Annotated in this window: 52 protein-coding genes and 1 pseudogene (2 of these 53 only partly in view); 37 read left to right on the top strand and 16 right to left on the bottom strand. The window is 70.7% G+C overall.

Going from position 1 to position 57,671, the window contains the following annotated elements; translation table 11 throughout:
• The 4 genes from metH to DC008_RS06320 all read left to right on the top strand — a co-directional run.
• Positions 1–588, top strand: partial view of a methionine synthase gene (gene metH, locus DC008_RS06335; RefSeq protein ID WP_108706088.1) — the 3' portion only. Its footprint begins 2,928 nt before the window's first position; only the last 588 of its 3,516 coding nucleotides appear in the window; its start codon lies beyond the left edge, outside the window; its stop codon occupies positions 586–588.
• A 152-nt stretch (positions 589–740) separates the two neighbouring features.
• Complete coding sequence (locus tag DC008_RS06330; protein WP_108706087.1) at positions 741–1,439, top strand: HAD family hydrolase; 699 nt, start codon at positions 741–743, stop codon at positions 1,437–1,439.
• Positions 1,440–1,920: 481 nt separating this feature from the next.
• Entirely contained in the window at positions 1,921–3,525 is a 1,605-nt protein-coding gene (locus tag DC008_RS06325; protein ID WP_108706086.1) for an ABC transporter substrate-binding protein, read from the top strand.
• A gap of 95 nt (positions 3,526–3,620) precedes the next feature.
• Positions 3,621–5,204: an ABC transporter substrate-binding protein gene (locus DC008_RS06320; RefSeq protein WP_108706085.1), complete on the top strand. Its 1,584-nt coding sequence runs from the start codon at positions 3,621–3,623 to the stop codon at positions 5,202–5,204.
• Between the two features lie 107 nt (positions 5,205–5,311).
• Here the strand turns inward: DC008_RS06320 and DC008_RS06315 are convergent, their stop codons facing one another.
• Together DC008_RS06315 and DC008_RS06310 are read right to left on the bottom strand one after the other, a co-directional pair.
• Complete coding sequence (locus DC008_RS06315; RefSeq protein WP_055622869.1) at positions 5,312–5,983, bottom strand: response regulator; 672 nt, start codon at positions 5,981–5,983, stop codon at positions 5,312–5,314.
• A 14-nt stretch (positions 5,984–5,997) separates the two neighbouring features.
• On the bottom strand, positions 5,998–7,017 hold the full coding sequence (locus DC008_RS06310) for a RecB family exonuclease (protein WP_108706084.1): 1,020 nt from the start codon (positions 7,015–7,017) through the stop codon (positions 5,998–6,000).
• 163 nt (positions 7,018–7,180) lie between these two features.
• Between DC008_RS06310 and DC008_RS06305 the strand changes: the two genes are divergently transcribed.
• The 3 genes from DC008_RS06305 to DC008_RS06295 all read left to right on the top strand — a co-directional run bounded on the left by DC008_RS06305 (position 7,181) and on the right by DC008_RS06295 (position 10,394).
• Positions 7,181–8,641, top strand: a complete 1,461-nt coding sequence (locus DC008_RS06305; protein WP_108706083.1) for a site-2 protease family protein — start codon at positions 7,181–7,183, stop codon at positions 8,639–8,641.
• A gap of 52 nt (positions 8,642–8,693) precedes the next feature.
• Positions 8,694–9,596, top strand: a complete 903-nt coding sequence (locus tag DC008_RS06300) for a tRNA (adenine-N1)-methyltransferase (protein ID WP_108706082.1) — start codon at positions 8,694–8,696, stop codon at positions 9,594–9,596.
• A 216-nt stretch (positions 9,597–9,812) separates the two neighbouring features.
• Positions 9,813–10,394, top strand: coding sequence for a hypothetical protein (locus DC008_RS06295; RefSeq protein WP_108706081.1), 582 nt, complete (start codon positions 9,813–9,815; stop codon positions 10,392–10,394).
• 57 nt (positions 10,395–10,451) lie between these two features.
• Here DC008_RS06295 and DC008_RS06290 read toward each other — a convergent pair whose 3' ends face one another.
• Complete coding sequence (locus DC008_RS06290) at positions 10,452–10,757, bottom strand: ferredoxin (protein ID WP_055622873.1); 306 nt, start codon at positions 10,755–10,757, stop codon at positions 10,452–10,454.
• Between the two features lie 245 nt (positions 10,758–11,002).
• Here DC008_RS06290 and arc point away from each other — a divergent pair, with 245 nt between their 5' ends.
• From arc to prcA, 6 genes are all read left to right on the top strand, one after another.
• Positions 11,003–12,769 carry a proteasome ATPase gene (gene arc, locus DC008_RS06280; RefSeq protein WP_108706080.1) on the top strand — a complete coding sequence of 589 codons (1,767 nt, stop codon included), beginning with the start codon at positions 11,003–11,005 and terminating at the stop codon, positions 12,767–12,769.
• Positions 12,770–13,011: 242 nt separating this feature from the next.
• Positions 13,012–14,523, top strand: coding sequence for a depupylase/deamidase Dop (dop, locus tag DC008_RS06275; RefSeq protein ID WP_164492269.1), 1,512 nt, complete (start codon positions 13,012–13,014; stop codon positions 14,521–14,523).
• A 199-nt stretch (positions 14,524–14,722) separates the two neighbouring features.
• Entirely contained in the window at positions 14,723–14,941 is a 219-nt protein-coding gene (locus DC008_RS06270; RefSeq protein WP_108710585.1) for a ubiquitin-like protein Pup, read from the top strand.
• Positions 14,942–14,991: 50 nt separating this feature from the next.
• Entirely contained in the window at positions 14,992–15,594 is a 603-nt protein-coding gene (locus DC008_RS06265; RefSeq protein WP_108706078.1) for an endonuclease VII domain-containing protein, read from the top strand.
• The gene (prcB, locus tag DC008_RS06260; RefSeq protein ID WP_108706077.1) at positions 15,546–16,391 is read left to right on the top strand and encodes a proteasome subunit beta; all 846 of its coding nucleotides are present in this window, start codon (positions 15,546–15,548) and stop codon (positions 16,389–16,391) included. Before DC008_RS06265 ends, prcB begins: the two co-directional genes overlap by 49 nt.
• A 61-nt stretch (positions 16,392–16,452) precedes the next feature.
• Positions 16,453–17,217: a proteasome subunit alpha gene (prcA, locus tag DC008_RS06255; RefSeq protein ID WP_108706076.1), complete on the top strand. Its 765-nt coding sequence runs from the start codon at positions 16,453–16,455 to the stop codon at positions 17,215–17,217.
• Between the two features lie 74 nt (positions 17,218–17,291).
• Here prcA and DC008_RS06250 read toward each other — a convergent pair whose 3' ends face one another.
• Positions 17,292–18,308, bottom strand: a complete 1,017-nt coding sequence (locus DC008_RS06250; RefSeq protein ID WP_108706075.1) for a LacI family DNA-binding transcriptional regulator — start codon at positions 18,306–18,308, stop codon at positions 17,292–17,294.
• Positions 18,309–18,407: 99 nt separating this feature from the next.
• Here DC008_RS06250 and DC008_RS06245 point away from each other — a divergent pair, with 99 nt between their 5' ends.
• The 10 genes from DC008_RS06245 to tatC all read left to right on the top strand — a co-directional run bounded on the left by DC008_RS06245 (position 18,408) and on the right by tatC (position 26,871).
• Positions 18,408–19,667, top strand: a complete 1,260-nt coding sequence (locus tag DC008_RS06245; RefSeq protein WP_108706074.1) for an MFS transporter — start codon at positions 18,408–18,410, stop codon at positions 19,665–19,667.
• 9 nt (positions 19,668–19,676) lie between these two features.
• Positions 19,677–21,038: a Pup--protein ligase gene (gene pafA / locus DC008_RS06240; protein WP_055622880.1), complete on the top strand. Its 1,362-nt coding sequence runs from the start codon at positions 19,677–19,679 to the stop codon at positions 21,036–21,038.
• Positions 21,039–21,167: 129 nt separating this feature from the next.
• Positions 21,168–22,169 (top strand): FKBP-type peptidyl-prolyl cis-trans isomerase, encoded by a 1,002-nt coding sequence (locus tag DC008_RS06235; RefSeq protein ID WP_108706073.1) that lies wholly within the window; start codon positions 21,168–21,170, stop codon positions 22,167–22,169.
• 63 nt (positions 22,170–22,232) lie between these two features.
• Positions 22,233–22,604, top strand: coding sequence for an FKBP-type peptidyl-prolyl cis-trans isomerase (locus tag DC008_RS06230; RefSeq protein WP_094055282.1), 372 nt, complete (start codon positions 22,233–22,235; stop codon positions 22,602–22,604).
• A 155-nt stretch (positions 22,605–22,759) separates the two neighbouring features.
• On the top strand, positions 22,760–23,713 hold the full coding sequence (locus DC008_RS06225; RefSeq protein ID WP_108706072.1) for a helix-turn-helix transcriptional regulator: 954 nt from the start codon (positions 22,760–22,762) through the stop codon (positions 23,711–23,713).
• A 19-nt stretch (positions 23,714–23,732) separates the two neighbouring features.
• On the top strand, positions 23,733–24,749 hold the full coding sequence (locus DC008_RS06220) for a helix-turn-helix transcriptional regulator (RefSeq protein WP_108706071.1): 1,017 nt from the start codon (positions 23,733–23,735) through the stop codon (positions 24,747–24,749).
• A 67-nt stretch (positions 24,750–24,816) separates the two neighbouring features.
• Positions 24,817–25,110 (top strand): hypothetical protein, encoded by a 294-nt coding sequence (locus tag DC008_RS06215; protein WP_108706070.1) that lies wholly within the window; start codon positions 24,817–24,819, stop codon positions 25,108–25,110.
• A gap of 20 nt (positions 25,111–25,130) precedes the next feature.
• Entirely contained in the window at positions 25,131–25,328 is a 198-nt protein-coding gene (locus tag DC008_RS06210) for a hypothetical protein (RefSeq protein WP_108706069.1), read from the top strand.
• Positions 25,329–25,585: 257 nt separating this feature from the next.
• Positions 25,586–25,876 carry a Sec-independent protein translocase subunit TatA gene (gene tatA / locus DC008_RS06205; RefSeq protein WP_108706068.1) on the top strand — a complete coding sequence of 97 codons (291 nt, stop codon included), beginning with the start codon at positions 25,586–25,588 and terminating at the stop codon, positions 25,874–25,876.
• A 47-nt stretch (positions 25,877–25,923) separates the two neighbouring features.
• Positions 25,924–26,871: a twin-arginine translocase subunit TatC gene (gene tatC, locus DC008_RS06200; RefSeq protein WP_108706067.1), complete on the top strand. Its 948-nt coding sequence runs from the start codon at positions 25,924–25,926 to the stop codon at positions 26,869–26,871.
• Between the two features lie 95 nt (positions 26,872–26,966).
• Here tatC and DC008_RS06195 read toward each other — a convergent pair whose 3' ends face one another.
• Positions 26,967–27,464 carry a hypothetical protein gene (locus DC008_RS06195; RefSeq protein WP_055622889.1) on the bottom strand — a complete coding sequence of 166 codons (498 nt, stop codon included), beginning with the start codon at positions 27,462–27,464 and terminating at the stop codon, positions 26,967–26,969.
• A 167-nt stretch (positions 27,465–27,631) separates the two neighbouring features.
• Here DC008_RS06195 and DC008_RS06190 point away from each other — a divergent pair, with 167 nt between their 5' ends.
• Positions 27,632–30,484, top strand: coding sequence for a DEAD/DEAH box helicase (locus DC008_RS06190; protein WP_108706066.1), 2,853 nt, complete (start codon positions 27,632–27,634; stop codon positions 30,482–30,484).
• A 96-nt stretch (positions 30,485–30,580) separates the two neighbouring features.
• On the opposite strand, the gene helR is transcribed toward DC008_RS06190, so the two are convergent.
• Complete coding sequence (gene helR, locus DC008_RS06185) at positions 30,581–32,764, bottom strand: RNA polymerase recycling motor ATPase HelR (protein WP_108706065.1); 2,184 nt, start codon at positions 32,762–32,764, stop codon at positions 30,581–30,583.
• 593 nt (positions 32,765–33,357) lie between these two features.
• Here helR and DC008_RS06180 point away from each other — a divergent pair.
• The 5 genes from DC008_RS06180 (at position 33,358) to DC008_RS06160 (ending at position 37,914) form a co-directional block, all read left to right on the top strand.
• Positions 33,358–34,950, top strand: a complete 1,593-nt coding sequence (locus tag DC008_RS06180) for a sensor histidine kinase (protein ID WP_108706064.1) — start codon at positions 33,358–33,360, stop codon at positions 34,948–34,950.
• Entirely contained in the window at positions 34,947–35,354 is a 408-nt protein-coding gene (locus tag DC008_RS06175; protein ID WP_055622893.1) for a roadblock/LC7 domain-containing protein, read from the top strand. The genes DC008_RS06180 and DC008_RS06175 overlap by 4 nt, the downstream gene beginning before the upstream one ends.
• Positions 35,351–35,752 (top strand): DUF742 domain-containing protein, encoded by a 402-nt coding sequence (locus DC008_RS06170; protein WP_108706063.1) that lies wholly within the window; start codon positions 35,351–35,353, stop codon positions 35,750–35,752. Before DC008_RS06175 ends, DC008_RS06170 begins: the two co-directional genes overlap by 4 nt.
• Positions 35,733–36,353 carry a GTP-binding protein gene (locus tag DC008_RS06165; protein ID WP_108706062.1) on the top strand — a complete coding sequence of 207 codons (621 nt, stop codon included), beginning with the start codon at positions 35,733–35,735 and terminating at the stop codon, positions 36,351–36,353. The genes DC008_RS06170 and DC008_RS06165 overlap by 20 nt, the downstream gene beginning before the upstream one ends.
• A gap of 121 nt (positions 36,354–36,474) precedes the next feature.
• Positions 36,475–37,914, top strand: a complete 1,440-nt coding sequence (locus tag DC008_RS06160; RefSeq protein ID WP_108706061.1) for a cytochrome P450 — start codon at positions 36,475–36,477, stop codon at positions 37,912–37,914.
• 17 nt (positions 37,915–37,931) lie between these two features.
• Here the strand turns inward: DC008_RS06160 and DC008_RS06155 are convergent, their stop codons facing one another.
• From DC008_RS06155 to DC008_RS06140, 5 genes and pseudogenes are all read right to left on the bottom strand, one after another.
• Complete coding sequence (locus DC008_RS06155) at positions 37,932–38,876, bottom strand: RluA family pseudouridine synthase (protein ID WP_108706060.1); 945 nt, start codon at positions 38,874–38,876, stop codon at positions 37,932–37,934.
• 256 nt (positions 38,877–39,132) lie between these two features.
• Positions 39,133–40,071 carry a terpene synthase family protein gene (locus DC008_RS06150; protein ID WP_108706059.1) on the bottom strand — a complete coding sequence of 313 codons (939 nt, stop codon included), beginning with the start codon at positions 40,069–40,071 and terminating at the stop codon, positions 39,133–39,135.
• 274 nt (positions 40,072–40,345) lie between these two features.
• A pseudogene (locus DC008_RS36425) lies at positions 40,346–40,534 on the bottom strand (DUF6192 family protein); the annotation flags it as partial.
• A gap of 222 nt (positions 40,535–40,756) precedes the next feature.
• The gene (locus DC008_RS06145; RefSeq protein ID WP_108706058.1) at positions 40,757–41,599 is read right to left on the bottom strand and encodes a siderophore-interacting protein; all 843 of its coding nucleotides are present in this window, start codon (positions 41,597–41,599) and stop codon (positions 40,757–40,759) included.
• Between the two features lie 155 nt (positions 41,600–41,754).
• Complete coding sequence (locus tag DC008_RS06140; protein WP_108706057.1) at positions 41,755–42,660, bottom strand: 5'-3' exonuclease; 906 nt, start codon at positions 42,658–42,660, stop codon at positions 41,755–41,757.
• A gap of 208 nt (positions 42,661–42,868) precedes the next feature.
• Between DC008_RS06140 and DC008_RS06135 the strand changes: the two genes are divergently transcribed.
• The 4 genes from DC008_RS06135 to DC008_RS06120 all read left to right on the top strand — a co-directional run bounded on the left by DC008_RS06135 (position 42,869) and on the right by DC008_RS06120 (position 47,604).
• Complete coding sequence (locus tag DC008_RS06135; RefSeq protein ID WP_108706056.1) at positions 42,869–43,945, top strand: quaternary amine ABC transporter ATP-binding protein; 1,077 nt, start codon at positions 42,869–42,871, stop codon at positions 43,943–43,945.
• Entirely contained in the window at positions 43,938–45,764 is a 1,827-nt protein-coding gene (locus tag DC008_RS06130) for an ABC transporter permease/substrate binding protein (RefSeq protein WP_108706055.1), read from the top strand. The genes DC008_RS06135 and DC008_RS06130 overlap by 8 nt, the downstream gene beginning before the upstream one ends.
• 533 nt (positions 45,765–46,297) lie before the next feature.
• Positions 46,298–46,867, top strand: a complete 570-nt coding sequence (locus DC008_RS06125) for a helix-turn-helix domain-containing protein (RefSeq protein WP_055622902.1) — start codon at positions 46,298–46,300, stop codon at positions 46,865–46,867.
• Between the two features lie 17 nt (positions 46,868–46,884).
• Positions 46,885–47,604 (top strand): helical backbone metal receptor, encoded by a 720-nt coding sequence (locus tag DC008_RS06120; protein ID WP_108710584.1) that lies wholly within the window; start codon positions 46,885–46,887, stop codon positions 47,602–47,604.
• On the opposite strand, the gene DC008_RS06115 is transcribed toward DC008_RS06120, so the two are convergent.
• The gene (locus tag DC008_RS06115; protein ID WP_108706054.1) at positions 47,516–48,643 is read right to left on the bottom strand and encodes a TDT family transporter; all 1,128 of its coding nucleotides are present in this window, start codon (positions 48,641–48,643) and stop codon (positions 47,516–47,518) included. The two genes, DC008_RS06120 and DC008_RS06115, sit on opposite strands and share 89 nt — an antisense overlap.
• A gap of 70 nt (positions 48,644–48,713) precedes the next feature.
• Here DC008_RS06115 and DC008_RS06110 point away from each other — a divergent pair, with 70 nt between their 5' ends.
• Positions 48,714–49,637, top strand: coding sequence for a LysR family transcriptional regulator (locus DC008_RS06110; protein ID WP_108706053.1), 924 nt, complete (start codon positions 48,714–48,716; stop codon positions 49,635–49,637).
• A 460-nt stretch (positions 49,638–50,097) separates the two neighbouring features.
• On the opposite strand, the gene DC008_RS06105 is transcribed toward DC008_RS06110, so the two are convergent.
• The 3 genes from DC008_RS06105 to DC008_RS06095 all read right to left on the bottom strand — a co-directional run bounded on the left by DC008_RS06105 (position 50,098) and on the right by DC008_RS06095 (position 53,219).
• Positions 50,098–50,769: a gamma-glutamyl-gamma-aminobutyrate hydrolase family protein gene (locus DC008_RS06105; RefSeq protein WP_208646101.1), complete on the bottom strand. Its 672-nt coding sequence runs from the start codon at positions 50,767–50,769 to the stop codon at positions 50,098–50,100.
• Positions 50,770–50,810: 41 nt separating this feature from the next.
• A complete protein-coding gene (eat, locus tag DC008_RS06100; RefSeq protein ID WP_108706052.1) occupies positions 50,811–52,256 on the bottom strand; it encodes an ethanolamine permease in 1,446 nt (481 codons plus the stop codon).
• 216 nt (positions 52,257–52,472) lie between these two features.
• The gene (locus tag DC008_RS06095) at positions 52,473–53,219 is read right to left on the bottom strand and encodes a FadR/GntR family transcriptional regulator (protein WP_108706051.1); all 747 of its coding nucleotides are present in this window, start codon (positions 53,217–53,219) and stop codon (positions 52,473–52,475) included.
• Positions 53,220–53,305: 86 nt separating this feature from the next.
• Between DC008_RS06095 and DC008_RS06090 the strand changes: the two genes are divergently transcribed.
• The 3 genes from DC008_RS06090 to DC008_RS06080 are packed head-to-tail and all read left to right on the top strand — an operon-like array spanning position 53,306 to position 56,861.
• Positions 53,306–54,664, top strand: coding sequence for a glutamine synthetase family protein (locus DC008_RS06090; protein WP_108706050.1), 1,359 nt, complete (start codon positions 53,306–53,308; stop codon positions 54,662–54,664).
• Between the two features lie 8 nt (positions 54,665–54,672).
• The gene (locus DC008_RS06085; protein ID WP_108706049.1) at positions 54,673–56,082 is read left to right on the top strand and encodes an aldehyde dehydrogenase family protein; all 1,410 of its coding nucleotides are present in this window, start codon (positions 54,673–54,675) and stop codon (positions 56,080–56,082) included.
• Complete coding sequence (locus DC008_RS06080) at positions 56,079–56,861, top strand: 3-oxoacyl-ACP reductase (RefSeq protein WP_108706048.1); 783 nt, start codon at positions 56,079–56,081, stop codon at positions 56,859–56,861. The genes DC008_RS06085 and DC008_RS06080 overlap by 4 nt, the downstream gene beginning before the upstream one ends.
• Before the next feature lie 45 nt (positions 56,862–56,906).
• Here DC008_RS06080 and DC008_RS06075 read toward each other — a convergent pair whose 3' ends face one another.
• Positions 56,907–57,671: the 3' portion of an amino acid deaminase/aldolase gene (locus tag DC008_RS06075; protein ID WP_108706047.1), read on the bottom strand. It continues 438 nt past the right edge of the window; 765 of the gene's 1,203 nt are visible here — the last part of the coding sequence; the start codon falls outside the window, past its right edge — the gene reads right to left on this strand; its stop codon occupies positions 56,907–56,909.

Raw genomic sequence — 57,671 nt, 5'->3', positions numbered from 1 at the left:
AACCTCCTCGAGGCGGCCGTCGTGCACGGCTACTTCCCGTGCGTGTCCAAGGACGACGACCTGATCGTCCTCGACGAGCACGGCAACGAACGGACCCGCTTCACCTTCCCCCGCCAGCGCCGCGGCCGCCGCCTGTGTCTCGCGGACTTCTTCCGCCCGCAGGAGTCCGGCGAGACGGACGTCGTCGGCTTCCAGGTCGTCACCGTCGGCTCCCGCATCGGCGAGGAGACCGCCCGGCTCTTCGAGGCCGACGCCTACCGCGACTACCTCGAACTGCACGGCCTGTCCGTGCAGCTCGCCGAGGCCCTCGCCGAGTACTGGCACGCGCGCGTGCGCTCGGAACTGGGCTTCGCCGGCGAGGACCCGGCCGCCATCGAGGACATGTTCTCCCTGAAGTACCGGGGCGCCCGCTTCTCCCTCGGCTACGGCGCCTGCCCCGACCTGGAGGACCGCGCGAAGATCGCCGACCTGCTGCGGCCCGAGCGCATCGGCGTCCACCTCTCCGAGGAGTTCCAGCTGCACCCCGAGCAGTCCACGGACGCCATCGTGATCCACCACCCGGAGGCCAAGTACTTCAACGCACGCTGACGCCCGCGCCGGGGCCCGTGCGACCGGTGTGCCGGGAGGCACATCGGGTGTACCGGGCGATACCCCGGCGAGCGTCGTACACTGGACGGTCCACCGCAGGCCGGTTCCCTCCGTGGGAACCGGCCTGGTCGTCCCCAGAAGGAGGTATGTGGATGACCAGCACCGTCCCCGCCCTGTCGACCCGTACGGCCGACGGCTCGGCCCTGCAGGCCGTTCTCCTCGACATGGACGGCACCCTGGTGGACTCCGAGGGCTTCTGGTGGGACGTCGAGGTCGAGGTCTTCGCCTCCCTCGGCCACACCTTGGACGACACCTGGCGCCATGTCGTGGTCGGCGGGCCCATGACCCGCAGCGCCGGCTTCCTGATCGAGGCCACCGGCGCCGACATCGGCCTGGACGAGCTCACGGTGCTGCTCAACCAGGGCTTCGAGGACCGTATCGACAGCTCCCTGCCGCTGATGCCGGGAGCCGCCCGGCTGCTGGCCGAGCTGTCCGTGCACGGCATCCCGACCGCCCTGGTCTCCGCCTCGCACCGTCGCATCATCGACCGTGTGCTCACCACGTTGGGCCCGCAGCACTTCGCGCTCACCGTCGCCGGTGACGAGGTGAGCCGCACCAAGCCCCACCCCGACCCCTATCTGCTCGCCGCGGCAGGCCTGGGCGCCGACCCCGCGCGCTGCGCGGTCGTCGAGGACACGGCGACCGGGGTCGCCGCCGCCGAGGCCGCCGGATGCCAGGTGGTCGCCGTCCCCTCGATCGCCCCCATCGCCCCGGCCGCCCGCCGCACGGTCGTGCCCTCGCTGGAACACGTCGATCTGGCATTTCTCCGCGGGCTGATGACAGCCGCCTGATGACAGTTCGACCACGACTCGTCACTGTCATGACAACTCGAATGCGCCGACCGTTCACCCGCTTCTTCACCCGCCTGTTCACCGAGCGTGCAGCGCCGATTGCGGAGAAATTCCGCGCATAAATTCGAACGCGCCGGACGGCTGAATTCCAGCGCTCTCCAAGATCGTCCAATCTGTGACGTTCGCCACTCCAGAGGTGCACGCGGGGGCGCCCGCCTCGCGCGGTCCGCCCCCGGACAACGGTTTTGAGCGCACCCTTGTGTCCCGATTGATGGACCCGTGCGCCAATCCTTCCGCCCTCGGCCTTCCGGTGCGTCCACACCCGATTCCACTGAGTGAGGAAGCCCCAACTCCGGTCCCCTCCAACCGTCCTGTGGGCGCGGACTAATCTCATCGCGAGAACATCGCCCTTACCCCGTGATCGGCCGCACCACCCTCTGCATGCCGGATACACGGAGACAACAGCTGGAGAAACCCGAGCATGAACCGTAAGACTTTGGTGCTGCCGGTCGTCATCGGCCTGCTCGCGCCGGTTCTCGCCGCCTGCGGCGGAACCGACAGCGGCAGCGGCGGCGGCGACGGGATCGTCGTGGGCACCACGGACGTGTTCACTGCCTCGGAGGAGAGCCCCGCACCCCTCGACCCGGCCTGGGCCTACGACGTCGGCCTGTGGAACGTCCTGCGCCAGACCGTGCAGACCCTCATGATCCAGCCCCGCGGCGAGGGCGAGCCCGTCCCCGAGGCCGCCGAGAGCTGCGGCTTCACGGACAGCGGCAACGAACGCTACGCCTGCACCCTGCGCAAGGACCTCACCTTCGCCGACGGCGACCCCGTCACCGCGGCCGACGTGAAGTACTCCATCGACCGCGCCCTCTCCCTGAAGGCCGACAGCGGCGTCTTCGCCCTGCTGTCCACCGTCGACACCGTCGAGACGCGCGGCGACCGAGAGGTCGTCTTCCACCTCAAGACCGCCGACGCCACCTTCCCGTACAAGCTGTCCACCCCCGTCGCCGGCATCGTCGACCCGGACGTGTACGACAAGAAGAAGCTGCGCGACGGCTTCGAGGTCGACGGCTCCGGCCCCTACACCTTCAAGGCCGACGTCGAGGGCGACAAGCTCGTCTCCGCCGTGTTCACCAAGAACCCCGAGTACAAGGGGAGCCTCAAGGTGAACAACGACAAGGTCGAGATGCGCAACTTCGACAGCGCCGACGAGATGGGCGCCGCCCTCGACCGCGGCGACATCGACGTCATGACCCGCGCCATGTCGCCCGAGCAGATCGACAAGCTGGCCGCCGACTCCGACGACGACGTCGACCTCATCGACATGGCGGGCCTCGAGATCCGCTACCTCGCCTTCAACACCGACGACTCCACCGTCCGCAGCAAGGCCGTCCGCCAGGCCATGGCCCAGCTGATCGACCGCGGCGAACTCGTCTCCAAGGTGTACGGCTCCCAGGCCGAGCCCCTCTACTCGCTCGTCCCCGCCAGCATCACCGGGCACTCCAACGCCTTCTTCAACAAGTACGGCGACCCCAGCACCGCCAAGGCCAAGAACATCCTGGAGCGGGCCGGTGTCACCACCCCGGTCCAGCTGACGCTGAACTACACCACCGACCACTACGGTCCGGCCACGAAGAAGGAGTTCGAGCTGCTGAAGGAGCAGCTCGACGGCAGCGGCCTGTTCGACGTCGACATCAAGGGCACGCCCTGGGACGTGTTCCGCCCCGCGGAGAAGAAGGGCAAGTACGAGGTCTACGGCATGGGCTGGTTCCCGGACTTCCCCGACGCCGACAACTACGTCGCCCCGTTCCTCGACAAGGACAACTTCCTCGGCTCGCCCTACGCCAACGCCCGCGTCCGCAACAGCCTGATCCCCGAGTCGCGGCGCGCCGCCGACCGGATCGCCGCGACCGGCAGCCTCACCGAGATCCAGGACATCGTCGCCAACGACGTGCCGTTCATCCCGCTGTGGCAGGGCAAGCAGTACGTCGCCGCCGGCGACGACATCACGGGCACGGCCTACGCGCTCAACTCCTCCTCCACCCTCCAGCTCTGGGAGCTCGGCCGCGGCGTGAGCGGCTGACGCCCCTGTCCGGCGCCCCCACCCGGGGCGCCGGACCCGCCCGGTTCCACCGCGGGCCCGGGTTCCTCACACAACCGACGACAAGGCGCCCGTAAGTGAACATGCGCAAGCACTGGCCGGTGCTGCCCCTCGTGGCAGGGCTGGCCTCCGGCCTGTTGACCGGCTGCGGAACGGAATCCGGGGACGCCGGGGCTGACGGGAACACCGTGGTCATGGGGATGTCCGACGACGTCCTCGCCACCGACCCCGCCTCCGGCTACGACCCGGGCTCCTGGCTGCTGTTCAACAACGTCTTCCAGTCGCTGCTCAGCTTCCCCAAGGGCGCCACCGAGCCCCAGCCCGAAGCCGCCGAGCAATGCTCCTTCTCCGACACCGGGGCCACCGTCTACAAGTGCACCCTCAAGGACGGCCTGAAGTTCAGCAACGGTGACGAACTCACCGCCGCGGACGTCAAGTTCTCCTTCGACCGGATGCTCAAGATCGACGACCCCGACGGCCCCGCCGTCATGTTCTCCACCCTGGACAAGGTCGAGACCCCCGACGAGCGGACCGTCGTCTTCCGGCTCAACACCCCGGACGCCACCTTCCCCAGCAAGATCGCCTCCGGCGCCGGCTCCATCGTCGACCAGGACCAGTACGACGCCGACGGCCTGCGCGAGGACGGCGAAGCCGTCGGCTCCGGCCCCTACAAGCTCGAAGAGTTCAACGACGACCAGGCCGTCTTCACCGTCAACGAGAACTACAACGGCACCGCCGAGGTCAAGAACAGCGGCGTCACCCTGAAGTTCTTCCGCGGCGACCAGCAGCGCCTCAAGCGCGCCCTGCTCGCCGAGGACATCGACATCGCCTACCGAGGCCTCACCGCCGGCGACATCGCCGACATCGAGAAGGCCGGCACCGACGCCTCCGGCGTCGAGGTCGTCGAGGGCAGCAGCGCCGAGGTCCAGCACCTCGTCTTCAACATGGACGACCCGGTCACCGGACAGCTCGGCGTCCGCAAGGCCATCGCCTACCTGCTCGACCGCGACGCCCTCATCCGGGACGTCCACGAGGGCACCGCCAGCCCGCTGTACTCGATCATCCCGGCCGGTATCGCAGGCCACAACACCGCCTTCTTCGACACCTACGGCGCCCGCCCCTCCCGCGCCAAGGCCGCCGCCGCCCTGCAGAACGACGGCATCACCGGCCAGGTCGAACTGACCCTGTGGTCCACCCCGTCCCGCTACGGCCCGGCCACCGACCAGCAGCTCAAGGCCATCGCCAAGCAGCTCAACGACAGCGGCCTCTTCAAGGCCGACGTCCGCTCCGTCGCCTTCGACCAGTACGAGAAGGACATCGCCAAGGGCAAGTACGGCGTCTACGTCAAGGGCTGGGTCCCGGACTACCCGGACGCCGACAACTTCACGGCACCCTTCTTCGGCAAGGGCAACGTCCTCAGCAACAACTACGACAACAAGCGCATCACCAACACGCTGATCCCGAGCACCGCCGCCGAGAGCGACCGCGCCGCCACCGACGACGCCTTCGGCGCGCTCCAGGACATCGTCGCCAAGGAACTGCCCATCCTCCCGGTCTGGCAGGGCAAGCAGTACGCCATCGTCCACGAGAACGTGTACGGCCTGGAGTACTGCCTCGACGCCTCCACCGTCTTCCGCTTCTGGGAGCTCAAGAAGGGCTGATGAGCGGCCCGCCCACACGCGCACACGCCAGAGGGCGTCCCTCCACCGGAGGGACGCCCTCTGTCCGTCGCAGGGCCCGCCGCAGGAAGCGGCGGCCGGGACCGGCCCTACTGCGCGCCCGGACGCACCAGACCGCTCTCGTACGCGTACACCGCGGCCTGCACCCGGTCCCGCAGCCCCAGCTTCGTCAGCACATGCCCCACATGCGTCTTCACCGTCGTCTCGCTGACGAACAGATCCGCCGCGATCTCCGCGTTCGACAGACCCCGCGCCACCAGCTTCAGGACCTCCACCTCACGGTCCGTCAGCGTGTGCAGCGTGTCCGGCACCGGCTCGTCACCCGACGGCAGATGCGTGGCGTACTTGTCCAGCAGCCGGCGCGTGATGCTCGGCGCGAGCATCGCCTCACCCGCCGCGACCACCCGGATCGCCTGCACCAGCTCGGTCGCCGGAGCGTCCTTCAGCAGAAAGCCGCTGGCCCCCGCCCTCAGCGCCTCCACCACATACTCGTCGAGATCGAACGTGGTCAGCACCAGCACCTTCGCCGGGCCGTCCCGCCCGGGCCCGGTGATCTGCCGCGTCGCCTCCACCCCGTCCATCCGGGGCATACGGATGTCCATGAGCACCACATCGGGCTGCAGGGCCCGCACCTGATCGAGGGCCTGCAGACCGTCACCGGCCTCGCCCACGACCGCGAGATCCTGCTCGGCCTCCAGAATCATCCGGAACCCGGTGCGCAGCAGGGGCTGGTCGTCGACCAGCAGGACGCGGATGGCCACGTAAGTCTCCTTCGCTAGGCAGGCCCCATTCTGCCCTGCGTGCCCGCCTCGGACTCGCCCGCCCCGGACACCGGCGCCAGCGGATACGGCGGGGGAGTGCCGCCGAACTCCGGGCAGTGCGCCCGGTGATCGCACCAGCCGCACAGCTTCGTCTGGCGCGGCCGCCAGTCACCCGTCTCCGTCGCCACCCGGATCGCCTCCCACAGCGCGAGCAGCTTGCGCTCCACCCGCTCCAGGTCCGCCATCACCGGGTCGTACGTCAGCACATCACCACTGCCCAGATACACCAGCTGCAGCCGACGTGGCACCACACCCTTCAGCCGCCACACCACCAGCGCGTAGAACTTCATCTGGAACAGCGCGCCCTCCGCGTACTCGGGGCGGGGTGCCTTGCCCGTCTTGTAGTCGACGATCCGCACCTCACCCGTGGGCGCCACATCGACCCGGTCGATGATCCCGCGCAGCCGGAGCCCCGACTCCAGCTCCGCCTCCACGAACAGCTCCCGCTCCGCCGGCTCCAGACGCGTCGGATCCTCCAGCCCGAACCAGCGCTCCACCAGCTGCTCCGCCTCGCCCAGCCAGGTCGCCAGCCGCTCACCCTCCGGATCGTCCGCGAACAGCTCCACGACCTCCGGGCGGCTTTCCCGCAGCCGGTCCCACTGCCCCGGGATCAGGGATTTCGCCCGCGGCGCCGTCCGCTCCGCCGCCGGCGCGTCGAAGAGACGCTCCAGCACCGCGTGCACCAGCGTCCCCTTCGTCGCCGCCGCACTCGGCTTCTCCGGCAGCCGGTCGATCACCCGGAACCGGTACAGCAGCGGACACTGCATGAAGTCACTGGCACGCGACGGCGACAGCGACGACGGAGCGCGCACCGGCAGCACACCGGCCGCTGCCTCCACCGGCGCCTCCCCATCCGCCCCGGCCGACCCCGCATGAACGGCCGCCCCCGTGGGGTACACGTCCGTCATCGGCGCCGTCGCCCCCGTGACCTCGCCGCCGCCGTCCGCCGCGGCGCCCTCCGTGCTCGTCTCCATGACCACAGACCCTACGGCCCACCACTGACAGTGACCCAGCCGCGGGCACCCGCGGACGGCCCCAGCGGGGTGCCGGGGCGGAACGCCACAGCACCGCCGCATACCATCGACTTGAGACCTTCCGCCCGGCAGGCGCGGACGACGCATCCAACGAGGGGACACCGTGGACGAGAGCGGCGGGAGCGGGAAGCCGCGCTCCGGCACCGACGAGCCGACCGAGCACCGTACGGACCGGCCGGCCCCCGACCCAGGACGGCCCGACGCACCCACCGGCCCCGAGACGGGCAGCGCCCCCACCGGCCCCGGCCCGGACGAGACACCGCCCGCCCAGGACCACCAGCACCCCACCGGCGAGGACCCCCGGCCGCCGCACACCACCCCCGGCACCGACGGCCCCCACCCCCCGCACCTCCACGACGACCGCGCCTTCGCCCACTCCGACGACGACAAGCCCCGCCCCCGGCGCCCCCGCGACCCCCGAGGCGGACTCCTCATGGGCCGCCCCTTCGGCGTCCCCGTCTACGTCGCCCCCAGCTGGTTCCTCGTCGCCGCACTCATCACCTGGGTCTTCGGCGGCCAGCTCGACCGCGTCCTGCCCGAGCTCGGCGCCGCCCGCTACCTCGTCTCCCTCTTCTTCGCCATCGCCTTCTACGCCTCCGTCCTCGTCCACGAGCTCGCCCACACCGTCGCCGCCCTCCGCTTCGGCCTGCCCGTACGCCGCATCCAGCTCCAGTTCTTCGGCGGCGTCTCCGAGATCGAGAAGGAAGCCGAGACACCCGGCCGCGAATTCGTCCTCGCCTTCGTCGGCCCCCTCCTCTCCCTCGTCCTCTCCGGCGTCTTCTACGGCGCCCTGCGCCTCGTCGAACCCGGCACCGTCCCCGGCGTCCTCCTCGCCGGACTGATGATCTCCAACCTCATCGTCGCCGCGTTCAACCTGCTCCCCGGCCTCCCCCTCGACGGCGGCCGCATGCTCCGCGCCGTCGTCTGGAAGATCACCGGCAAACCCATGACCGGCACCGTCGCCGCCGCCTGGGTCGGCCGCGCCCTCGCCGTCTCCGTCCTCATCGGCCTGCCCTGGCTCACCCAGTCCGGCGCCCTCGGCTCCGACGCCGTCGACAACGTCGGCATGGACACCGTCATGGACGCCCTGCTCGCCGCCATCCTCGCCGCGATCATCTGGACCGGCGCCGGCAACAGCCTGCGCATGGCCCGCCTGCGCGAACACCTGCCGGAACTCCAGGCCCGCGCCCTCACCCGCCGCGCCGTCCCCGTCGAAGCCGACACCCCCCTCTCCGAAGCCCTGCGCCGCGCCAACGCCGCCGGAGCCCGCGCCCTCGTCGTCGTCGACGCCGACGGCAGCCCCCTCTCCCTCGTCCGCGAAGCCGCCATCGTCGGCGTCCCCGAACACCGCCGCCCCTGGGTCGCCGTCAGCAGCCTCGCCCAGGACATCACCGACGGCATGCGCGTCTCCGCCGAACTCTCCGGCGAAGAACTCCTCGAAGCCCTGCGCAGCACCCCCGCCACCGAATACCTCGTCGTCGAGGAGACCGGCGAGATCTACGGCGTGCTGTCCGCAGCCGACGTCGAGCGCGCCTTCGTCAAGGCCATGGCCCGCCCCAGCTGACCCCCCACCGCCCGTGGTCGGCGGCCCCCCGAAACGCCGGTAGGCTGTTCACATGTCCGAACCGACCGGTGCCGCCCGCAGGCGCGGGCCCTTCAAGGTCGGGGACCAGGTTCAGCTGACCGACCCCAAGGGCCGCCACTACACGTTCACGCTCGAAGAGGGAAAGAACTTCCACACCCACAAGGGTTCCTTCCCCCACGACGAGCTGATCGGCGCTCCCGAGGGCAGCGTTGTCCGCACCACCGGTAACGTCGCCTACCTCGCGCTGCGCCCCCTGCTCCCCGACTACGTCCTGTCCATGCCCCGCGGGGCGGCCGTCGTCTACCCCAAGGACGCGGGGCAGATCCTCGCCTTCGCCGACATCTTCCCCGGCGCCCGCGTCGTCGAAGCCGGCGTCGGCTCCGGCTCGCTCAGCAGCTTCCTCCTGCGCGCCATCGGCGACCACGGCATGCTGCACTCCTACGAGCGCCGCGAGGACTTCGCCGACATCGCCCGGCAGAACGTCGAGCGCTACTTCGGCGGCCCCCACCCCGCCTGGCAGCTCACCGTCGGCGACCTCCAGGACAACCTCAGCGACACCGACGTCGACCGCGTCATCCTCGACATGCTCGCCCCCTGGGAATGCCTCGAGGCCGTCTCCAAGGCCCTCGTCCCCGGCGGCATCGTCTGCTGCTACGTCGCCACCACCACCCAGCTCGCCCGGACCGTCGAGTCGATCCGCGAGATCGGCTGCTTCAACGAGCCGACCGCCTGGGAGACGATGATCCGCAACTGGCACATCGAAGGCCTCGCCGTCCGCCCCGACCACCGCATGATCGGCCACACCGGCTTCCTGCTCACCGCCCGTCGCCTCGCCGACGGCGTCGAGCCACCCATGCGCCGCCGCCGCCCCGCCAAGGGCGCCTACGGCGAGGACTACGAAGGCCCCAACGCCGACCGAGGCGCCAGCCGCTGACCACGGCCCGCACACCGACAACGCGAAGACGCTGGGGTGGAGTTCCCGAAACCGACCGGGAACTCCACCCCGGCGCCGTTCCGTTCACCGGACCCACCCCCGGCCCCACGTGGGGAGAACCGGACCAAGTACCCACCCCGCCGTTCCCCCGCACTGTGACGTGTGGCACGATGCTGGCCACCCCCACCGGCACAGCCCTCACAGGAGACGCTCCTCGTGCAGCAACCCGCCGTCCCGGAACTGGCACACACCCACACCCGGCCCATCCACTGGGTCGCCACCGCCACAGCCCTCGCCGGCGTCGTGGCGCTCTCCAGCGTCCTCCAGCCCAACTCGGCGACAGCGGCCCAGCCGACCGGCACCGACGCCAAGAACGCCCCGGCCGCCACCGCCGCGCCCCCCGACCCCGCCAAGGCCGACTTCCCGCTGACCTGCGGACCGGTCAAGGCCATCGTCGTGAAGAAGGCCACCGGCGACCTCGACGGCGACCACCGCCCCGAGACCGTCGCCGTCGTCCACTGCGACTCACCCATGGGCACCCCGCCCGACGGCGTCTACGTCCTCACCAGCGCCACCGGCACCGCCGCGCCCCGCATCGTCGCCACCCTGATCGACCCCAAGGACAGCATCACCGTCCGTGACATCGCGATCCGCGACGGAGCCGTCACCGCGCACCTCTTCGGCTACTCGTCACCCGACGTGCCCCGCTGCTGCCCCGACGTCGACGACAGCGCGAAGTGGCAGTGGAAGAACGGCTCGTTCCTGCGCTCGACACCCGCCGGAGCACACAGCGTCTGACGTCCGTGACGCAGCGTGTGAGAAATCAGACAGCCGTAACGAGCCGTATCCGCAAGGTCACTCCGCGTCCGGACCGAACACTTCGACCTTGTCCAGAACCCGACGTACATGGATGCACTCGCCCGGGCACTCTCGCGCCGAATCCACCACATCCGTGAGAAGCGGCAGCGGCACGGGCGTTGTCGCCCCCTCCGCCTGCAACAGCTCCTCGTCGGCGCCCTTCACATAGGCCAGACCATCGATGTCCAGCTCGAACACCTCAGGCGCATACTGGGCACAAATGCCGTCACCCGTGCACAACGCCTGATCGATCCAGACCTCCAGCGCCTCACCCTCGACCGAGGCCGCCTGCTCCACGCTCATCTCTCCCACCGCTTCCCCCGCCCAGCCGCACGGGAATCCGGCCAGCTCCGACGGGTGTTGAACACCTCGACACTACCCCCGCCTGGGTTCCATTCATGTCCGGTGGGTATTCCCCTGGCGTGAGGGAGAGCGCAAGGGTGAAGATCGGACACACCCCGACCGTCTTTGTGATCTAGGGGTTTCAATCGACACCCACCCAGGTAGGGTCTGGAAGCGTCCAGCTCCCTTTGGAGGAGGTGAGGACCGTGGCAGCCCACGACGACGACATGAACCGCGGCATCCGCCCGGGACGAGGGTCCGACGACCCGGCCGGGCAGATCGCCTATCTTGAGCAGGAGATCGCCGTCCTGCGACGCAAGCTCGCCGACTCTCCGCGGCACACGAGGATTCTCGAAGAGCGGATCGTCGAGCTCCAGACCAACCTGGCCGGCGTGTCCGCCCAGAACGAGCGACTCGCGAACACGCTCCGTGAGGCCCGCGACCAGATCGTGGCTCTCAAGGAGGAAGTCGACCGGCTCGCCCAGCCACCGGCCGGCTTCGGAGTCTTCCTGCAGGCCAACGAGGACGGCACCGCCGACATCTTCACCGGAGGCCGCAAACTCCGCGTGAACGTCAGCCCGAGCGTCGAACTCGACGACCTCCGGCGCGGCCAGGAAGTCATGCTCAACGAAGCCCTCAACGTGGTCGAGGCCATGGAGTTCGAGAGCGTCGGCGACATCGTCACCCTCAAGGAGATCCTCGAGGACGGCGAACGCGCACTCGTCCTCGGGCACACCGACGAAGAGCGGGTCGTACGCCTCGCCGAACCCCTGCGCGGCGTCAACATCCGCCCCGGCGACGCCCTCCTGCTCGAACCCCGATCCGGCTACGTCTACGAGATCGTCCCCAAGAGCGAGGTCGAGGAGCTCGTCCTCGAAGAAGTCCCCGACATCGGCTACGAACAGATCGGCGGCCTCGGCGGCCAGATCGAGGCCATCCGCGACGCCGTGGAACTGCCCTACCTCTACCCGGACCTGTTCAAGGAGCACGAACTGCGCCCGCCCAAGGGCGTCCTGCTCTACGGACCCCCCGGATGCGGAAAGACACTCATCGCCAAGGCCGTCGCCAACTCGCTGGCCAAGAAGGTCGCCGAAGTCACCGGCCAGGCCGCCGGCAAGAGCTTCTTCCTCAACATCAAGGGACCCGAGCTCCTCAACAAGTACGTCGGCGAGACCGAACGGCAGATCCGCCTCGTCTTCCAGCGAGCCCGCGAGAAAGCCTCCGAGGGCACACCCGTCATCGTCTTCTTCGACGAGATGGAATCCCTCTTCCGCACCCGCGGCTCCGGCGTCAGCTCGGACGTGGAGAACACCATCGTGCCGCAGCTCCTCGCCGAGATCGACGGCGTCGAAGGCCTGCAGAACGTGGTCGTCATCGGCGCCTCCAACCGCGAGGACATGATCGACCCCGCCATCCTGCGCCCCGGCCGGCTCGACGTGAAGATCAAGATCGAGCGTCCCGACGCCGAGGCCGCCAAGGACATCTTCGGCAAGTACCTCACCGAACGCCTCCCGCTCCACTCCGAAGACCTCGGAGAGCACGGCGGCGACAAGTCCATGACGGTCCAGAGCATGATCCAGACCGCCGTCGAACAGATGTACGCCGAATCCGAGGAGAACCGCTTCCTGGAAGTCACCTACGCCAACGGCGACAAGGAAGTCCTCTACTTCAAGGACTTCAACTCCGGCGCCATGATCGAGAACATCGTGGGCCGCGCCAAGAAGATGGCGATCAAGGACTTCCTCGAACACAAGCAGAAGGGCCTCCGCGTCTCCCACCTCCTCCAGGCCTGCGTGGACGAGTTCAAGGAGAACGAGGACCTGCCCAACACCACCAACCCGGACGACTGGGCCCGGATCTCCGGAAAGAAGGGCGAGCGGATCGTCTACATCCGCACCCTCATCACCGGAAAGCAGGGCGCCGACACCGGACGCTCCATCGACACGGTGGCGAACACCGGTCAGTACCTGTAAAAGACAGGGCGGCTGCGGGCTCCCCACCGGGAACCCGCAGCCGACTGTTTTTCCGGCCACGCCGGACCGAAGGCGACCAACGCAATGACGCAAATGATCTCCCCACCAGCGCAAAGGCGTTCTAGGCTCTTCCATACCGCGCAGTCGCGCAGTGCGGGGACGGGCACCGCACACGCCACCGAGCGCCAGCGGTATCTGCGCGGCGCCCACGACCGAGGGCGCCGCCGGGCAAGGAGGGCCGCATGACCGTACGGCGAGTAATGGGCATCGAGACCGAGTACGGAATCTCCGTCCCCGGCCACCCCAACGCCAATGCCATGCTCACCTCATCCCAGATCGTCAACGCCTACGCGGCGGCGATGCACCGGGCCCGCCGGGCCCGCTGGGACTTCGAGGAGGAGAACCCGCTGCGCGACGCGCGAGGCTTCGACCTCGCCCGCGAGGCCGCCGACTCCAGCCAGCTCACCGACGAGGACATCGGCCTCGCCAACGTCATCCTCACCAACGGCGCACGGCTCTACGTCGACCACGCACACCCCGAATACAGCGCCCCCGAGGTCACCAACCCCCGCGACGCCGTCCTCTGGGACAAAGCCGGCGAACGGATCATGGCCGAAGCCGCCGAACGAGCCGCCCAGCTCCCCGGCGCCCAGCCCATCCACCTCTACAAGAACAACACCGACAACAAGGGCGCCTCCTACGGCACGCACGAGAACTACCTGATGAAGCGGGAAACCCCCTTCTCGGACATCGTGCGCCACCTCACGCCCTTCTTCGTCTCCCGCCAGGTCGTCACCGGCGCCGGACGCGTCGGCATCGGCCAGGACGGCCACGAACACGGCTTCCAGATCAGCCAGCGCGCCGACTACTTCGAAGTCGAGGTCGGCCTCGAGACGACACTCAAACGGCCCATCATCAACACCCGCGACGAGCCCCACGCCGACGCCGAGAAATACCGCCGCCTCCACGTGATCATCGGCGACGCCAACCTCTCCGAGATCTCCACCTATCTCAAGCTCGGCACGACCGCCCTGGTCCTGTCCATGATCGAGGACGGCTTCATCGCCGTCGACCTCGCCGTCGACCAGCCCGTCCGCACCCTCCACCAGGTCTCCCACGACCCCACGCTCAAGCGCCTCATCACGCTGCGCAGCGGCCGCACACTCACCGCGGTACAGCTCCAGATGGAGTACTACGAACTCTCCCGCAAGTACATCGAGGAACGCTACGGCGCCGACGCCGACGAACAGACCAAGGACGTCCTCAGCCGCTGGGAGGACACCCTCAACCGGCTCGAGAACGACCCCATGAGCCTGTCCGGCGAACTCGACTGGATCGCCAAACGCGAACTCATGGAGGGCTACCGGCGCCGCGACGGCCTCGACTGGGACGCCGCCAAGCTCCACCTCCTCGACCTGCAGTACGCCGACGTACGGCCCGACAAGGGCCTCTACAACCGCCTCGCCGAGCGAGGCCGCATCAAGCGCCTCCTGGACGAGGACACCGTCCAGCGGGCCAAGACCACGCCCCCCGAGGACACCCGCGCCTACTTCCGCGGCCGCTGCCTCGAGCAGTACGCCGACGACGTCGCCGCGGCCTCCTGGGACTCGGTCATCTTCGACCTCCCCGGACGCGACTCCCTCCAGCGCGTCCCAACCCTCGAACCACTTCGCGGAACGCGAAATCACGTCAAGGAGCTCCTGGACCGCTGCCGCACCGCGGAAGACCTGGTCAGGGTCCTGTCGGGCAATTGAGGGGTACCCGAGCCGGTCCGGCCGAGGACCGGCCCGGCAGGGTGGAAAACCCGGCGGCCGGGAATCATCGAGATGGCCCCCGTACGTTGGAGAAACTGCGGGGCCGATGTCGGACCCGGCTTGTAGGGTCTGATCATCACCGATCGGCAGGAAAGCCGACCTGTCGACCATGTCGGGCGAACTGAGCGGGGTGAGGGATATGGCAACCAAGGACACCGGCGGCGGGCAGCAGAAGGCCACGCGCTCCACCGAGGAGGTCGAGGAGCAGGGCGCCGAGGCACAGGCCTCGGAAGACCTCAAAGAGCGCCAGGAAAAGCTGAGCGACGACGTCGACTCGGTACTGGACGAAATCGACGACGTACTCGAGGAAAATGCCGAGGATTTCGTGCGCTCCTTCGTGCAAAAAGGTGGGGAGTAAAGGGTCCTAGGTCGATTTTCCTTCGAAGTGAAGGAAAGCGGGGGAGTCGGGTGACCGGGCCGGACGTCAAGAGATGCAGGGGCTGCGAGCGAGATCTGCCCCTCGCGTCCTTCGCGCGGGACAGGAACCGGCGGGACGGCCTCCAGGTGCGCTGCCGGGAGTGCGTGGCGCAGTACAGTGCCGCGCACTACCGGCGCCGCCGGGCGGCCATCGGCAAGCCCGTCCGGGACAAGGTGGCCGTTCCTGCCGGACACAAGTTGTGCAGGCAGTGCGGCGAGGTCAAGCCGCACAGTGAGTGGCACCGCAACGCCACGGCCTCCGACGGCCTGGCGACACGATGCAAGGCATGCAGAGCCGTCCAGGGCCGGCAGGGTCACCTGAAGCGCGCGTATGGCATCACGGAGGCCGATCGCCAGGGGTTGGTCGCCTCGCAAGGGGGCGTCTGCTGCATATGTTTGGCGGCTTTGCCCGAGCATGTGGATCACTGCCATGAGACGGGTAGGGTCCGTGGCGTACTGTGCTTCAGCTGCAATGCCGCGCTGGGGCAGTTCAAGGATCGGCCCGACGTCATAAGGCGGGCTGCTGCTTACGTGGAAGGAATCGCGTGGAAGCCAACACTCGTAGCACCGGGCGTCTACCAGCTGCCTTCCTGACGCCTGGGTCGTCCTCGTTCATGGACTTTCTCGCCGAGCACCAGCCGGAGATGCTGCCCGGCAAGCGTCAACTGCCGCCCACGCAGGGCGTGATCGAGGCGCCGCACGGCACCACGATCGTCGCCGTGACCTTCCCGGGCGGTGTGGTCCTCGCCGGTGACCGGCGGGCCACGATGGGCAATGTCATCGCGCAGCGGGACATCGAGAAGGTGTTCCCGGCCGACGAGTACTCGGCGGTGGGGATCGCCGGCACGGCGGGTCTGGCCGTGGAGATGGTGAAGCTGTTCCAGCTGGAGCTGGAGCACTTCGAGAAGGTCGAGGGCGCGCAGCTGTCGCTGGAGGGCAAGGCGAACCGGCTGTCGACGATGATCCGTTCGAACCTGGGCATGGCGATGCAGGGTCTGGCCGTGGTGCCGCTGTTCGCGGGGTACGACGTGGACCGTGAGCGGGGGCGGATCTTCTCCTACGACGTCACGGGCGGGCGTTCGGAGGAGCACGGTTACGCGGCGACGGGTTCGGGTTCGATCTTCGCGCGGGGCGCGATGAAGAAGCTGTTCCGTGAGGATCTGAGTGAGGCCGAGGCCACGACGCTGGTGGTGCAGGCCTTGTACGACGCGGCGGACGACGACTCGGCGACGGGTGGTCCGGATGTCGCGCGCCGGATCTATCCGATCGTCACGGTGATCACCGAGGATGGTTTCCGTCGGCTCGGCGACGTGGAGTCCTCCGAGATCGCGCGTTCCATTCTGGAGCGGCGTCTGGAGCAGCCCGACGGTCCGCGGGCTTCGCTGCTGTAGCGGTGTGGTCCGGTTGTTTCCAGGTGATCGTGTGACTTCGACAGAAAGGGACGGATAACCGGTGTCGACGCCGTTCTATGTGTCACCCCAGCAGGCGATGGCGGACCGGGCGGAGTATGCCCGGAAGGGCATCGCGCGTGGTCGCAGCCTGGTCGTGCTGCAGTATGCCGATGGCATTGTGTTCGTCGGTGAGAACCCGTCCCGTGCGCTGCACAAGTTCAGTGAGATCTATGACCGGATCGGTTTCGCGGCCGCCGGCAAGTACAACGAGTACGAGAATCTGCGGATCGGTGGGGTGCGGTATGCCGATCTGCGGGGTTACACCTATGACCGTGACGATGTGACGGCGCGGGGTCTGGCGAACGTGTACGCGCAGACGCTGGGCACGATCTTCTCGTCGGCGGCGGAGAAGCCGTACGAGGTGGAGCTGGTCGTCGCGGAGGTCGGTGAGACTCCGGAGGGTGATCAGATCTATCGGTTGCCGCATGACGGTTCGATCGTGGACGAGCACGGTTCGGTCGCGGTCGGTGGTAATGCGGAGTTGATCAGCAGCTATCTGGATCAGCGGCATCAGGACGGGATGAGTCTGGCGGAGGCGTTGCAGCTGGCCGTGCAGGCGTTGTCGCGGGAGTCGAACGGTTCGCAGCGGGAGATTCCGGCGGAGCGGCTGGAGGTGGCGGTGCTGGACCGTACGCGTCCGCAGTCGCGGAAGTTCAAGCGGATCGTCGGTCGTCAGCTGGACCGTCTGCTGGAGGCGGGTGGCGCGGCGACGGAGGCGGAGAGTTCGGACGAGTCGGAGGGCCCGTCCGGCGGTTCGGAGAAGTAGTCAGCCCTGTACGCACCCTGCTTGTGCCCCGGTCGCTCGTGCGGCCGGGGCTTCGGCGTTCCCGGGGTGGGCGGTCAGGAGGCTCTGGGGGGTGCCGTGGAGCCGCGGACGACGAGCTGGACGGGGATGTCTCCTTCTTCCGGTGTGCGGCCTTCCAGGACGGCGAGGAGGGCTTGCATGCCGCGTTCGCCGAAGAGTTCGGCGTCGAGGCGGACGGTGGTGAGTTCGGGGTCGATGGCGGTGGCGAGGGCGAGGTCGTCGAGGCCGGTGACGGAGATGTCGTCGGGGACGCGGAGGCCGAGGCGGCGGATGGCCTTGTAGGCGCCGGCGGCGAGTTTGTCGTCGTCGCAGATGATCGCGGTGGGGTGGGGGTGGGGGGTGGCGAGGGCGTCGGCGGTGGCGGTGCGGGCCTCGTCGATGGCGATGGGGGCGCGTGCGGTGCGCAGGGTGGTGCCGGGTGCGGCGGCGAGTCGGGTGGTGAGTTCGCGGGCGCGGACGTCGAAGGTCCAGGAGGGGATGTCGGCGGCGAGGTGCAGGAAGTGGCGGTGGCCGAGGCCGAGGAGGTGGTCGGTGATCTGGCGGACGCCGTCGGCGATGTCGAGGTTGACGGTGGCGGCGCCGAGGCTGCCGGTGGGGTCGCTGTCGAGCATGACGAGGGGGAGTTGGTCGCCTCGGATGCCGGTGAGGGCGTCGGCGGCCATGGAGGAGGCGATGACGCCGTCGAGGGCGGCCTGGGCGGAGGCGAAGGGGTCGCGGGCGGGGCCGATGCCTTCGGGGGAGGGGTAGAGGACGACGCCGAAGCCGTGTCGTGCGGCGATGCGGGCGGCTCCGGTGTAGACGCCGGCGAAGAATTCGGTGGTGAGGGCGGGGACGACGAGGAGTACGGTGCGGGTGTGGCCGAGGCGGAGGTTGCGGGCGGCGAGGTTGGGCCGGTAGCCGAGGCGGCGGGCGGCTTCGCGGACGCGTTCGGCGGTGGTGGCGGAGACGCGGCCGCGCCATTTGTCGCCGAGGACGAGTGAGACGGCGGCCTGGGAGACCCCTGCGGCCTGGGCGACGTCCCGGCTGGTGGGGCGGGTGCTGCCTGTTGCCACGGTGGCCTGCTCTTTCGTCTGGACGGGGATCAGCGCACATGGTACGTATGACGGAGGACGTTATACGTAAAACTTCTCTGGCGGAGGGCGGCGCGGCCGATGAGCGGGGCATATCTGGAGGTCCTGCGGGCGAGGCATGCCGCCCGGCTGTTGGTGGGCACGCTGGTGGGGCGGTTGCCGAACGCGGTGGCGGCGCTGGCGATCGTGCTGTTCGTGCGCGCGGAGGGCGGCTCGTACAGCCTGGCCGGTGGTCTGGCGGCGGTGTACGGGGTCGCCAACGCGGTGGGGCAGCCGGTGCTGGGGCGTCTGGTGGATCTGTTCGGGCAGCCGCGGGTGCAGCTGCCGGCGGCGGTCGCCTCGGCGGTGGCGACGGCGGTGTTCGCGTTCGTCGGTATCGACGCGCTGGGCCTGGCGTATGCCGCGGTGGTGGCGGCCGGCCTGTTCACGCCGCCGCTGGAGGGCGGTCTGCGGGCGTTGTGGGCGTCGGTGCTGCCCCGGGAGGGGCAGGTGCACACGGCGTACGCGATGGACGCGGTGGCGCAGGAGGTGATGTTCACGCTGGGCCCGCTGCTGCTGACGCTGGGCGCGTCGTTGTGGTCGGCGCAGGTGGCGTTGGTGCTGCTGAATGTGATCGGGGTGCTGGGGGCGTTGTCGGTGGTGGTGTCGCCGCCGTCGCGGGCGTGGCGTTCGGAGCCGCGGGAGGCGCACTGGCTGGGGGCGTTGCGGTCCTCGGGGCTGCTGGCGCTGCTGGGCGCGTTCCTGTTCGTGGGGATGGCGATGGGGTCGATCGCGGTGGCGGCGGTGTCGTACGCGGACGATCACGGTGGGGATGTGGTGTACGGCTGGCTGATGGCCGGTCTGGGGCTGGGTGCTCTGCTGGGTGGTGTGGTGTACGGGGCGCGGCAGTGGGGTGGTGAGCCGGCGCGGCGGCTGCGGACGCTGGTGGCGTTCCTGGCGGTGTGTTATCTGCCGTTGATGCTGATGCCGGGCGTGGTGGCGATGACGGGGCTGGCGGTGCTGGCGGGGGTGTTCCTCGCGCCGTCGATCGCGTGTGCGTTCGTGCTGGTGGACCGGCATGCGCCGCGGGGCACGGTGACGGAGGCGTTCTCGTGGCTGGTGACGACGTTCACGGTGGGTGCGTCGGTGGGGACGGGTGTGGCCGGGCCGGTGGTGGAGGCGGGCGGGGCGCTGTGGGGGTTCGCTGTGCCGGGTGCTGCGGGGGCGGTGTCGTTGCTGGTTCTGGTGGCGACGGGGCGGGTCCTCGCAGCTCCCGGACGGGGTGCGGTCGTTGCGGCTTCATCGGAAAATGATCCGAACCGTGCTGTCGAACCCCGTTTCAGCTCAGGGGATCGGGCGTAATGTTCAGTCATGGACCGCCGCATTTTCGGGCTGGAGAACGAGTACGGCGTCACGTGTACGTTCAGGGGACAGCGCCGCCTGTCTCCCGACGAGGTGGCGCGGTACCTCTTCCGCCGTGTCGTGTCATGGGGCCGTAGCAGCAATGTCTTTCTGCGAAACGGCGCCCGCCTCTATCTCGACGTGGGCTCACATCCGGAATACGCGACACCCGAATGTGACAACGTGACCGAGCTGGTCACCCACGACAAGGCCGGCGAGCGCATTCTGGAAGGACTCCTGGTAGACGCGGAACGACGCCTGCACGAGGAGGGAATCGCAGGCGACGTCTACCTCTTCAAGAACAACACGGACTCGGCCGGAAACTCCTACGGCTGCCATGAGAACTATCTGGTGGCACGCCATGGCGAGTTCTCCCGGCTCGCGGACATCCTCATCCCGTTCCTGGTGACCCGGCAGCTGTTGTGCGGTGCCGGGAAGGTGCTGCAGACGCCGCGCGGTGCGGTGTACTGCGTGAGCCAGCGGGCGGAGCACATCTGGGAGGGCGTCTCGTCGGCGACGACGCGTTCCCGGCCGATCATCAACACGCGGGACGAGCCGCACGCGGACGCGGAGCGCTACCGGCGTCTGCATGTCATCGTGGGCGACTCGAACATGTCCGAGACGACGATGCTGCTGAAGGTCGGCGCGACGGATCTGGTGCTGCGCATGATCGAGGCGGGGACGGTGATGCGGGATCTGACCCTGGAGAACCCGATCCGGGCGATCCGCGAGGTCAGCCATGACATCACGGGCCGGCGCAAGGTGCGTCTGGCCAGTGGCCGGGAGGCCTCGGCGCTGGAGGTGCAGCGCGAGTACTACGAGAAGGCCGTGGACTTCTGTGAGCGCCGCGGTATCCGTACGGGCACGGTCGAGCAGGTCCTGGAGCTGTGGGGCCGGACGCTGGACGCGATCGAGACGGAGGATCTCGACCGTATCGGCACGGAGATCGACTGGGTCATGAAGTACAAGCTCATCGAGCGGTACCGGGCCAAGCACAACATGACCATGTCGCATCCGCGGGTCGCGCAGATAGACCTCGCGTATCACGACATCCACCGGCGCCGCGGGCTGTACTACCTGCTGGAGAAGAAGGGGCAAGCCACCCGGATCTGCAACGACTTGAAGATCTTCGAGGGCAAGTCGGTGCCCCCGCAGACCACTCGGGCCCGGCTGCGCGGCGACTTCATCCGCCGGGCGCAGGAGCAGCGCCGGGACTTCACGGTCGACTGGGTGCATCTGAAGCTGAACGACCAGGCGCAGCGCACGGTGTTGTGCAAGGACCCGTTCCGTTCGGTGGACGACCGGGTGGAGAAGCTGATCGCCGGGATGTGAGATGCGGGTCCGGCGTAAGTGCCGGAACGCAACACGGGCGCCGTACGTTCTCCCGTACGGCGCCCTTCTCACGCCGTAGAGTTGCGCGCACGCCTGTCCGCAAGATCGACTGATTACGAGGCCCCCACCGTGCGCCGACGCTCACTTCTCATCGCCCTACCTGCAGGAATGGTCACGCTCGCCGCTTGCGGTGACGACAAGGACTCGGGGGGCGAGGCGAGCGAGAGCGTGTCGCCGTCGGCGCCGCAGCAGTCGGCCGCGCCGTCGCCGAAGATCGTGGACGGTCCGCTGCCGGCGATCACGGCGGGTACGAAGTTCGGTGAGAAGCCGACGGTCGCCAAGGGCGAGGGGGAGCCGTCGAAGGACCTGGCGGTGCGTACGGCCATCGCGGGCAGCGGCAAGACGGTCGCGGAGAACGACTACCTGCAGGCGAACTACCTGGGGCAGATCTGGGCGACGGGCAAGGTCTTCGACAACTCCTACGACCGTAAGACGCCGCTGCTGATCCAGCTGTCGCAGGGCCGCATCATCGACGGCTGGCGGTACGGGCTGACCGGCAAGAAGGTCGGCAGCCGTGTCGAGATGGCCGTCCCGCCGACCTGGGGCTACGGCAAGGAGGGCAACGAGCAGGCGGGCATCAAGGGCACCGACACCCTGGTGTTCGTCGTCGACATCGAGGACTCGTTCAACGCGTCGAGTTCGGCGAAGGGCACGAAGGTCGCCCAGGACGACGCGGATCTGCCGAAGGTCGGCACGAACACCGACGGCAAGGCGCCCTCCATCGAGGTCCCGAAGACGGACCCGCCGAAGAAGCTGGTGGCGAACTACATCCTGGAGGGCGACGGCGACGAGGTCGCCGCGGAGAACACCGTCCTGGTGCAGTACAAGGGCGTGCAGTGGGACACCGGCAAGGAGTTCGACTCGTCGTACGCGGCCAAGCAGCTGGTGTCGTTCCCGCTGGCGCAGGTCGTCAAGGGATGGTCGCAGGGGCTGACCGGCAAGAAGGTCGGCAGCCGTGTGCTGATCGTCATCCCGCCGGAGCTGGGGTACGGCGACCAGCCGCCGCAGGGCAGCGGCATCGCGAAGAACGCCACGCTCGTGTTCAGCGTGGACATCCTCGCCAAGATGTGACCGCACCCCGGGTGATGAAAGACTGACCGCGTTGTCTTTTCACGAAAGCATGGAGCGTAAGACGTGAGCATCGACAAGCCCGAGATCGACTTCCCGGGCGGCGAGCCCCCGGCGGACCTCGAGATCAAGGACATCTGGGAGGGCGACGGCCCGGTCGCGGAGGCGGGTCAGACCGTCACCGTGCACTACGTGGGTGTGGCCTTCAGCACGGGTGAGGAGTTCGACGCCAGCTGGAACCGCGGTACGCCGTTCCGCTTCCCGCTGGGTGGCGGCCGCGTCATCAAGGGCTGGGACCAGGGCGTGCAGGGCATGAAGGTCGGTGGCCGCCGTCAGCTGACGATCCCGGCACACCTGGCCTACGGCAACCAGAGCCCCACCCCGGCGATCAAGCCCGGCGAGACGCTGATCTTCGTCGTCGACCTGCTCGGCGTCTGAGCGTCGCGTCCGGTCGCCACCTGTGATCGATGCGCGACCGGAGCCGACCACCTGGGTCCATGCCTGTCCGGGCATGGGCCCTCGGCTTTTGCCGCGCCCCCGCGGGGCGGTACGGTCATCGGTCGTAAGCACCATAGGGAAGGCGAAGGGCGTCGATGGCCATTGCCAAGGCCGAGCGGCTCATGAATCTGGCGCTGTGTCTGCTCGGGACGCGGCGGCCGTTGAGCAAGCGCGAGCTGCGTGAGTCCATCGAGGCCTATCTGGAAGCGGGCTCCGACGACTCCTTCAACCGTATGTTCGAGCGCGACAAGGACGATCTGCGCGAGCTCGGCCTGGTCATCGAGACGGTGGAGAACCTGGACGGCGAGGTCGGCTATCTCGCCGCCCGCGACAGCAACAGGCTGCCGCCGATCACCCTGGACGCCGAGGAGGCCGCCGCGCTCGGGCTGGCCGCGAAGGTGTGGCAGCAGGCCCGGCTCGCGGGCGCGGCCAGCGGCGCCCTGCAGAAGCTGCGCGCGGCCGGGCTGCCGGAGGACGTCGACCCGTACGGGGCGCACAGCGCGCTGGAGCCCCGTATCCCGGTGCACGAGGCGGCGTTCGAGCCGCTGATGCTGGCCTGCCGGGACCGCCGGCCGGTCATGTTCGACTACCGCAAGGCCAACGCCGCGCGCCCCGAGCCGCGGCATGTGGAGCCGTGGGCGCTGGAGTGCTGGCGAGGCCACTGGTATCTGGCGGGCTGGGACCGCGACCGGGGTGCCGAGCGGGTGTTCCGGCTGTCCCGGATCACCGGCAAGGTGCGCAGCCGGGCCGGCCGGTTCACCGCCGAGGTGCCGGACGTCGTGACCGTCCGGGAGACCGTGGCGAGCTGGGCGGGGGAGATCGCCGACCGGTCCGCCCTGATCCGGCTGCGCACGGAGGCCGGTTACCCCCTTCGGGCGAAGGCCACCCGGGTCCGGGAACTCGGGGACGGCTGGGACGAGTTGGAGATTCCGTACGGCCACGGGCTGGACGCGTGGCTGGTGGAGTTCGGGCCCGACGTGGTGGTCCTGGAGCCCGCCGAGCTGCGGGCCGACGTGGTGGACCGGCTGCGTGCCGTGGCCAAGGGCTGAGGGGGAGCGGAGCAAGACAGTGGCAGGCAAACCGGTCAGGCCCACGAGCGCCATCGACCAGACCCGGCGGATGCTCTCCCTGGTGACCTATCTGCGGGAGCGACCCGGCGCGCGCGTCGAGGACGTCGCCCGTGCCTTCGGCATCTCCGAGGACGAGCTGGTCTCCGACCTCGATGTGCTGCCGATGTGCGGCACGAGTTTCCGCGGCGGTGATCTGCTCGACATCGACACCGACGGCGAGCGGATCTGGTGGCACAACCCGGACGATGTCGCCGAGCCGCTGCGGCTGGCCGCCGACGAGGCGACCGCGCTGCTGGTGGCGGCGCGGGCGGTGGCCACGCTTCCGGGGCTGCGGGAGAGCGACCGGCAGGCGCTGCTGCGGGCCACCGCGAAGGTGGAGACGGCGGCCGGTGAGGCGGCCGTGTCCAGCGCCCGGCTGTCGGTGACCTTCGAGTCCGAGGGCGGTGTCTTCGCCGACGTCGACCGGGCGATCTCCGAGCGGCGCCGGCTGTGGATCCGCTACTACTCGCCGGCCCGGGACGAGGTGACAGAGCGGGAGATCGACCCGATCCGGCTGGTCAGCGTCGGCCACACCTATGTGGAGGCGTGGTGCCGGCGCTCCGAGGCGCGGCGCACGTTCCGGCTGGACCGGGTCGCCGAGATCAAGATCCTGGACGAGCCGTCCGCGCCGCCCGAGGTGGAGCTGAGGGACCTGTCCGAGGGGCTGGTGCAGCCGGCGGCGGAGGACCCGGAGGTCGTGGTCGAGGTCGGGCCCGGCGGACGCTGGGTCGCCGAGTACTACCCGCACGACAGCGCCGACGAGCTTCCCGACGGCGGGCTGCGAATCACCTTGCGCACCCCCGACCCGGCGTCGCTGCGGCGGCTGGCGCTGCGGCTCGGCGGGGACGGCCGGATCGTGTCGCCGCCCGAGCTGGCCGACAGTGCCCGGCAGGCGGCCCGCGAGGCGCTGGCGGCGTACGACGGGATGGAGATACGGGACGCCGGGGTGGCGCACGCGGCGCACGACGGGCAGTGAGGACGAGGCGGTACGGCGGCGGCCGGGCCGGCGGTTCGGCAGCAGGGCGACAGGCGGGAGCGGGACTGTGAGCGAGTCGGCGACGTCCGGAGTGCGGGCGGTGACGGTGGCATCCGCCTTCGCCGGGATGAGAAACGTGACGCCGGTGATGTTCCGGGCGGGCTGCCCGGACTGCCGGGGCCGGTTCGAACTCGCCGCGCCGGCCCTCAGACTCGTCATCGGCGCGAGCAGCCGGACGACGTTCTACTCGTTCACCTGCCCCGCCTGCGGGGCAGGGGTCCGCAAGCCGGCGGGGGAGCGCATCGTCGAGTTGCTGACCGGCGGCGGCGTCAGCACCCTCCGGCTGCACTCCACCGTCTAGGAACGGTCTAGGCTCGGCTCATGTTCTGGCCGATGTTCGCGGTAGCTGTGGGTTTCGTGGGTCTCGCCGTCCTCGGTGTCCTGGCCGTACGGGTGTTCGTCGAGGCGCAGCGCCTCGGCCGGCAGGTGACGGAGTCGGCACGGCGTATCAACAGGGCGGCGGAGGACCTGGAGCGGGCCTCGGTCGGTGCGGCCCGGGCCGCCGCGGACTCCCTGTAGGGCGACCAAGGAATCGGTGTGAGTCCCCGGACGGGGGCGTTTTGCACCGCTTCGCCCTGTCGACGCGCGGTGGGTGGCGGGTACGCTGCTCAATTGCGGCCCGGGAGCGAGGCGCGGGCACGCGACTGGGAGTATGCACAGGGATTGTCCTGCGTTCACCCCCGAGCGTTACGATCGCTGGCAGCACGGTGGTCGGATGTATGTCCGATCGGCCGGGCATTCGGACCATGTCGCCTCGGTGAAGAAGGTATACAGCTATGGGTAGGCTCGGCCCCACCGAGATCATCCTGATCCTCGTCGTCATCATCCTGCTGTTCGGTGCCAAGAAGCTCCCGGACATGGCCCGCTCCCTCGGCAAGTCGGCCCGCATCCTCAAGAGCGAGGCGAAGGCGATGAAGGACGAGGACAAGTCCGCCGCCCCGGCCGACCCGCCGGCCAACACCACCGGCGAACAGCAGCCCCCCGCTCAGCGCGTCATCCAGGCCTCCCCCGGCGACGTGAACAGCTCGCGCCCGGTCAACGAGCCGACGGACACCACGAAGCGCTGACGCAGGGCCGGTGACCTCCGGCCCGACGCACGAGATGGGAACGTGGGTTGCTGAAGTCTGCCCGCAAGCAGGAGAGAGATCCCGAGGGGCGGATGCCTCTGGCGGAGCACCTCCGCGAGCTCCGCAACCGGCTCGTCAAGAGTCTGTTGGCGATCCTTGTCACGACGGTGGTGGCAGCCTTTTTCTACAAGGACACCATCCAGTTCTTCACGGATCCCATCCTCCAGGCGGTGGGATGCGACTACAGCTTCGCCGAACTGGCCAAGAACCCCAATGAGACCCAGTGCGCACGCATCGTGCAGAACGGCCTGCTGAGTCCGTTCACGCTGGCCCTGACGGTCTCCCTGTCGTCGGGTGTGGTGCTGGCCGCTCCCGTGTGGCTCTACCAGCTCTGGGGATTCATCGCGCCCGGCCTGCACCGGCACGAGAAGAAGTACAGTCTCGCCTTCGTGGGGGCGGGCTTCCCCCTGTTCCTCACGGGCGCCTACTTCGCGTACTGGTCGCTGCCCAAGATGGCGTCGGTGATGCTCGAGTTCTCGATCATCGGCAGCGACAATCAGCTCCCCCTCGACGACCTGCTGCAGCTGATCATGCGGATGACCGTCGTCTTCGGCCTCTCGTTCGAACTGCCGCTGCTGCTGGTGATGCTGAACTTCGGCGGCGTGCTGTCCGGCAAGAAGATGGCCGGCTGGTGGCGCGGCATGATTCTGGGCATCACGCTCTTCGCGGCGATCGCCACGCCCAGCACGGACCCGATCTCCATGCTGGCGCTCGCGGGCCCGATCTGGATCCTGTACTTCGCCGCGACGGCCATCGCGCTCCTCAACGACAAGCGCCGCGCCCGCCGTGAGGCGGAGGGCCCCGGCGACGACGAGGCCTCCGACCTCGATCTGACCCCCGAGAGCATCGGCGCGGTGGAGCCCGTCGCGCCGAGCCGCGCCCTGCCCGAGCAGGCCACCACCGAGCGCGTCAACGGCTACGACGACGTCACCTGAGGCACGCTTGCGGCAGTGCACGACCTGCGGAAACGGAAGGAGCGGCTCATCGACAAGCGATGAGCCGCTCCTGGCCTGACCCCCAGCTTCAGACGTCAGATGCTGGGAGAACCACCGAGGGACCAGGTTCCGCCGCCGGCGCCGTCGTTCTGGATGTCCCACTTGACGTGCCCGTCAGCAGTCCATCCCCCGGTCGTGCTGCTCCGGAACTTGGCACCTGTGGCCCGTACAGCGCCCGACGAACTGCCGTTGACCGCCTTCAGGCCGAAGTTCTGGTTCTTGTAGTCCGCGTCGTTCCGCTCCAGGCGGAGGTTCAGTTCGAGGTCCTCCATCCCGGCGCTCACGCCGCCACCGCCATCCTTCCAGGTGACATCGGCATACGCGTTGTAGTAGCCGTCGCCGCTGCGGTGGACGCAGAGGGTGATGTACACGTCGAGGTTGGAGCCGATCGTGTCGAACTCCTTGTGCTGGGTGCCGCTGCATTGGGTGGCAGCTGCGGCCATGGCGTACCCGGGCGTCATCACGACGGTTCCCAGGGCGGTCACACCCACCGCTATCGCGGCGCTGGTCAGGCGCGTGATCTTGAGCTTCATGATTCCCCTCGTTTCTGCAGGACAACGCCGACCATGCTCATGACCATGGCCGACGGAGTTGCATATCTTTCCACGGACTCCGAGTACACGAGGGCGGGGGTGAGGGAAAGGGTTTTCCCGGCAAGGGTGACCAGTCCGGCAGCGTACGGTCCGACCTGATCCGGATAATGATCGTCCTGTTGTCAGTGGCGCCCGGTACGCTCGAAAGTACGATGACAGAGGATCTCTCACCGGCCGAGCGGTACGCGGCAGCACGTAGGCGCGCTGTCGAGCAGGCCACCGCGCTCGCCTCCTTCCGCGAGATGTACGACTTCGGCCTCGACCCCTTCCAGATCGAGGCGTGCCAGGCGCTCGAGGCGGGCAAGGGCGTCCTGGTGGCCGCGCCCACCGGCTCGGGCAAGACGATCGTCGGCGAGTTCGCCGTCCACCTCGCCCTCCTGCAGGGCAAGAAGTGCTTCTACACCACGCCCATCAAGGCGCTGTCCAACCAGAAGTACGCCGACCTGTGCCGCCGCTACGGCGACGACAAGGTGGGCCTGCTCACCGGTGACAACAGCATCAACTCCGACGCCCCGATCGTCGTGATGACGACCGAAGTGCTGCGGAACATGCTGTACGCCGGATCGCAGACGCTCCTCGGCCTCGGCTACGTGGTGATGGACGAGGTGCACTACCTCTCCGACCGCTTCCGCGGCGCCGTCTGGGAGGAAGTGATCATCCACCTCCCCGAGTCGGTCACCCTGGTCTCGCTGTCGGCGACCGTGTCCAACGCCGAGGAGTTCGGCGACTGGCTGGACACCGTCCGGGGAGACACCGAGGTGATCGTCTCCGAGCACCGGCCCGTGCCGCTGTTCCAGCACGTGCTCGCCGGTCGCCGGATGTACGACCTGTTCGAGGAGGGCGAGGGCAACCGCAAGGCGGTCAACCCCGACCTGACCCGGCTGGCGCGCATGGAGGCCAGCCGGCCCTCCTACCAGGACCGCAGACGCGGCCGTGCCATGCGGGAGGCCGACCGGGAGCGCGAGCGCCGTCAGCGTTCCCGCGTGTGGACGCCGGGCCGCCCCGAGGTCATCGAGCGGCTCGACGCCGAGGGCCTGCTGCCCGCCATCACGTTCATCTTCAGCCGCGCCGCCTGCGAGGCCGCCGTCCAGCAGTGCCTGTACGCGGGGCTGCGGCTCAACGACGAGGAGGCCCGGGAGCGGGTGCGTGCCCTCGTCGAGGAGCGCACCGCCGCCATCCCCACCGAGGACCTGCACGTCCTCGGGTACTACGAGTGGCTGGAGGGCCTGGAGCGGGGCATAGCCGCCCACCACGCCGGGATGCTGCCGACGTTCAAGGAGATCGTCGAGGAGCTGTTCGTCCGCGGCCTCGTCAAGGCCGTCTTCGCCACCGAGACCCTCGCCCTCGGCATCAACATGCCCGCCCGCTCGGTGGTCCTGGAGAAGCTCGTCAAGTGGAACGGCGAGCAGCACGCCGACATCACCCCCGGCGAGTACACCCAGCTCACCGGCCGGGCCGGACGCCGCGGCATCGATGTCGAGGGCCACGCCGTGGTGCTGTGGCAGCGCGGTATGAGCCCCGAGCACCTCGCGGGTCTCGCCGGCACCCGCACCTATCCGCTGCGCTCCAGCTTCAAGCCGTCGTACAACATGGCGGTCAACCTGGTCGAGCAGTTCGGCCGGCACCGCTCGCGCGAGCTGCTGGAGACGTCGTTCGCGCAGTTCCAGGCCGACAAGTCGGTCGTCGGCATCTCCCGTCAGGTGCAGCGCAACGAGGAAGGGCTCTCCGGCTACCAGGAGTCCATGACCTGCCACCTCGGCGACTTCGAGGAGTACGCGCGGCTGCGCCGCGAACTCAAGGACCGCGAGACCGAGTTGGCGCGGCAGGGCGCCGCGCAGCGCCGCGCGGAGTCCGCGGTGGCGCTGGAGCGGCTCAAGCCGGGCGACGTCATCCATGTGCCGACGGGCAAGTACGCGGGCCTCGCCCTCGTACTGGACCCGGGGCTGCCGGCCGGCCGGTCCAACGGCCACCGCGGCTTCGACCACCACGACGGCCCGCGCCCCCTCGTCCTCACCGCCGAACGGCAGGTCAAGCGGCTGGCGTCGATCGACTTCCCGGTGCCGGTGGAGGCGCTGGAGCGGATGCGCATCCCGAAGTCCTTCAACCCGCGCTCCCCGCAGTCGCGTCGGGACCTGGCCTCCGCGCTGCGCACCAAGGCCGGGCACATCGCGCCGGAGCGCCACCGCAAGCAGCGCTCGCAGGCCGCCGACGACCGGGAGATCGCCCGGCTGCGCAAGGCGATCCGCGCGCACCCCTGCCACGGCTGCCAGGACCGCGAGGACCACGCCCGCTGGGCCGAGCGCTACCACCGGCTGCTGCGCGACACCTCGCAGCTGGAACGGCGGATCGAGGGCCGCACGAACACCATCGCGCGCACCTTCGACCGGATCGTCGCCCTGCTCACCGAGATGGACTATCTGCGCGGCGACGAGGTCACCGACGACGGCAGGCGGCTCGCCCGGCTGTACGGCGAACTCGACCTGCTGGCCAGCGAATGCCTGCGCGAGCGGGTGTGGGAGGGCCTGGACCCGGCCGAACTGGCCGCGTGCGTCTCGGCGCTGGTCTACGAGGCACGTGTCGGCGACGACGCGATGGCGCCCAAGCTGCCGTCCGGGAAGGCGAAGGCCGCGCTGGGCGAGATGGTCCGTATCTGGGGGCGACTGGACGCTCTGGAGGAGGACTTCCGGATCACCCAGACCGAGGGCGTCGGCCAGCGCGAGCCGGATCTGGGATTCGCCTGGGCCGCCTATATGTGGGCCGGCGGCAAGGGCCTGGACGAGGTGCTGCGGGAGGCCGAGATGCCGGCCGGTGACTTCGTGCGCTGGTGCAAGCAGGTCATCGACGTGCTCGGACAGATCGCGGCCGCCTCGCCCGTCGAGGGCTCGACCGTCGCCAAGAACGCGCGCAAGGCCGTGGAGGGACTCCTGCGCGGAGTCGTCGCCTACTCCTCGGTGGGATGAGCGTGGGATAAGCATGGTCTGAGCGTTGGGCCGAGCGGACACGGAGGGCTCGTGCCGGCCGGGGGAGACCCCCGGCCGGCACGGGCCCTCCGCCGTTCAGCTCAGGACGACCAGCTGCCGGGTGGCGCGGGTCATCGAGACGTAGTGGTCCACCGCGCCCTCGACGCCCTCGCCGAAACGCTCGGGGCGGACCAGCACCACCAGGTCGAACTCCAGCCCCTTGGTCAGCTCCGGCGGCAGCGAGCGCACCCGGTCCGTCGACGGGAACGCGGGGGCGCCGATGACACAGGCGATCCCGTCGTCGTTCGCGGCCAGCCAGGACTCCACGACCGACTCCAGTTCCGAAACCGAGCCGTGCACCACGGGGAAGCCGCCGCTGCGGATGGACGTCGGCACGTTGGCGTCCGGCAGCACCGCCCGGATCACCGGCTCCGCCTCCGCCATGATCTCCCGCGGGGTGCGGTAGTTGACGGTCAGGGACGCCTCCTCGACCCGGTCGAGCCCGACGCGCTCCAGACGTTCCCGCCAGGACTCGGTGAAGCCGTGCCGGGCCTGGGCGCGGTCACCGACGACGGTGAAGCTCCGGGACGGGCACCGCCCCAGCAGCATCTGCCACTCGGCGTCCGTGAGTTCCTGCGCCTCGTCGACGACGATGTGCGCGAACGGACCCGCCAGCAGATCCGGGTCGGGCGCGGTCAGCTCCGCGTCGTCGACCAGGCTCACCCGGGCGTCCTCACCACGCAGCATCCGCACCAGGCCCTCGCCGTCGTCGCCGTCCGCGCCCGAGTCCGCGACGGCGGCGATCAGGTTGTCCACGACCTGCGTCATCCGCTCCCGCTGCACGGCCAGCGTCCGAGCGTGCCGCTGCGCGCGCCGGGCCGCCTCAGGGTCGCCGAGCCGCTGCCGGGCCGCGTCCAGCAGCGGCAGGTCGGACACCGTCCAGGCGTCCGGCCGCTCACGCTGCAGCAGCCGTACCTCGTCCGGAGTGAGCCACGGGGCGCACAGCCTCAGATACGCCGGGACCGTCCACAGGTCGCCGACCAGGTCGGCCGCCTCGAGGAGCGGCCACGCCCGGTCGAAGGCCGCCCGCAGCTCCCGGTGCCGGTCCAGCGAGCGGCGCAGCAGCTGGGACGGGATCTCCGCGTCGTCGCCGGAGGCGTCCTCCTCGTGCCGGTCGATCAGCAGGGTGAGCAGTTCCTCCCAGACCTGGGCGCGGGCCTCGTTGTGCGGGGTGCCGGGTTCCGCCGCGTCGAACGCGACCGCCCAGTCGGTGGCGCTCAACGGGATCGCGGACCAGGGGGTGGTCACCGTCATGCCCTCGGCCGGCGGCTCCTCGTAGAAGCGGACGGCCTTCTCGATCGCCCGCACCAGGTCCGCCGACGCCTTCAGCCGGGCCACCTCCGGGTCCGCCTCGACACCGGCCGTCGCGCCCTCGGCCACGAGGTCCCGCAGCACGCAGGTCTGCACGCCCTCCTCGCCGAGGCTGGGCAGCACGTCGGAGACGTACGCCAGATACGGTCGGTGCGGGCCGACGAACAGCACACCGCTCCTGCGGTGCCCGAGGCGCGGGTCGGAGTGCAGAAGGTAGGCCGAGCGGTGCAGGGCGACCACGGTCTTGCCGGTGCCCGGCCCGCCGTCGACGACGAGCGCCCCTCGGGACCCGGCGCGGATGATGGCGTCCTGGTCGGCCTGGATGGTGCCGAGGACGTCCCGCATCCGGGCCGAGCGGTTCCCGGCGAGGCTCGCGACGAACGCCGACTGGTCGTCGAGCGCGGCGTGCTCCTCCAGGCCGTCCGGGGTGAACACCTCGTCCCAGTAGTCGCTGATCCGGCCGCCGGTCCACCGGTAGCGGCGGCGGCTCGTCAGGCCCATCGGACGGGCGTGGGTGGCGCCGAAGAACGGCTCGGCGGCGGGGGAGCACCAGTCGACCAGCAGCCGGCGGCCGGTGCTGTCGGTGAGGCCGAGCCGTCCGACGTACACGGGACGCGGGTCGTCGGCGAAGACCATCCGGCCCAGACACAGGTCGAGGCCGAAGCGGCGCAGGGTGCGCAGCCGGCTGGTGAGGCGGTGGATCTCCGCGTCCCGGTCCATGGCCTGCCGGCCCAGGCCGCCCTCCGCCCTGCGCTCGGCGGTGAGCCGGGCGGTGAGGTCGGCCGTGGTCTCCTCCAGGCAGCGTGCGATGGCGGCGAAATGCTCGTCGTCGGCGGCGATCAGGGCCGGGTCGGCCTTGGCGCGCCGGCGGTCGTCCAGGGCGAACGCGGTCGTGGGGAGGGGGTGCACAGCGGGTGCTCCGATCTGGGTCGCCGAGGCGCCGGAAAGAGTTTCCAGGTCAGGCCGGAGATTGTGCGTCATGGAGGGGGCCTTGCCGCAAGCCGGGGGGTGCGCTATATCTTGAGAGTGGCAAGGAGTACGTGACTCCTTGCCTTTCGTGTTTCCGGGCCGCATGACCACCGCCAGGGTCGGTGGTCGCGGAACCAGCCGTGGATCGGCTGTTCGGTTCGTCTCGCGCGCCACATCTCTCTCGGGTTGTCACCCGCCCCGGACGTCACACTTCCGCTTACGTCGCACCGGAACGCGGCCTCTCACTCGTCACGGTGAGTGTTTTTCGCACACACGTCCGCCATGACGTTCCGTGTTCGAACGCGTGCCCAGCGTGCAAAAGAGCCGAGGGTACTCCTGTCGCCCGGGCCATTTCAGGTGCTTGCTGAATATGACACGGCGATGATCCGGTCGGACTAAGCTCGCCCGCAGCGCACCGAGTTGAGGTGTATTCGTGCGCTTGTTCCCTATAGCTCGGAGAAGTCCGACATACCCATGACGTACCCCACTGCAAGCTCCCCCTACACCCACCCGATTCATTTCAGAGGGCCCACATGGTGAGCGTTCAATCCCCGCCCCGTCGGCGCGAACTCCCGTATGCGCGCGTGCTGCTGCTGCCGGCCATAGCGATGGCCGCGGCGACCGGAGCCGCCGTCGCCCTCGTGGCGGAACCGGCCCGGACGGCCGTCGGCGTGTGCGGTGCCGTGGCCTTGCTGCTCGTCCTGGCCTGCGCGGCGGAAGCCGTCCGCCGCGGCCGCGCCCTGCGGGACGCACAGGTCGAGCACGCCCGTCACACCGCGTATCTGGAACGGCGCGTCGCCGCCCACGACGAGGAGCTCGTCCGCCTCGCCACGGAGATCACACCGGCGGCGATCGACCGGCTGCGGCGCGGCGCCTCGCCGTACGAGGTGATGCGGGACCTGGGGGAGATCGACCCGTCGTACGTCCACCTCCCGCCCGTGCAGATCGAGTTCGTACGGCACATGATCGACCTGGTCGACCACGAGGAGGCGCTGCGCGACTCCGCCCAGCGGTCCTTCGTCGACATCGCCCGGCGCGTCCAGTCGATCGTCCACCAGCAGGCCGTGGAACTCAGGGAGATGGAGGAGGACCACGGGCGCAACCCCGAGGTCTTCGACGACCTGCTCCGCATCGACCACGGCACCATGCTGATCGGCCGCCTCGCCGACTCCATCTCCGTGCTCGGCGGCGGCCGTCCCAGCCGCCAGTGGCCCGAGCCCGTCCCGCTGTACAGCGTGCTGCGCGGTGCCATGTCCCGCATCCTGGAGTACCGCCGCATCAGCCTGGACTCCATCGCCAAGGTCAACATCGCGGGCATCTCCGTCGAGCCCGTCATCCACGCGGCGGCCGAACTCCTCGACAACGCCACGCGTTACTCGCCGCCGCAGACCAAGGTGCACGTCACCGCCACCGAGGTACAGACCGGCGTCGCCATCGAGATCGAGGACGCCGGCGTCAGCCTCAGCGAGGAGGCCCGCGCCCGGGTCGAGGGCATGCTCGAACGCGCCAAGCAGGGCACCGACCTCCAGGACCTCGGCGAGTCCCCGCGCCTCGGCCTGGCCGTCGTCGGACGCCTGTGCACGGCGTACAACATGCAGGTCTCGCTGCGGTCCTCGGCGTACGGCGGTGTCCGTGCCGTCCTCGTCGTGCCGCGCGACATGATGACCACCGAGCCCGCGCCCGGTCTCGCCCACGGCATCGGCGCCGGCGCCGCGCCCAAGGCGGAGGGCTCCGAGGTGCTCGAGGGGCCCAAGCGGGCCCCCAAGAAGCGCCGCCCCACCAGCCCGAAGATCCCGGCCGTGGTCTCCATGGAGGACGACGTCCCGGTGGTCACCGAGTGGACCTCGAACGGGCTTCCCCAGCGCCGCAGCCGGGTCAAGACCCCGCTCAGCAAGCGGATCGCCGAGCAGGCGGCCATCGAGCAGGCGGAGCGGGAGGGCCGGCCGACCATCTGGTCGACGCGCAGGTCCGAGCCCGATCCCACGCCGGCGGAGGACGAGCCCGTACCCGGAGCCTGGGTGGAGGCGTTCTGGAACGGGCTGAAGGACAAGCCGGACCCGCTCACACTCCAACCGCGAACCCAACCGGCCCGCCCCGAGGCCGATGACGAGGGGGACCTCAAGTGATCCAGCAGCGTGCCAACTTCGACTGGATGCTCAAGGAGCTCTACGACGGCGTACCAGGCATCCAGATGATCGTCGTGCTGTCCGCCGACGGTCTGCGCATCGCCCGCTACGGCGGTGAGGCCGACACCGCCGACCGGGTCGCGGCGGCCTGCGCCGGACTGCAGAGCCTGGCCAGCGCGGTCGCGCAGGAGATCCCGAAGAGCGACGGCAAGATGAAGATGGTCCTGATCGAGATCAACGGCGGCTACTTCTATCTGATGGCCGCCGGCGCCAACGCCTATCTCGCGGTCCTCTCCGACACGTTCGCCGAGCCCGGCCGTATGAGCAACCGCATGTCCGACCTCGTGGCCCGGATCGGCGCCCATCTCACGAGTCCGCCCCGGCGGAACGGGCAGACCGTATGACTCCTCCGAAACGCCGGCGGCGACAGTCCCAGGAGCACTTACCTCCGCCACCCGCCCCCACCGGCAAGCAGAAGAACCCGGAACGGCTCTTCGTGGTGGCCGGTCCGGACGGCGGGGAGCGCGACGGGGACCTCGACCTCGTCACGCTGATCGTGGCGCGCGCCGACCCTCCGCCCTCCGCCACACCGGAACAGGCGGCACTGCTCCGGCTGTGCACCGCCCCCCTGTCCGTGGCCGAGCTCTCGGCCTATCTCAACCTGCCGTTCAGCATGATGACGGTCGTTCTCACCGACATGCTCACGGCCGGGCTGGTGACCGCCCGCGCTCCGATCGTGCGCCAGGCCGTCGCCGACCGTTCAATCCTCGAAGCGGTGATGCATGGACTTCAAAAGCTCTGACGTCGTCCCTGGTCCACGGACCGAGGACCAGTTGCCGCACACGGCCGAGGCCGCGGTCAAGATCGTGATCGTGGGTGGCTTCGGCGTCGGCAAGACCACCATGGTCGGGTCGGTCAGCGAGATCAAACCGCTGACCACCGAGGAGACCATGACGCAGGCCGGTATCGGCGTCGACGACAACTACGGCTCGGACACCAAGACGGCCACCACCGTCGCCATGGACTTCGGCCGCATCAGCATCACGGAACAACTCGTGCTGTACCTGTTCGGCACCCCGGGCCAGGAACGCTTCTGGTTCCTGTGGAACGGGCTGTTCGAGGGCGCGCTGGGCGCGGTCGTCCTGGTCGACACCCGCCGCCTGGAGGTCAGCTTCGACGTCATAGGGCGGCTCGAGGAACGCGGTGTGCCGTTCGTCGTGGCCGTCAACACCTTCCCGGACGCGCCCCGTTACCCCGTCGCCGATCTGCGCACCGCCCTCGACCTGGCCGAGGAGATCCCCATCGTCGAGTGCGACGTCCGCCGCCGGGCCTCCAGCCGGGACGTCCTGATGACCCTGATGCACTTCCTGCACTCACTGGCGACGGCCAAGACGCCTGTGTGAGCCACCCGCCGGTCGAGCCGTGCCGCCGGTGCCGACCGGGACCTTCCCCCGACCCCCTGCAACCGGACAACCTCGTTTCGGAGCGACCATCGTGACGTCTGAATCCCTTTTCCCCACCGGTATGGACGATCCCACGGCCACCCCGCCCCCGGGCTGCCCCGCACACGGCATCGGCCCCGGCGGGCTGCGCCGGCTGTACGGGCCCGAGGCGGAGGATCTGGCGGCCGTCTACGAGAAGCTCCGTGCCGAGCACGGGCCCGTGGCCCCCGTGCTGCTGCACGACGACGTGCCGATCTGGCTGGTCCTGGGGCACGCCGAAAATCTGCACATGGTGCGCAGCCCCTCGCAGTTCTGCCGCGACACCCGGCAGTGGTCGGCGCTGCAGGACGGCACGGTCAGGCCCGAGCACCCGATGATGCCGCACTTCGCCTGGCAGCCCATCTGCGTCCACGCCGAGGGGGACGAGCATCTGCGGCTGCGGGGCGCGGTCACCGGCGCCATCTCGACCATCGACCACCGCGGGATCCGCCGGTACATCAACCGCGCGACCCAGCACCTGGTCAACCAGTTCTGCGAGGAGGGCGGCGCCGACCTGGTCAGCCAGTTCGCGGAGCATCTGCCGATGATGGTGATGTGCGAGATCCTCGGCATGCCCGACGAGTACAACGACCAGATCGTGCAGGCCGCCCGTGACATGCCCAAGGGCAGCGAGACGGCCATCGCCAGCAACGCGTATCTGATGGACGTCCTGATGCGGCTGACCGCCCGCCGGCGCGCCGAACCCGCGGACGACTTCACCAGCCATCTGATCAGCCACCCGGCGCGGCTGACCGACGACGAGGTCGGGCAGCATCTGCGGATCATCCTGGTCGCCGCCTACGAGGCCACCGCGAACCTGATCGCCAACGTGCTGCGGGTGGTGCTCACCGACCCGCGGTTCCGCGCCCAGCTCAAGGGCGGGCAGATGACGGTGCCCGAGGCGGTCGAGCAGTCCCTGTGGGATGAGCCGCCGTTCAGCACCGTCCTGCCGTACGTCGCCAAGCACGACACGGAGCTGGGCGGGGAGCACATCAGCAAGGGCGACGCCCTCATCATGGGGATCGCCCCGGGCAATGTGGACCCCCGGGTCCGGCCCGACCTGTCCGCCCATCTGCAGGGCAACCGCTCCCACCTCGCGTTCGGCGGCGGCCCGCACGAGTGCCCCGGTCAGGACATCGGCCGTGCCATCGCCGATGTCGGCGTCGACGCGCTGCTGACCCGGCTGCCGGATGTGCAACTGGCCATCCCCGAGGACGAGTTGCGCTGGTGGTCGTCCATCTCCAACCGGCATCTGGTGGAGCTGCCGGTCAAGTTCGCGCCCAAGCCGCAGCAGGACGTCATGGCCCGGCCCGCGCACCCGCTGGCCTCGCCGCGCGTCAGCACCTGGCAGATCGGCGCCTCGGAGCCGCAGCCCAGGATGCAGGCGCCCGCCCCCGCGCCGACGGCACCGGTGGCGCCGCCCGCGCCGGCCGGGCGACAGGGCCCGCTGCGGCGCTTCCTGCGCTGGTGGCGCGGGGAGTGACCCCGGTGGGCACCGGGTCAGCCGGCCGCCCAGTCGGCGTACGACGACCAGGCCCCCAGGTCACGCGAGCTGACGAACCGGTGCCGGTGCCCGGTGACCGGGTCGGTGAACTCCAGTGCCCGCGCCAGCAGTTGGAGCGGGCGACGGAAGTCACCGGCCGGCACCGGGCCGGTCACCACCGGGTACAGGGGGTCGCCCAGGATCGGTACGCCCAGCGCGCTCATGTGCACCCGCAGCTGGTGCGTCTGGCCGGTGCTGGGCGTGAGCCGGTACCGGGCGCGCCCGTCCCGGTGCTCCACCAGCTCGATCCGGCTGACCGCGTTGGGCTCCCCGGGCACCTCGCGGGCCGCCATCACCCCGCGCTCCTTCACGATGCGGCTGCGCACGGTCCGGGGCAGGTCCAGCCCGGGCTCGTACGGGGCCACCGCCTCGTACTCCTTGGCCATCAGCCGGTCGCGGAACAGCGACTGGTAGGCGCCGCGCTCCTCGGGCCGGACCGTGAACAGCACCAGCCCCGCCGTCAGGCGGTCCAGCCGGTGAGCCGCGCCCAGCGCCGGGAGACCGAGGTCGCGCCGCAGCCGGGCGAGCGCCGTCTCGGCGACATGGCTGCCGCGGGGCGTCGTGGCCAGGAAGTGCGGCTTGTCGGCGACCACGATGTGCTCGTCCCGGTGGACGACCTCGATCGGGAACGGCACCCGCTCCTCGTCGGCGAGCTCGCGGTGGAACCAGACGTACATGCCGGGCGCGTAGGCGGTGTCGCGGGCCACCGGCCGCCCGGTGGCGTCCACGATCCGTCCCGCGTCCAGCATGCCGTCGATCACGCCGTCCCCGGCGGCGAGGCGCGCCACGAGATGGTCCCGTACGGTCGCCCACCCGTCGGTGGCGGGCAGCCGTACGCGCACCGGGTCCACCCCGTTCAGCTGGGGCAGCGGGGAGGGTGGGGGCGGCGTACGGCGTCTCATCGGATGCCCAGCCTACGAGAACCCCTAGGTCGTGTCCGCAAAGTCCCGCCTGCCGTTCGACGCCCGGCACTCCCCCAAGCTCTTCGAGCAGGGGGGACCCCCACTCGCCGCACCGGCCGGGCTCCCGCGTACAACCAGTACGCGGGAGCCCGTCCGGCACTACCCCAGCTCTTCGAGCAGGGGGTACCCCCAGAGCACGCACCGGACGCCGCTCGGCCCGCCCTACGGGCGGACGACGCGACTTTACGGACACGACCTAGCGCGACACCGGTGCCAGGTTCGTGGGGTGCAGCTGGCCCGACTCGTCGGGGCTGAGGGCGTTGGCCGTGTGGGGGGAGTAACGGCCGTTGCTCCGGCTCCAGTCGTAGCTGCCGCGGATCCAGGTGAGCATGGCCGTCGCATACCGGTGGAGCTTCTCGGACTGGGCGCCCGTGAGGCCGAGCCGGGACGAGAACAAGGGGATCATCCTGGCCTGCTCGTGGAGCCGGGCGACCGCGCTCTGGACGAGGGCGACGGCGATCGGGATGGCCTCCTGCCGGGAGCAGTCGCGCTGCCGCATCAGGCAGTGCACGAGGTTCGGGTCGCCGCGGGCGTCGTCGTTCTCCAGGGACATGATCTCGTTGATCAGCTTGACGGCGTCGACGGCGGCCCGGCGCATCGAGTCGAGGTGGCTGCTGTGCCAGACGAGCGGCGGGATCTCGAAGTGGCCGAGCCGCTCGGCGAGGTCGAGCGAGGGGACCAGACCCAGGGTGCGGTGCCCTATCCGCATCCGGGTGGCGAAGTCCTGGGGGACCCAGGTGCGCCGGTCGATCTCCTCGGTCAGATTCCCCACCAGATAGTCGACCCAGTTGTGGGCGGCCCGCTGCCGCCACTCCTCGGACATGCCCGCCCGGGTGCGGCGCCAGATGTCCGCGAAGGCCGTCACCAGGGGCGGTTCGCTGTCGGGGTGCGGCCGGGTGCCGTCGCCGACGAGCGCGATGAGCTGCCGGCACACGTCGACGGCCTCGTCGGCCTCGCAGCCCTCAGGGACGTCGAAGAGGTCGTCGAGGAGGAAGAACCAGCCCATGGTGTCGAAGGCCAGGTCGAGGTCCTCGCCGGTGGCGTCCGGGTAGCTGTAGGCGGCCAGGTCCGCCACCGCCGAGAACAGGTAGCGGCGGGCGGCCGGGTGGCCCACCACGAGTCCCTGGAGGCGCATCCACTCCAGATGTCGCTCCCGGGCGGCGGCCAGGCCTGGGTTCAGCCGGGATGGAATGGGTAAGTTTATGGCGACGTTCTGTGGCATGAGCCTCTCCCGGAATCAGGGGTCCGAGGACGAGGTCGGTGCCTCCGCGCGGGCGGTGAGCCCTTACGGCGCGGGCACCGTCACGGGACGGCACTCCGGCCGACCAGCGGGGAACAGAGCCCTTCACGACGCCCTCCGAGTGGCGGAGCCGACCAAGTCCAGGAACTACGCGCTGTGCTTCCCTACGCTGCTGCCGCGGCGTGGCTGACTCGTGCACGGATGAGGCCTGCTGACGGAACCGGTCCTGTGGGGCATCGTCGATCGCGTGCTGTGTGGTGCCGTCGGCCTTGGCCTCCCAGGCGACCACCGGGCGGTGCAGGTGATCGGTGGTCACCGTCGCCACGACCGCGGCGTCGGCGACGCGGACGTGGATCACCTACACCTTCCTTTGCCACCGTGCGTCTCGTCAACTGTTCAAACTGGTGGAGCTGTTCCCGGGACTCACGGGAACCGTGCTTCGCACCATGCGACGATTTCCGGCCGCCGAACAGGGCGTGCGCTCCGGAGCGTGGGACGTGTCGCCGTGCGACGCGCGCGCGGACGCCCGCTCGCCCGCGCCGTCGGCTCGTCCGGCGCGAGCGCGAGATGGTCCGTACGGCTACGCCGTCGGCGCCCCCTCCTGCTCCGCCTCGATACGCGCGTTCCAGTCCCGCTTGGACGCCTGCCAGCCGTCCTCGTTGTGACCGAGGCGCCAGTAGCCGGAGATCGACAGGTCCTCGCGGGGCACGCTCCGCTCCACGCGGAGCAGATGGCGCAGCTCCTTCACGAAGTGCGCCTCGCCGTGGACGAAGGCGTGGACACGGCCCTCGGGGAAGGCGAAGGAGCGCACCGCGTCGAGCAGCGCCTCTCCGACGGGGCGCGCACCGCGGTGCAGCCAGACCACCTCGACGTCCGAGTCGATCTTCAGCTCCTCCTCGGGGCCGGACACCTCCACGAAGGCGTGGGCGGCGGCGCCGGCGGGCAGCGACTCCAGGGAGCGGGCGATCGCGGGCAGGGCGCTCTCGTCACCCGCGAACAGATGCCAGTCGGCGGCGGCGTCGGGGGCGTAGGCGCCGCCGGGGCCGAGGAAGCGGACGGTCTCACCGGGTCGGGCGCGCAGCGCCCAGGGGCCGGCCAGGCCCTCGTCGCCGTGGATCACGAAGTCCAGCGTCAGCTCACGGTGCTCGGGGTCCCAGGCCCGCACGGTGTACGTCCGGGTCACCGGCCACTGCTCGCGCGGCAGTTCCTCGCGGACGCGCTCCAGGTCGAAGGGCTCGGGGAAGTCGGCGCCCTCGGGGGAGAAGAGGAGCTTCACGTAGTGGTCCGTGCAGGTGTCCGCCGTGAAGTCGGCGAGGCCCTCGCCGCCGAGCACCACACGCTGCATGTGCGGGGTCAGCCGTTCGGTGCGGACGACCTGCGCGGAACGGACCTTCCGTGGCTTGCGGGCAGGGCGTTCTGCCATGACGGCCTCCCTCTGGGTGAGCTTAGGTTTACCTAAGTTAGCACCTCGGTCGGGTCGCGTGCGGGATCTGTGCACCCGCGTTCATCTGTGGACGGGGAAGTACCGGACGAATGCCCCGTCCCAGATGTCCCATGTATGCGGGACGGCCGCCGCCGTCACTCGGCCAGCGTGGTGAGCAGCCGCTGCAGCGAGCCGCCGAGCCCCCAGCGCGCCGCCAGTGCCTCCAGCGCCTCCGGATCGCGCGGGGCGCGCGGCACGGCGACCTCGACGTCCGGCAGCGGGACGTCGGCGGCGACCCGCACCACGGTCGGCGCGACGGCCACGTACGGCCGGGACTCGTCCAGCCGCCTGCGCTGCGAGGGTGTCAGCTTCGCCTTCGGGTCGTCGACCGCCGCCATGATCCCGGCGAGGTCGCCGAACTCCGCGAGGAGCTTCGCCGCCGTCTTCTCGCCGATCCCGGGCACACCCGGCAGGCCGTCGCTCGGGTCGCCCCGCAGCAGCGCCAGATCCGCGTACCCGCGGCCGTCCACGCCGTACTTCTCGCGCAGCCACGCCTCGTCGGTGACCTGGAGGGTGCCGACGCCCTTCAGCGGGTAGAGCACGCGCACCCCGCGCGCGTCGTCCACCAGCTGGTACAGGTCGCGGTCGCCGGTGACGATGTCGACGGGGCCCTTCGCCCTGGCGGTGAACGTGCCGATCACGTCGTCCGCCTCGTAGCCCTCGACGCCGACCCGCGCGATGCCGAGCGCGTCCAGCACCGCCTCGATGACCGGCACCTGCGGGGACAGGGTGTCGGGCACCTCCTCCTCGTCGGGGCCGCCCTCGTGCTCCTCGGCGACGCGGTGCGCCTTGTAGGAGGGGATCAGGTCGACCCGCCACTGCGGGCGCCAGTCGGCGTCCATGCAGGCCACCAGTTCGTCCGGGCGGTGGTCCTTGACGAGGCGGTCGATGAAGTCGAGGAGCCCGCGCACGGCGTTCACCGGGGTGCCGTCGGGGGCCTTCACCGAGTCCGGCACGCCGAAGTAGGCGCGGAAGTACAGCGAGGCGGTGTCGAGGAGCATCAGTCGTCCGGTCACGGACGCATCATGCCGCACGGCACCGACAACGGCCCCGGAGTGAGCGTCCGGTCGCCCTGTGTGGCGGCCCTGTGGCCTGGACCACTTGTGCGTTTGTGGTCGGGAAAGCAGGGCAGGGGCGGCCCCGGGGTGCTCACTGCGCAACTGTTGCGCAGGTCGCTCCGTTCATCTGCCGCCGAGACAAGAGGTAAGCGTGTCATCCAGGCTTGAGGCCGACCATCTGTACAAGGTGTTCGGCAGACGACCGGACCAGGCTGTCGAACGGCTCCGCCAGGGAGCCGACCGGGAGGAACTGCGCGCCGACGGCACCACCGCCGCCGTGATCGACGCCTCCTTCACGGTCGAACCCGGCCAGATCTTCGTCGTCATGGGCCTGTCCGGCTCCGGCAAGTCCACCTTGCTGCGCATGCTGAACGGCCTGCTGGAGCCGACCGCGGGGCACGTCCGCTTCGACGGGCAGGACCTGACCGCGCTCGGCGACCGCGAGCTGCGCGACGTCCGTGCCCGCAAGATCAGCATGGTGTTCCAGCACTTCGCTCTCTTCCCGCACCGCAGCGTCCTGGAGAACGCCGCCTACGGCCTGGCCGTGCAGGGGGTACCCCGGGCCGAACGGGAGAGACGCGCCGCCGAGGCCCTCGAGCTGTGCGGCCTGGGCGGCTGGGAGAAGTCCTGGCCCGACGAGCTGTCCGGCGGCATGCAGCAGCGCGTGGGCCTCGCCCGCGCCCTCGCCACCGACGCCGACCTGCTCCTCATGGACGAGTCGTTCAGCGCGCTCGACCCACTGATCCGCCGGGACATGCAGGACCAGCTGCTCCAGCTGCAGAAGACCCTGAAGAAGACGATCGTCTTCATCACGCACGACCTCAACGAGGCCATGCGGCTCGGCGACCGCATCGCCGTCATGCGCGACGGACGCATCGTCCAGACCGGCACCGCCGAGGACATCCTGCTGCGCCCCGCGAACGACTACGTCGCCTCCTTCATCCAGGACGTCGACCGCTCCCGCGTGCTCACCGCGAGCGCGCTCATGGACACCGGCGTCACCGTGGACGCCCCGCTCTGCGCGTGCGAGACCGCGACCCCCGACACGACATTCGCCGAGCTCTGCGCGATCAGCACCCGGCTGACGCACCGCGTCTCGGTCGTGGACGAGGCCGGCCGGGTCGTCGGCGTCGTACCGCGCCGCCGGCTCCTCGGCTTCCTCGGGGACGAGAGCGCCGATCCCTCGCCCTGCGACAACCCCGAGGGGAAGGTGACCGCCCGTGCCTAGGCTGCGTCTCGGCGACTGGGTCGACTCCGGAGTCGACTGGCTCGTCGCCCACATGGGCTGGCTCTTCGACGCCGTCAAGGCCGTCGTGGAAGGCATGTACGACGGTGTGAACACCGTCCTGACCGCACCCGAGCCCCTGCTCCTCGCGGGCATCCTCGCCGTGCTGGCGTGGTGGCTGCGCAGCCTGGTCGCGGGCGTCCTCGCGTTCGGCGGGTTCGCCCTGATCGACTCGCTCGACCTGTGGGACCGGGCGATGTCCACGCTCGCCCTGGTCCTGGTCGCGACCCTCATCGCCCTGGTGATCTCGGTCCCGCTGGGCATCTGGGCGGCCCGGTCCAGGACGGTCAGCGCGGTGCTGCGGCCCGTCCTGGACCTGCTTCAGACGATGCCGTCGATGGTGCTGCTCATCCCGGCCATCCTGTTCTTCGGGCTGGGCACCGCCGCCGGTGTCATCGCCACCCTGATCTTCGCGCTCGCTCCCGGCGTCCGCATGACCGAGCTGGGCATCCGGCAGGTCGACGGCGAGCTGGTGGAGGCCGCCGAGGCGTTCGGCACCACACCCCGCGACACCCTGCTGCGCGTCCAGCTGCCGCTGGCCCTGCCCACGATCATGGCGGGCATCAACCAGGTCATCATGCTGAGTCTGTCGATGGTCGTCATCGCCGGCATGGTCGGCACCGGCGGCCTCGGCGGCGCGGTCAACGAGGCCATCGGCCAGCTCGACATCGGCTTCGGCTTCGAGGCGGGCGTCGGCATCGTCGTCCTCGCCATCTACCTGGACCGCATCACCGGTGCGCTCGGCACGCACATCTCCCCGCTCGGCCGCCGCAGCGCCGCCAAGGCCCGCGCGGCCGGCGCCCCCAAGGTGTGGAACCACCGGCCGCGCCCGGTCGTCGCCGTCGCCGGTGTCGCCGTGCTGGCCCTGGTCGCGGGCGGCATGGGCGTCTTCGGCCCGTCCTCCGGCACCGCCGAGGCATCCGCCACGAACATCGGCGAGGGCAAGAAGCTCAAGCTCGGCTACATCCCGTGGGACGAGGGCATCGCCTCCACTTTCCTCTGGAAGGAACTGCTGGAGCGGCGCGGCTTCGACGTCGAGACCACCCAGTACGCCGCCGGGCCGCTCTACACGGGCCTCGCCACCGGGCAGCTCGACTTCCAGACCGACTCCTGGCTGCCGGTCACCCACGCCGAGTACTGGAAGAAGTACGGCAAGCAGCTCGAGGACCTCGGCTCCTGGTACGGCCCCACCTCGCTGGAGCTCTCCGTCCCCTCGTACATGAAGGACGTGAAGTCGCTGGCGGACCTGAAGAACAAGTCCGGCGACTTCAAGGGCAAGATCGTCGGCATCGAGCCGAGCGCCGGGATGATGGGCCTGCTCAAGGACAAGGTCCTCAAGGAGTACGGCCTGGAGGACTCGTACGACGTCGTGGACGGCTCCACGCCCGCGATGCTCGCCGAGCTCAAGCGCGCGTACGCCACAAAGGAGCCCATCGTCGTCACGCTCTGGTCGCCGCACTGGGCGTACAGCGACTACGACCTGAAGAAGCTCGAGGACCCCAAGGGCGCCTGGGGCTCCGGCGACGACGTGCACACCCTCGCCCGCAAGGGCTTCGCCGAGGACAACCCCGAGGTCGGGGCGTGGCTGAAGGACTTCTCCATGACGGAGAAGCAGCTCACCGGCCTGGAGTCGGAGATCACCAAGGCGGGCAAGGGCAAGGAGCAGGACGCCGTGCGCGCCTGGCTGGACCGCAACCCCGGCCTCGTCGACAAGTGGGCCCCGGTCGCCGGATCGGACCACAAGAGCCAGGCGGCCGGGTGACCTGACGGGCCCGACCGCCGCCCCCCGAGGGGTGGGCCACGCCGTACGTTCTTCCCCTCCGTACGGCGGGCCCACCCCTCGGGGTTCTCCGTGCCCGGAGCGTCGCCACCCGTACGAAAAGGATCCGGCCAACCACGCAGGGCGATGTCCTCCGCCGGCCCGGTGGGCGCGAAGCGCCGGTGCGCCGGGCCGAGTTCGGCGCCCGGCACACGTCCTCGCCCGGCCCCGGTGAGCAGGGGCGTCGTCCCGTAGGGCTCGGGAACACGGGGGCGGGACAGCGCATTGAACAAGGCAGCGGCACATGTGCGGCGGGGCGGGGACCGGGCGGGCCGCCCGGTCCCGTGGCGCCTCCCGCGGCCGGTGGTGCTGGCGCGATCCGGCGGGTCGCGCTTCCCCCGATGTGTCGTCGATGTGACGGGCGCATGAAACGGTTTGCCGAACATGCGTAGGGTGCAGAGAACCCAGCAGAAGGTGTGCGCCGGACCGTCGGCGCGAGGACGGCGGACCGGCGAGCGAAGGAGGGAGCCGAGGCGATGGGCGACCACAAGGAGCAGCCCCTCCGGGTGGGCGCCGCGGTGCGCCGGCGCCGCCGCGCCCTGAACCTGACGCTCGCCGTCGTGGCCGAGCGCAGCGGCCTGTCCGTGCCCTTCCTCAGCCAGGTCGAGAACGACCGGGCGCGGCCCAGCCAGAGCTCCCTGGAGAAGGTCGCCGACGCGCTGCGCACCACCGCGGTGGAACTGCTCGCCGCCGCGGACCCGGCGTGCAGCGTCGACGTGGTCCGCGCCGACACCACCGATCTGGCGCCCGAGCCGCGGACCCGGTCCCTGGTGCGCGGCCACCACCAGATGCACGCCTCCGAGTACACCGGCGACCATGACGCCGGCCGTGAACTGCAGCACCGCAACGACCAGTTGATGTACGTCGCCGACGGTGCCGTGGAGATCGAGGCCGAGGGCCGCGCCTACCGCCTGGGCCGCGGCGACACCCTGTATCTGACCGGCGGGGTGCGCCACCGGTGGCGGGCGACCGTGCCGGAGACCCGGATCGTCGTCGTCGCCGTGGCCGAGCACATCGAGGCGGTCCGGGACCGGCCCGGCCGCTGATGCGTGTCGTCTCCCTGATGCGCGTCGTTTCCCTGGTGCCGTCGCTGACGGAGGCCGTCGCCGTGTCCGCGCCCGGCGTCCTGGTCGGCGCCACCGACTGGTGCACCCACCCCGACGGGCTGGACGTCACCCGGATCGGCGGCACCAAGAACCCCGCGCTCGACCGGATCACCGCCCTCGGGCCCGACCTGGTCGTCGCCAACGAGGAGGAGAACCGCGCGGCCGACCTCGACGCGCTGCGCGCCGCGGGCGTGGAGGTCCTGCTGACCGAGGTGCGGGACGTGCCGGCGGCCTTCCGTGAGCTGGCGCGGGTGCTGGACGCGTGCGGGGTGCGGACCCGGCCGCGGTGGCTGGACGAGGCCGAGGCCGCCTGGTCGTCCCCGCCCGGGCTCCCGCGCCGGGTGACGGCCGTGGTGCCGGTGTGGCGGCGCCCGTGGATGGTGCTGGGCCGCGACACGTTCGCCGGGGACGTCCTGGCCCGCCTCGGCGTGGACCATCTGTACGCCGGGCATGCGGACCGCTATCCGCGCGTCCCCCTGGACGAACTGCGGGCCGCGGCGCCGGACGTCGTCGTCCTCCCCGACGAGCCGTACCGCTTCACGGCCGGGGACGGCCCGGACGCGTTCGACCCGCTGCCGTGCGCGCTCGTCAGCGGACGGCACCTGACGTGGTACGGACCGTCACTGGCCGAGGCGCCACGGGTGCTGGCCGGGGCGCTGCGAGCAGCGCTCCGCTGAACAGGCCGCGCACGGTGTGCACGGCGGCGACGGCCCAGGCGGCCACCAGCAGGCCGTACAGGGCCACCGCGAGCCCGTCGTAGACGAACAGCCCGGTGTGCCGGGCGAGCGCGGCGGCGCCCGTGACACAGGTGCCGACCGGGAAGGTGAACGCCCACCAGGTCATCGCGAAGCCCATGCCGAGCCGCCGGGCGCGCACGACGTGCGCACCGGCCAGCCCCAGCCACAGCAGGGCGAACCCCATGACGGGCACGCCGTACAGCACGGCGAGGACGCCGAGGCTCTCGCCGTACGGGGCGGGCAGCGCGCCCGGGGCGGCGTCCGCGAACGCGCCGACGGCCGTCGTGGACTGCCCGAGCGGGCCCAGCACCAGGAACAGCGACGGCGTCAGCGCGAGCGGCAGCGGGCCGCCGGTGATCAGCCGGGCGAACACCAGCGGCAGCATCAGCAGGGTGGCGAGCAGGCTCAGCCCGAACATCGCCACACAGCCCAGCAGCAGCGTCGCGCGGGCCTGCCCCGGTGGCAGATGCGGCACGAGGAGCGGGCCGACGGCCGCCGCCACCATCGGCGCGACCAGCGGCAGCAGCCACACGGGCGTCGCCTGCGCCGCCGGGGCCCGATGCCGTACGGCCATCAGATACGGGACGGCCACGGCCGCCGCCAGCCCGGTCGCCGTACCGGCGGTGAACAGGACGACGTCCAGGGCGAGCGCGGCGTCGTCGCCGATCCAGTCGCGGCCGAGGGTGAGGGCACCGCCGCCGACGGCGAGCAGGGCCATCGAAAGGCAGCCGTAGAACGGGGCCACGGCCGGATCGAGGAGATGGGCGCGGGCCTGGTCGCGGTGGTGGGTCCAGTGCAGCGCGCGAGCCGCGAGCAGGGCGAGGAGCAGCAGCAGCGACAGCGCCCAGACGGCCGCGCAGACGGTGCGCAGACCGGGGACGCGGGGCACGGGCAGCGCCGCGCCCGCGGTGGCGACGGCGGCGGTGCCCATGACGGCGGCGTACCAGTTGGGTCCGAGGTGACGGACGGCGGTGACCATGACCTCAGCGTCGGGGCGCCGCGGACCGCCCGCCAGGGAGTCCCTTCCTATGGCGACATAAACTGACCTTATGAGCGAGGAGGCGGAGCAGCGGTTCCGCGCCGGATCCGTGGCGCACCGCGTCCCCGATCTGGGCGCGATGGAGCTGCTGCTGGCGGTGGCACGACTGGGCAGTCTGGGCGGGGCGGCGCGGGAGCTGGGCATCACCCAGCCGGCGGCGAGCAGCCGGATCCGTTCCATGGAACGCCAGTTGGGGGTCGCGCTGGTGGACCGGTCGCCGCGCGGCTCACGGCTGACCGACGCGGGGGCGCTGGTCACGGACTGGGCGCGGCGGGTCGTGGAGGCGGCGGAGGCGTTCGACGCCGGGGCGCAGGCGCTGCGGGTGCGGCGGGACTCACGGCTGCGGGTCGCGGCGAGCATGACCATCGCGGAGTATCTGCTGCCGGGCTGGCTGCTCGCGCTGCGCGCCCAGCGGCCGGACACCGCGGTGTCCCTGCACGCCGGGAACTCGGCGGCGGTCGCGGAGCGGCTGCTGTCCGGCGAGGCGGACCTGGGGTTCGTGGAGGGGCTGACCGTGCCGACCGGGCTGGACTCCGTGGTCATCGCCCACGACAGCCTGATCGTGGTGACCGCGCCGGGGCACGCCTGGTCGCGGCGGCGCCGGCCGCTGGACGCGACGGAGCTGGCGGCGACCCCGCTGATCCTGCGCGAGAAGGGCTCGGGCACCCGGCAGGTCCTGGACGCGGCACTGGGCGGACTGGCCCGGCCGCTGATCGAACTGTCCTCCACCACGGCCGTGAAGGCGGCCGCCGTGAGCGGCGCCGGTCCCGCCGTCCTCAGCGAACTCGCCGTCGGCGAGGAACTGTCCATGCGCCGCCTGGTCGCCATCCCGCTGGCCGCTGTCTCCCTGGCCCGCGACCTCCGCGCGGTCTGGCCCACGGGCCACCGCCCGGTGGGCCCGGCGCGGGAACTGCTGTCGCTGACGCGGGGGTGAGGGGGGCTCCGCCGGGTGGAGCGGAGGTCTGCGGTGCGAGGCCGGCCCTCGAGCGCTCCGGGCTGGATCAGCGCCCGGCCCGTAGACGGGGGTGCGGTGAGGCGGACGCTTGCCGCCGGCTCGACGGGGACAGTCGGGCACACCCGGGGGCCGGGTACGGGGCGCCCCGGTGGGACGGTCGCCGGATCGGTCGCCCGGGTCCCGCGTGGGTGCGGCCGGTGGGCCGCCCGCGGAACGGCCGAGCGCTGTCGGCTCGCGGAGATGGGCGGCGCCCACGGACCCGGCGCGGCGGTGGGGCGGTCGCCGGATCGGTCGCCCGGGTCCCGCGTGGGTGCGGCCGGTGGGCCGCCCGCGGAACGGCCGAGCGCTGTCGGCTCGCGGAGAGGGGCGGCGCCCACGGACCCGGCGCGGCGATGGGGCGGGCGGCGGAACAGCCGGCCGGCGCCCGCGCCCCCGCGCGTCAGCCGCCCGCCGCCTGCACCAGGGCGCGCATCACGCGTACGTCCTCGCCCATTTCCGGGTGCCACTGGACGCCCAGGACCCAGGGGGACGAGGGGAGTTCGATCGCCTCCACCGTGCCGTCGGCCGCGTGGGCCGTGGGGATCAGGCCCTCGCCGAGCCGGTCGACGGCCTGGTGGTGGTAGGTGGGGACGGTCGTCTCCTCCGGGACCGCGGCGGCGTACAGGGTGCCGGGCACCGGCTTGACGGGGTGGCCGCCGAAGACGCCGACGACCTCCGCGTGCCCGTCGAGGTGCTGGACGAGCGTCCCGCCGCGGGCGACGTTCAGCAGCTGCATGCCCCGGCAGATGCCGAGCAGTGGGACGCCCGCCGCCAGGGCCGCGTCGATCAGGGCCAGCTCCCAGACGTCCCGGTCCGGCGCCGGCGGCCCGCTGCGCGGGTCGCGCTCGGCGCCGTACCGGACCGGGTCGACGTCCGGGCCGCCCGCGACGACCAGCCCGTCCAGCCGGGCCACGGCCGCCGCCGCGTGCTCCGGGTCGTCCGGCGGCAGCATCGCGGCCAGGCCGCCCGCCCGCTGCACCAGGCGCGGGTAGCCGACCGGCAGCAGGGCTGCCTCCAGCTCCCACACGCCCCAGCGCGCGCCCGCCTCCAGATAGGTGCTGACCCCGATCAACGGCCTGCTCACGACCGCTCCTTCCCGCTGTGCCGTGCTCCTCAGTCCCGCGTCAACTCTGCCTCGGCCGCCGCCAGCGCCGCGAACTCCTCCTCCGGCGCCTTCGCCACCAGATGCTTGCGGCTGTACAGGCCGAAGTAGGCCACGGCCACCGCGTACACCGCGAGTGCGATGAACGCCGCCGTCACGTCCACCAGGAACGTCGCCACCAGCGCCGCGCACGCCAGCACCAGCGCCACCGAGGAGGTCAGCACGCCGCCCGGCGTCCGGTACGGCCGCGGCAGCTCCGGTTCGCGGCGGCGCAGCACGATGTGCGACAGGGACATCAGCGCGTACGAGATCGTCGCGCCGAAGACGGCGATGTTCAGCATCCGGGCGCCGTTGCCGGACGCCGCCGCCAGCAGGAAGCCGATGCTGCCGGGCACGATCAGGCCCAGGTACGGAGCCTTGCGGCGGCTGGTCAGGGACAGGAACCGGGGCAGATAGCCGGCGCGGGACAGCGCGAACAGCTGCCGCGACCCGGCGTAGATCAGGGAGAAGAAGGACGCCACCAGCCCGGCCAGACCGGCGTAGTTGACGATCCGGCTCAGCACGGTGGCCTCGCAGTCCGGCTGCAGGGCCTCGACCAGCGGGTTGCCCGCGTCCTGGACGGCGGACGAGCCGCGCGCCCCGGCCGCCGCGAAGAACGTCACCACGGCGAGGACCACGAGCACGCCCATCGACCAGCGGATCGCCCGGGGCAGCGTGCGGGCCGGGTCCTTCGTCTCCTCGGCGGCCAGCGGCACACCCTCCACGCCCAGGAAGAACCACATGCCGAAGGGGAAGGCCGCCCAGATCCCGAGCAGACCGAACGGCAGCCATGAACTCGACCCGGCGGCCGAGGTGTCCACGGGGATGTCGTCCAGCGAACCGAGGGAGAACTCGGGCAGTGCCGACAGGGCGAACACGATCAGGGCCGCCACCGCGATACCGGTGACGACGAAGCTGAACCGCAGGGCCTCGCCGACGCCCCACAGATGGATGCCGAGGAAGATCGCGAAGCACACCAGATACAGCGGCCACCCCGACTCCAGGCCGAACAGGCCGAGGGACTCGACGTAGTCGCCGATGAAGATGACGATCGCGGCGGGCGCGAGGACGTACTCGATGAGGATGGCCGTACCGGTGAGGAAGCCGCCCCACGGGCCGAGCGCGCGGCGGGCGAAGCCGTAGCCGCCGCCCGCCGTCGGCAGGATCGAGGACAGCTCGGCGAGCGCGAACACCATGCACGCGTACATCGCGCCCATGAGCACCATGGCGATCGCCAGGCCGCCGAAGCCGCCCTCCGCCAGGCCGAAGTTCCAGCCGGAGTAGTCACCGGAGACGACATAGGCGACTCCGAGACCGGTCAGCAGCACCCAGCCGGCGCTGCCGCGGCGCAGCGCCCTGCGGCTGAGATAGTCGTCCGCCTCCGCGGCGGACGGGGTGTCGGTGGATTCCTGGGACATGTGCGGACTCCCCACGGGGCGACGGGCACGGGCTGTTCCGGGCACGGTGGGGTCGACCGGGCTCCGGCGCAATGAAATGGATCCATACCTTTGCGGTCGCCGTCCCGCAAGGCAAGACCCGTGCGTTAATCGCCCGTAAATCCTTCCCCGCCCGCCCCCGGTCACGCCCGGCCGGTTCTCCTTGTCCGTCCTCCGTTACGTCAGGGGCGGTGCCCCTCAGCCGAGGAAGCCGCGCAGCAGGGCCGCCGTGCCCGCGCAGTGCTCACGCATGATCTCCCGCGCCTCATCGGCGTTCCCCTCGATCACGGCCTCCACCACCGCGGTGTGCTGGCGCTGCGAGTGCTCCAGGTTGCGCACCAGCAGCGGGATGCAGTCCAGCAGGTCGTTGACGCTCGCGCGGACCGCCGCGTACTGCGCGGTCAGTGTGGGGGAGCCGGACAGCTCGGCCAGCGTCAGATGCAGCAGGGTGTCCAGTCGCCGGTACTCGCTCAGCGGCGCGTCGTGCGTGCGCGCCAGCGCCTCGCGCAGCCGGTCCGCCTGTCGTTCGTCCAGCCCGTGCGCGGCGCACAGCCCGGCCGCGCCCACCTCCAGCACCTCGCGGAAGCGCAGCGCGTCCTCCACGTCGACGTCCTTCAGCCGGCGCCGCAGCTCCTCCTCGCCGGGCGTCTCGGTGCGCGGCAGCACGAACGTGCCGCCGTACCGGCCGCGCCGCGACTCGACCAGGCCCTGGTCCTGGAGCACCTTCAGCACCTCGCGCAGCGTCACCCGGCTGATCCCCAGCCGCTCCGCCAGCTCCCGCTCCGCCGGCAGCCGCTCCCCGCCCGGCACCAGGCCCAGCCGGACCACCTGGAGGATCTGCTCCAGGGCCTCCTCGAAGCCGTTGCCGGCCCGCACCGGCCGCAGGACCGACGTCAGCCGGTCGGCGGCCCCGGGCGCCCCGTGCCCCGTGTCCGTCCGCGACATGTCACCGGACCCCCTTCCCAATCAATGGTCCTGCGCAATACCTTATGGCTCCCGGCTGACCGAAGTAGCCGAATGGAGGCTCTCCCGTGGCAGACCGCACACCCCCGCTGAGCGTCGAGGAGCTGCGCGCCCTCGTCGCCGGCGGTGAGATCGACACTGTCGTCCTGGCCTTCCCCGACATGCAAGGCCGGCTCCAGGGCAAGCGGTTCGCCGCCCGCTTCTTCCTCGACGAGGTCCTGCACCACGGCACCGAGGGCTGCAACTACCTGCTCGCCGTCGACACCGAGATGAACACCGTCGACGGCTACGCCATGTCCTCCTGGGACCGCGGCTACGGCGACTTCGCCATGCACCCCGACCTCAGCACCCTGCGCCGCGTCCCCTGGAACGCCGGCACCGCGATGCTCATCGCCGACCTCGCGTGGGAGGACGGCTCACCCGTGGCCGCCGCGCCCCGCCAGATCCTGCGCCGCCAGCTGGAGCGCCTCGCCGAGCTCGGCTACACGGCGAACGTCGGCACCGAGCTGGAGTTCATCGTCTTCAAGGACACCTACGAGCAGGCCTGGGACGCCGGCTACCGGGACCTCACCCCGGCGAACCAGTACAACATCGACTACTCGGTGCTGGGCACCGGCCGTATCGAGCCCCTGCTGCGCCGCATCCGCAACGAGATGGCGGCCGCCGGGCTCACCGTCGAGTCCGCCAAGGGCGAGTGCAACCCCGGCCAGCACGAGATCGTGTTCCGCTACGACGAGGCCCTCGTCACCTGCGACCAGCACGCCGTCTACAAGACCGGCGCCAAGGAGATCGCCGCCCAGGAGGGCGTCTCCATCACCTTCATGGCCAAGTACAACGAGCGCGAGGGCAACTCCTGCCACATCCACCTCTCGCTCACCGACACCGGCGGCGACAGCGTGATGGCCGGACCCGACGGCATGTCTGAGGTCATGCGGCACTTCCTGGCCGGCCAGCTCGCCGCCCTGCGCGACTTCTCCCTGCTGTACGCGCCCAACATCAACTCCTACAAGCGGTTCGCGCCCGGCTCCTTCGCGCCGACCGCCGTCGCCTGGGGCCGCGACAACCGCACCTGCGCCCTGCGCGTCGTCGGCCACGGCCGCTCCCTGCGCTTCGAGAACCGGCTCCCCGGCGGCGACGTCAACCCGCACCTCGCCGTCGCCGGACTCGTCGCCGCCGGCCTGTACGGCATCGAGCACAAGCTCGAACTGCCCGAGCCCTGCCCCGGGAACGCCTACACCGCCGACTACGAGCACGTCCCCACCACGCTGCGCGAGGCCGCCGAACTCTGGGAGAACAGCCCGATCGCCAAGGCCGCCTTCGGCGACGAGGTCGTCGCCCACTACCGCAACATGGCGCGCGGCGAACTCGACGCGTTCGACGCCGCGGTGACCGACTGGGAGCTGCGCCGCTCCTTCGAACGCATGTGAGGCCCTTCTTGTCCGACCAGCTCCAGGCATCAGACCGGCTCCAGGCATCAGACCAGCTCCAGGTACTGAACCCGGCCACCGAAGAGGTCGTCGCCACCGTCCCGGCCGCGAGCGCGGCAGACGTGGACGCGGCCGTCGTACGCGCCACGAAGGCGCAGGCCCGATGGTCCGCCCTCGCCCCCGGCGAACGCGCCCGCCTGCTGCGCCGGTTCGCCGTCACCGTCGACGACCACCTCGAGGAACTCGCCCGACTGGAGGTCCGCGAGGCCGGGCACACCCTCGGCAACGCCCGCTGGGAGGCGGGCAACGTCCGCGATCTGCTCGAGTACGCGGCCGGGGGAGTGGAGCGGCTCACCGGCCGGCAGATCCCGGTCGCCGGCGGCCTGAACGTGACGATCCACGAACCGCTCGGTGTCGTCGCCGTCATCGCCCCCTGGAACTTCCCCATGCCGATCGCCGCCTGGGGCACCGCCCCCGCGCTCGCGGCCGGCAACGCGGTCCTGCTCAAGCCCGCCGAGACGACCCCGCTGACCGCCCTGCGCCTGGCCGAACTCGCCCTGGAGGCCGGGCTGCCGGAGGGGCTGTTCCAGGTCCTGCCCGGCCACGGCCCGGTCACCGGCGACGCCCTGGTCACCCACCCCGGCGTCGCGAAGATCGTGTTCACCGGCTCCACCGCCGTCGGCAAGCAGATCCTCGCCAAGGGCTCCGCCCAGCTCAAGCGCGTCACCCTCGAACTCGGCGGCAAGAGCCCCAACATCGTCTTCGCCGACGCCGACCTCGAAGCCGCCGCGGCCGCCGCGCCCCTGTCCTTCCTCGACAACTCCGGTCAGGACTGCTGCGCCCGCACCCGCATCCTCGTCCAGCGCTCCGTCCACGACCGCTTCCTGGAGCTCCTGGCCCCCGCGATCGAGGCCGTGACGGTCGGCGACCCGGCCGACGAGCAGACCCAGATGGGCCCGCTGATCTCCCGCGCCCAGCTCGACCGGGTCCGCTCCTACGTCGACCCGAAGGCGCCCGGCATCCGCGGCACGGCGCCCGAGGGGCCCGGCTTCTGGTACCCGCCGACCGTCCTCACCGGCGTCGACCCGGCGGCACGGGTGGCCGTCGAGGAGGTCTTCGGACCCGTCGCCGTGGTCCTGCCCTTCGACGACGAGGCGGACGCCGTGCGCCTCGCCAACGCCACCGACTACGGCCTGTCCGGCTCCCTGTGGACCCGCGACGTCGGCCGCGCCCTGCGCGTCTCCCAGGCCGTCCGCGCCGGCAACCTGTCCGTCAACTCCCACTCCAGCGTCCGCTACTGGACCCCGTTCGGCGGGTTCAAGCAGTCCGGCATCGGCCGTGAACTGGGACCGGACGCCCTGAGCGCCTTCACCGAGACCAAGAACGTCTTCATCAGCACGGAGGGTCCCGCACAGTGACCGAAGCAATCGTGTGCCGTCGCCTCGCCGGCCGTACGGCCGTCATCACCGGAGCCGGCAGCGGCATCGGCCTCGCCACCGCCCGCCGGCTCGCCTCCGAAGGCGCGCACGTCGTCTGCGGCGACGTCGACGAACAGCGCGGCAAGGCCGCCGCCGAGGAGGTCGGCGGGATCTACGTCGAGGTCGACGTCACCGACCCCGAGCAGGTCGAGGCGCTGTTCAAGACCGCGTACGACACCTACGGCAGCGTCGACATCGCCTTCAACAACGCCGGGATCTCGCCGCCCGACGACGACTCCATCCTGGAGACCGGCCTGGAGGCGTGGAAGCGGGTCCAGGAGGTCAACCTCACCTCCGTCTACCTGTGCTGCAAGGCCGCCATCCCGTACATGCGGCGCCAGGGCAAGGGCTCCATCATCAACACCGCGTCCTTCGTGGCACGGATGGGCGCCGCCACCTCGCAGATCTCGTACACGGCCTCCAAGGGCGGTGTACTGGCCATGTCGCGGGAACTGGGCGTGCAGTTCGCCCGGGACGGCATCCGCGTCAACGCCCTGTGCCCCGGACCGGTCAACACCCCGCTGCTGCAGGAGCTGTTCGCCAAGGACCCGGAGCGCGCCGCCCGGCGCCTCGTGCACATCCCCGTCGGCCGGTTCGCCGAGGCCGAGGAGATCGCCGCCGCCGTCGCCTTTCTGGCCAGCGACGACTCCTCCTTCGTCAACGCCACCGACTTCCTGGTCGACGGCGGGATCGCCGGGGCGTACGTCACGCCGCTCTAGGCCGTGTCCGGCCGGAGGGGAGTGTCCCTTCCGGCCGGTGCCCGGCTACAGGAAGGTGTGGCCCTCGCCCCGGTACGTCGGCACGGTGTCCGTCACCCGGTCGCCGCGGACGAGATGCAGCGCGTCGAACCGCTCGCACAGCTCACCGGCCTTGGCGTGCCGGAACCACACCTTGTCCCCGAGCAGCAGATCGTCCGCCGGGGAACCCAGCAGCGGGGTCTGCACCTCGCCGGGGCCCTCCTGAGGGTCGTACCGCAGGCCCTCCGGCAGATACGGCACCGGCAGCCGGTCCTTGCCCGCGACACCCGAGGCGGGGTAGCCGCCGCCGAGCACGGTCACCACACCGACCCCCGGCCTGCGCACCACCGGCTGCGCGAACAGCGCCGCCGGACGCCCGTCGAACGACGTGTAGTTGTCGAACAGACGCGGCACGTACAGGCCCGAACCGGCGCCGATCTCGGTGACGCACTCCTCGGCCGCGGTGAACTGGACGCTTCCCGTCCCGCCGCCGTTCACGAACCGCAGCTCCGGCACCACGGCCCGGACCGCCCGCACCACGGCGGCCCGCCGCTCCGCCAGCTCCTTACGGGCCGTGGCCTGCATCAGCCGGACGGCACGCGAGCGCAGCGGACGCCCCGGCACGGAGTCCCCGACCCCGGCGACATGCCCCTCGTACGCCATGATCCCGACCACCTCGAATCCCGGGCGGCGGGCCACCGCGCGGGCCATGTCGGCGACCTGTGCGGGGGAGTGCAGCGGCGACCTGCGGGCCCCGACCCGCACCCGGCCGCCGAACAGCCGCAGCGAGGT

The organism is Streptomyces nigra, assembly GCF_003074055.1.
In the GTDB taxonomy this organism is placed as follows: domain Bacteria; phylum Actinomycetota; class Actinomycetes; order Streptomycetales; family Streptomycetaceae; genus Streptomyces; species Streptomyces nigra.
This window is presented reverse-complemented; position numbering and strand designations above follow the sequence as displayed.

Bases quoted from the DNA above. Each gene is read 5' to 3' on its own strand.
- DC008_RS06330 (WP_108706087.1), top strand. From the start codon at position 741: ATGACCAGCACCGTCCCCGCCCTGTCGACCCGTACGGCCGACGGCTCG.
- DC008_RS06325 (WP_108706086.1), top strand. From the start codon at position 1,921: ATGAACCGTAAGACTTTGGTGCTGCCGGTCGTCATCGGCCTGCTCGCG.
- DC008_RS06310 (WP_108706084.1), bottom strand. From the start codon at position 7,017: ATGGAGACGAGCACGGAGGGCGCCGCGGCGGACGGCGGCGGCGAGGTC.
- DC008_RS06300 (WP_108706082.1), top strand. From the start codon at position 8,694: ATGTCCGAACCGACCGGTGCCGCCCGCAGGCGCGGGCCCTTCAAGGTC.
- DC008_RS06290 (WP_055622873.1), bottom strand. From the start codon at position 10,757: ATGAGCGTGGAGCAGGCGGCCTCGGTCGAGGGTGAGGCGCTGGAGGTC.
- dop (WP_164492269.1), top strand. From the start codon at position 13,012: ATGACCGTACGGCGAGTAATGGGCATCGAGACCGAGTACGGAATCTCC.
- DC008_RS06270 (WP_108710585.1), top strand. From the start codon at position 14,723: ATGGCAACCAAGGACACCGGCGGCGGGCAGCAGAAGGCCACGCGCTCC.
- DC008_RS06245 (WP_108706074.1), top strand. From the start codon at position 18,408: ATGAGCGGGGCATATCTGGAGGTCCTGCGGGCGAGGCATGCCGCCCGG.
- pafA (WP_055622880.1), top strand. From the start codon at position 19,677: ATGGACCGCCGCATTTTCGGGCTGGAGAACGAGTACGGCGTCACGTGT.
- DC008_RS06225 (WP_108706072.1), top strand. From the start codon at position 22,760: ATGGCCATTGCCAAGGCCGAGCGGCTCATGAATCTGGCGCTGTGTCTG.
- DC008_RS06210 (WP_108706069.1), top strand. From the start codon at position 25,131: ATGTTCTGGCCGATGTTCGCGGTAGCTGTGGGTTTCGTGGGTCTCGCC.
- tatA (WP_108706068.1), top strand. From the start codon at position 25,586: ATGGGTAGGCTCGGCCCCACCGAGATCATCCTGATCCTCGTCGTCATC.
- DC008_RS06195 (WP_055622889.1), bottom strand. From the start codon at position 27,464: ATGAAGCTCAAGATCACGCGCCTGACCAGCGCCGCGATAGCGGTGGGT.
- DC008_RS06190 (WP_108706066.1), top strand. From the start codon at position 27,632: ATGATCGTCCTGTTGTCAGTGGCGCCCGGTACGCTCGAAAGTACGATG.
- DC008_RS06180 (WP_108706064.1), top strand. From the start codon at position 33,358: ATGGTGAGCGTTCAATCCCCGCCCCGTCGGCGCGAACTCCCGTATGCG.
- DC008_RS06170 (WP_108706063.1), top strand. From the start codon at position 35,351: ATGACTCCTCCGAAACGCCGGCGGCGACAGTCCCAGGAGCACTTACCT.
- DC008_RS06165 (WP_108706062.1), top strand. From the start codon at position 35,733: ATGGACTTCAAAAGCTCTGACGTCGTCCCTGGTCCACGGACCGAGGAC.
- DC008_RS06160 (WP_108706061.1), top strand. From the start codon at position 36,475: ATGGACGATCCCACGGCCACCCCGCCCCCGGGCTGCCCCGCACACGGC.
- DC008_RS06155 (WP_108706060.1), bottom strand. From the start codon at position 38,876: ATGAGACGCCGTACGCCGCCCCCACCCTCCCCGCTGCCCCAGCTGAAC.
- DC008_RS06150 (WP_108706059.1), bottom strand. From the start codon at position 40,071: ATGCGCCTCCAGGGACTCGTGGTGGGCCACCCGGCCGCCCGCCGCTAC.
- DC008_RS06145 (WP_108706058.1), bottom strand. From the start codon at position 41,599: ATGGCAGAACGCCCTGCCCGCAAGCCACGGAAGGTCCGTTCCGCGCAG.
- DC008_RS06140 (WP_108706057.1), bottom strand. From the start codon at position 42,660: ATGCTCCTCGACACCGCCTCGCTGTACTTCCGCGCCTACTTCGGCGTG.
- DC008_RS06125 (WP_055622902.1), top strand. From the start codon at position 46,298: ATGGGCGACCACAAGGAGCAGCCCCTCCGGGTGGGCGCCGCGGTGCGC.
- DC008_RS06120 (WP_108710584.1), top strand. From the start codon at position 46,885: ATGCGCGTCGTTTCCCTGGTGCCGTCGCTGACGGAGGCCGTCGCCGTG.
- DC008_RS06115 (WP_108706054.1), bottom strand. From the start codon at position 48,643: ATGGTCACCGCCGTCCGTCACCTCGGACCCAACTGGTACGCCGCCGTC.
- DC008_RS06110 (WP_108706053.1), top strand. From the start codon at position 48,714: ATGAGCGAGGAGGCGGAGCAGCGGTTCCGCGCCGGATCCGTGGCGCAC.
- eat (WP_108706052.1), bottom strand. From the start codon at position 52,256: ATGTCCCAGGAATCCACCGACACCCCGTCCGCCGCGGAGGCGGACGAC.
- DC008_RS06095 (WP_108706051.1), bottom strand. From the start codon at position 53,219: ATGTCGCGGACGGACACGGGGCACGGGGCGCCCGGGGCCGCCGACCGG.